The following is a 43,929-nucleotide window of genomic DNA, read 5'->3' as shown; positions in this document are numbered from 1 at the left end:
TTAATATTTAATTATTGAAAGCATAGTATGCTATATTAAAAACCTGTTGATTAAGAAAGAAAAAATCATGGGTTATACGGACGTTATTATTTCTAATAAGTTATCGTGGTTAGGTGTATTATTTTTTATTTCTTGTTATATTGTTTCTTCTATTTATTTTTTTGAAGAATAAAACAGTGATAATATTATGATTATTTGGGGTGTTATTGAGGTTCTTGTATTATCTAAATAAGGTTTCATAATTCCGATACATGTAGTTTTCTTCAACTAATTGTTATAATTTGTCGATAAGCTCTTGGATAATAATGGGTTGATAATCGACATTTTGAGCCTGTGTTATCGCATGGCTTAAGCTATAAACTAATTATCTGATCAAGATGGTTTGCTTGATATTTATTACCAATAGAATCAACAGAAGAACATCCAGCCGATATTAATCCCTGTTTTTTCCCTTTATTATCATGTAAATCATGTCAGCCATATTATACCCGTTATCTTTCAAGTTGCCTCTTTGTTGGCTGCACTCACTCACCTCGGTCACATAGTTATCTATGCTCCCGGGGATTCGCTCCCTTGCCGTCGCGATGCATCTTGAAATTCATAGGGTATATATCCTTAGATTATATTTAAGTGATGTTTTACAGAAACATTAAATAAATTACACTTTATTGGCTATAAATAACAGATAAAAAAAGCGCCCATAGAGAATCAATATGAGCGCTTATTTCAGTTGATAATAATATCAATTAGATATCAATATTGGCTGCTTTCAGGGCATTCTCTTCAATAAATGCTCGACGAGGTTCAACCGCATCACCCATCAGAGTTGTAAACAGTTGGTCAGTTGCAATGGCATCTTTTACTGTCACACGCATCATGCGGCGAGTTTCCGGGTTCATGGTAGTTTCCCATAACTGTTCAGGGTTCATTTCTCCCAAACCCTTATAGCGCTGTATAGACAACCCACGGCGAGACTCTTTAGTCAACCAGTTTAGCGCCTGTTCAAAACTGCTAATAGGCTGGCGTCGTTCACCTCGTTCGATATAAGCGCTTTCTTCGATTAAATTGCGAAGTTTATCGCTTAGTTGAGTAATACGATGATATTCCCCACCGTGGACAAAATCGAAGTCCAATAGATAATCAGTATCAACACCATGTGTACGAACGCACAGAACAGGTTCGTACATTTGGCGCTCACGATTTTCATGGAGGCGATAACTGTAGCTGCTGCCGTTTTGTTCATTATCATTCAGACGGGTGACCAGCATTTCAATCCATTCTTTAACTTTCGCCTTATCAGACAATGCTTCTTCGGTCAGCTTCGGATGATAAATTAGGCTATTCAATAAACTTAGCGGATACAGACGTTCCATGCGTTTAATGATTTTTTGTACGCTATTAAATTCGGTTACCAGTTTTTCCAGTGGTTCGCCTCTCAGGGCTGGTGCGTGCTCATTGGTGTAAAGTGAAGCGCCATCTAGTGCAATGGATAGCTGGTACTCATCCATTGCTTCATCATCTTTAATATATTGTTCTTGTTTGCCTTTTTTGACTTTATACAGTGGTGGTTGAGCAATAAACACATGACCGCGTTCAATGATTTCTGGCATTTGACGATAGAAGAAAGTCAGCAATAGAGTACGAATATGAGAACCATCGACGTCCGCATCCGTCATGATAATAATGCTGTGGTAACGCAGCTTATCTGGGTTATATTCGTCACGGCCAATACCGCAGCCCAATGCTGTGATCAGGGTTGCCACTTCCTGAGAAGAAAGCATTTTATCGAAACGCGCTTTTTCGACATTCAGGATTTTGCCTTTTAACGGCAAAATTGCCTGATTTTTGCGGTTACGGCCCTGTTTTGCCGAACCACCCGCCGAGTCCCCTTCCACTAAGTAGAGTTCAGAGAGTGCCGGATCACGTTCCTGACAATCAGCCAGTTTGCCTGGCAGCCCAGCCAGATCCAGTGCCCCTTTGCGACGTGTCATTTCACGCGCTTTACGGGCTGCTTCACGAGCGCGAGCGGCATCAATAATTTTACTGACGACAGTTTTAGCGTCGTTTGGATTTTCCAATAGGTATTCCACCAGCTTCTCATTCATCAACGTTTCAACCGCAGTCTTCACTTCGGAAGAGACGAGTTTGTCTTTAGTCTGAGAAGAGAATTTTGGATCAGGCACTTTAACGGAAATAACGGCAACTAAACCTTCCCGAGCATCATCACCGGTGGCGCTGACTTTGGATTTCTTGTTGTACCCTTCTTTATCCATATAACTATTAAGGGTACGTGTCATCGCAGTACGGAAGCCAACTAAGTGAGTGCCCCCATCGCGTTGTGGGATGTTATTGGTAAAGCAGTAAATATTTTCTTGGAAACCATCATTCCATTGCATTGAAATTTCAACGCCAATGCCATCTTTTTCTGTAGAGAAATAGAAAACATTTGGATGAATGGGTGTTTTATTTTTATTTAGGAACTCAACAAACGCTTTAATTCCACCTTCATAATGGAAGTGGTCTTCTATATTAGTGCGCTTATCAATGAGGCGGATAGATACACCAGAATTCAGGAAAGATAGTTCACGCAGGCGTTTAGCCAGAATGTCGTGCTGGAATTCTGTGTTATTACGGAAAGTATCCATGCTCGGCCAGAAACGGACACGGGTACCTGTCTGTTCAGTTTCCCCAACGACTTTCAGTGGGCTTTGCGGCACACCAAGGTGATAAGTCTGTTCATGAACTTTGCCGTCACGGCGGATAACCAATTCTAGCTTTTCAGACAAGGCGTTAACAACGGAAACCCCTACGCCGTGCAAACCGCCGGAGACCTTATAAGAGTTATCATCGAATTTACCCCCCGCATGCAGCACCGTCATAATAACTTCGGCTGCTGAAACACCTTCTTCTTCGTGTATACCGGTAGGAATACCGCGGCCATCATCCTGTACGGAGACTGAGTTATCAGCATGAATAGTGACGATAACTTCGCTACAGTGACCAGCGAGGGCTTCGTCGATAGCGTTGTCGACAACCTCGAAGACCATGTGGTGTAAGCCGGTACCATCGTCTGTATCGCCGATATACATGCCCGGACGTTTACGCACTGCATCCAGCCCTTTTAATACCTTGATACTTGAGGAGTCATATGTATTCGACATCAACGTTTCTCGCTCATTTTTAATCCTGTGGTTGAACCTCTATTTTGCCATTTTCCACGCGAAACATCTTGCTATTTCCATCAAGCATGTCTGTTATTTGGTCGGGATTTATCGCACTGACAAATACCTGTGCTTGCGTGGATTTTAGACGTGCGGCCAGCAATTGACGGCGGCCGGTATCCAGTTCGGAGGCAAAATCATCAAGCAGATACAGACATTGTTGTCCGCTCTGTCGGGTGAAATATTCACCCTGTGCTAGCCGCAGTGCGCACATCAGTAACTTTAATTGACCGCGGGATAGCATATCTTCTACTGGCGTTCCTTCTGCACGAATGCGCAGATCTGCCTTATGGGGGCCGGAAGCTGTATAGGTTAACGTTCTGTCGCGCTCAAATTGGCGCTCCAGTAATTCAGCATAATCACTCTCTTTGTCCCATCCCTGTTGAAAAGAGAAACTTAATGTAAATTCGGGTAAGAATTGGTTACAAGTATCCGTAATATCCTGAGTAATGTTTGTAACATATTCACCACGCCACTGATTTATTTGGCTAGCGAGTGGCGCCAATTCCTGATCCCAAGGCCGTATCTGGTTGTAGCGAGTGACTTGTCGTAGTGCTGCGTTGCGTTGTTTGAGTAGCCGTTTTAAGTTTACCCATGCAGAAAAAAAGCGTGGCTCATTGTGAAAGCAACCCCAGTCAATAAAGGCCCGTCGATATTTTGGCCCGCCATTTAATAGAGTAAACCCTTCTGGGGTAATAAGCTGCATCGGTAACATCTTGGCCAGTTCTGCAATTTTACAACCATCACTACCATCAATTCTGACTTTACTGTCGCCATTACGGTTTTTACTCAGACCGATAGACCGTTCCCGTTCATTCTCTGGTTGCCCTAGCCGCCCATGCAGAACGAGCTCATTGCAGTCATGACGGATTATCCGTCCTGCCTGAATGCTACGAAAAGAGCGCCCGTGGCCTAGCGTATAAATCGCTTCCAGTACACTGGTTTTACCGCTGCCATTAGATCCAACCAGAAAGTTAAATCCGGTAGCTAGAGGCAAGTCAGCAGCGGCGATATTACGAAAATCGCGGATAAGTAAACGCGTGAGAGTCATATACCTGAAATATAAATCCGGTTACAGGCGCATTGGCATCACGACATAAGCCGCATTGTGGCTGGCACAGTCTTCTATCTGAACACTGGAAATAGCATCAGTCAGTAATAAACGAACCTCTTCACATCTTAGTGTATTGAGAACATCTAGCACGTAACTGACATTAAAGCCTATTTCCATTTCAGCGCCTTGGTAGCTGACATCTACAATCTCTTCGGCTTCTTCTTGTTCAGGGTTATTGGCTGTGATTTTTAGCTGGTTTTCACTGAAATAGAGGCGAACTCCACGGAATTTCTCATTAGAGAGAATCGCCGCGCGTGAAAAAGCCTGTTTCAGCATATCGCAATTGGCTTCCAGGGTTTTATCCGGGTTCTTTGGTAATACGCGACGATAATCAGGGAAACGCCCATCCACCAATTTAGAGGTGAAAATAAAGTCGCCAACGTGGGCACGAATATTGTTACTGCCGATTTGTAACTGTAGCGGAGTATCGCCGCCATCCAGCAATCTCATTAGTTCAATAACGCCTTTACGTGGCACGATCACCGAATGGGAAGGCAGTTTTTGACCAATTCCCATAGAACAGACGGCCAGACGGTGACCGTCTGTTGCAACTGTACGCAACTCTTCTCCTTCGGTTTCAAACAACATACCGTTGAGGTAATAGCGGACATCCTGGTGAGCCATTGAGAACTGAGTTGATTCAATAAGGCGCTTCAATGTAGCTTGCGGCAGTGAAAACTCCACCTCACTTTGCCAGTCATCAAGATTTGGAAAATCAGAAGCGGGCAGCGTGGAAAGCGAGAAACGGCTGCGACCAGAACGCACCAATAGGCGATCGCCATCCAGTTCTACACTGATCTCGGCCCCGTCTGGCAAACCTCGCCAGATATCAAAAAATTTACGTGCTGGTACCGTGGTTGCACCTGCTTCGTGTGGCAATGAAAGCGTGACTCTTGCCATCATTTCCATTTCTAAATCTGTGCCGGTCAGCAACAGGGAGCCTTCTGTAACCTGTAGTAATAAGTTACCAAGAATGGGCAGAGTAGGGCGGCCGCTCAGCGGACTACTGACCTGTTGCAGTGGTTTTAACAATTGCTCACGTTCAATGATAAATTTCATAGCACTAGGAAGACAATGTTCTGATTAAGTTAGAAAAATCCTCTTTGATGTCGTGACTTTCTTCACGCAGTTGCTCGATTTTACGACAAGCATGCAGCACAGTTGTGTGGTCACGTCCACCAAAGGCATCCCCGATTTCAGGCAAGCTGTGGTTGGTTAACTCTTTTGCCAGCGCCATTGCCATTTGCCTTGGACGGGCAACGGAACGGGAGCGCCGTTTGGAAAGTAAATCGGCCACCTTGATTTTATAATACTCAGCGACTGTTTTCTGAATATTATCAATGGTAACCAGTTTTTCTTGCAGTGCTAACAGGTCACGTAATGCTTCACGTACAAAATCAATAGTAATCGCTCGGCCAGTAAAATTGGCATTCGCTATTACCCTGTTCAGTGCTCCTTCAAGCTCACGGACATTAGAACGCAGACGTTTGGCGATAAAGAAAGCAACTTCTCCCGGTAACTGGATTTCGTTTTCGTCTGCCTTTTTCATCAAAATAGCGACACGAGTTTCGAGTTCCGGTGGTTCAATTGCAACGGTTAGCCCCCAACCAAAACGGGATTTTAACCGATCTTCTACCCCATTGATCTCTTTTGGATAGCGATCTGATGTCAGAATAATCTGTTGGTTGCCTTCCAGTAATGCATTGAATGTATGGAAAAACTCTTCCTGCGAGCGTTCTTTATTGGCAAAAAACTGAATATCATCGATCAGTAATGCGTCGACAGAGCGATAATAGCGTTTGAACTCTTCTATTGCATTATTTTGTAATGCCTTGACCATATCCTGAACAAAGCGTTCAGAATGCATATAAACCACCTTGGCATTTGCCTTACGTGCCATAATGCTGTTACCTACGGCATGTAATAGATGGGTTTTACCCAAACCCGTACCACCGTAAAGAAATAGTGGGTTGTAAGCACCGCCGGGATTATCAGCTACCTGTCTTGCGGCAGCACGGGCAAGTTGGTTGGATTTACCTTCGACAAAGTTATCGAAAGTATGTTTTGGATTAACATTAGAGCGATAAGATAGCTCTGGTTGTACCGCAGTGTTATCCCAACTGGGGCGTACTGATGTGTTTTGCGGTGCAGGTGCAACCGGCGCGTGAGCAACAACCCTTTGTGGCGGGCTATCGTTTTGGGAAATGGGTTTATTGCCAACTTCAAAACGTAATAATGGTACTTCTGCTCCACAGAAGTCATTCAACAACCCATTGATGTTGTTGATATACTTCTCTCTTACCCAATCCAGAACGAACCGATTTGGGGCATAAAGTGCCAGCGTGTTACCACTTAGCTCTGCCTGAAGGGGGCGTATCCACATACTGAATTCTGTGGCAGGTAATTCATCCTGCAATCGGGCAAGACATTGCTGCCAAAGCGAAAGTGACACGGTGGACTCCCCTAAAACAAGGCCAATTAACAATTAAAGAAATCGGAGTGGTTAGCTCATTATATTGGGTACAAAACAACGACTCCTCTAAGGCGAAGAAGGATCAATTGTCATGTGTATGGCGATTTTTAATGTCATCGCTCCCCCATGATCCGAGGATAAGATCCAAATCATGGCTTGGGATCATAGCGCAAAAGACGATATAGATCTTCATTCTTTTACACAGTTTAAGCGCTTTTTATCCACAGGATAAAATTGTCTGTGAAATAAAGGGCTGTAAAGGGGTTGTAGTGGAGTTATGGCGGTTGTCGAATGCAGATCGAGAATAAGCCGATATTTAAAGTAAAATCGGACCAAGGATCATAACAAAAAACGAAGATCTATCGGTGATCGTTGCGCTTTGTTCAGTAGTCCGTATAATGTTGCACCCTATGTGCGATACCAGAGTTTTTACCGATAATTCTTGGTGAAAGGTTCTGGTGTACGCATGGGCAGAGTGTTGGTAAACATCCGACTCAGTAGAAAAGCCGGCCGACTTTGCGTTATGTAAATTGACTCAGAGCTGTACATTTTATTACAATCCCGCTTCTTTTATATTGATGTTGCGATTGAGGCATCGGTGTCTATTTCTCACTGGCTGCCAACGCATTTACTGAATCAGTAATAATCTTAAGTTAGGTAGAAATCGCTATGAAACGCACTTTCCAACCATCCGTACTGAAGCGTAACCGTTCTCACGGCTTCCGCGCTCGTATGGCTACCAAAAATGGTCGTCAGGTTCTGGCTCGCCGTCGTGCAAAAGGCCGTGCTCGTCTGACCGTTTCTAAGTAATAAAGCTAACCATCTAGTGGTTACGCTCGCTTTTCCGAGGGAGTTACGCTTGTTAACTCCCAAGCATTTCACTTATGTTTTCCAGCAACCCCAACGGGCAAGTTCGCCAGAGATTACTATCCTTGGCCGCCTGAACGAGCTGGGGCATCCCCGTATCGGTCTTACTATAGCCAAGAAAAATGTTAAACGAGCTCATGAGCGTAACCGAATTAAACGGTTGGCCCGTGAAAGCTTTCGTTTAAACCAACATAAGTTGCCTCCTATGGATTTTGTGGTATTGGTTAAGAAAGGCGTTGCTGAGCTTGATAACCGTGCGTTAACGGAGGCGTTGGATAAATTATGGCGTCGTCACTGTCGTTTGGCTCGCGCTTCCTGATCGCATTAATCCGGGGATATCAGTTGGTAATAAGCCCGCTGTTGGGGCCTCGTTGTCGCTTTAATCCTACATGCTCTCAATATGGCATTGAGGCATTATGCCGATTTGGAGTGATAAAAGGCTGTTGGTTAACGGTGAAACGCATATTAAAATGCCACCCTTTACATGAAGGTGGTGATGATCCTGTCCCACCCGTAAAAAACAACGATAACAGAGAACACTAACGATGGATTCGCAACGTAATCTTCTTCTCATCGCTTTGCTGTTCGTTTCTTTCTTGGTCTGGCAAGCATGGGAAGCAGATAAAAATCCGCAGCCAACGACAGTACAGGCCACGCAACAAACGGATATGCCGAGCAGTGAGAATCAAGCTGTACCAGGCAGTGGAAAAGGTAAACTTATCACGGTTAAAACTGATGTGCTCTCTCTGACCATCAATACCCGTGGCGGTGATATCGAAGAGGCTGACCTGTTGGCCTATCCTGATACCCTGGGTTCAAACCAGCCATTCAAGTTGTTGGAAACAACACCTGCTTTCTCTTATCAAGCGCAAAGTGGATTGACGGGGAAAGATGGCCCAGATAATCCGCTGAATAGTGAACGCCCACTGTATACCGCAGCACAGGATAGCTATGTATTGGCTGATGGGCAGGATGAATTGCGTATCCCGATGAATTTCGTCACTAAGGATGGCATTGTTTACGTCAAAACATTTGTCCTGAAACGTGGTGAATACGCGATTAGTGTCGATTACCATGTTAATAACACGACGGAAAAACCGTTACAGATGACCTTCTTTGGTCAGTTGAAACAGAGTGTTGAACTACCCAAGCATCGTGATACAGGCAGCAATAACTTTGCATTGCATACTTACCGTGGCGCCGCCTATTCTTCCGACGATACCAAATACAAGAAATATAGCTTTAGCGATATTGAAGGTGAATCTTTATCCGTGACCACCAAAGGTGGTTGGATTGCCATGTTGCAACAATATTTTGCTACCGCTTGGGTTCCTACGGCTAATGAAACCAGTACTTTCTACACTGTTGCATTAGATAAAGGGATGGCTGCGATTGGCTATAAGAGCGCGCCAATCTCGGTTGCGGCTAATAGTGAAAAAACGGTCTCTTCCACGTTGTGGATTGGCCCGGAAATTCAAGATGAAATGGCTGCTGTAGCACCTCATTTGGATCTGTCCGTAGACTATGGTTGGTTATGGTTTATCTCTCAGCCGTTATTTAAGTTGTTGAAGTTCCTGCATGGTTTTATTGGTAACTGGGGCTTCTCCATCATCGTTATCACCTTTATTGTGCGTGGTATCATGTACCCGCTGACTAAAGCACAATATACTTCAATGGCGAAAATGCGTTTGTTACAGCCTAAATTGGCGGCTATGCGTGAGCGTATTGGCGATGATAAACAGCGCATGAGCCAGGAAATGATGGCATTGTATAAAGCAGAGAAAGTAAACCCACTGGGTGGTTGTTTGCCTCTGTTGATCCAGATGCCAATCTTCCTTGCTTTATATTACATGTTGATGGGTTCTGTTGAATTGCGTCATGCGCCATTTGCTGGTTGGATTAATGACTTGTCTGCGCAAGATCCTTATTACATCCTGCCGTTGCTGATGGGTGTGACAATGTTCATTATCCAGAAAATGTCTCCGACAACAATTACTGATCCGATGCAACAGAAGATTATGACCTATATGCCTGTCATATTTACCATATTCTTCCTGTGGTTCCCATCGGGTTTGGTTCTGTACTATATCGTCAGTAACCTGGTGACAATTATCCAGCAGCAATTAATTTATCGTGGGCTGGAAAAACGCGGTTTGCATAGCCGTGAGAAAAAGCCGGCGAAATAAAACATACACCCTATGGATTTCAAGATGGATCGCGGCGGCAAGGGAGCGAATCCCCGGGGGCATAGAAAACTATGTGACTGGGGTGAGTGAGTGCAGCCAACAAAGAGGCAACTTGAAAGATGACGGGTATAGCTTCAGCCAGAATACATGCTGGCCGTTGTCACGGTAAAGGCGGTCATTGACCGCCTTAACTATTTGAATGAAAAAGTCATTTGAGCGAAACAGCAAATAGAGAGATAACCATGCATACCACGGATACGATAGTTGCTCAGGCTACCCCGCTAGGACGAGGAGGGGTTGGCATTTTGCGTGTTTCCGGTCCGAAAGCCGCACAGGTGGCTGATGTGGTATTAGGTAAATTACCCAAACCCCGTTATGCAGATTATCTGCCATTTCGTGATGTGGATGACCGGATACTTGATCAGGGGATTGCTATTTACTTTCCTGGGCCCAATTCATTTACCGGAGAAGATGTACTGGAGCTTCAAGGTCATGGTGGGCCGGTTATTCTCGATTTGCTGCTTAAACGTATTCTGACTTTGCCAGGTGTGCGAATCGCTAACCCAGGTGAGTTTTCTGAACGCGCTTTTCTGAATGACAAACTGGATTTAGCTCAGGCGGAAGCCATTGCTGACCTGATCGATGCCAGTTCGGAACAAGCAGCCCGTTCAGCGATGAACTCCTTACAGGGCGCTTTTTCTACACAAGTTCATCAAATGGTGGAAGCACTTACTCACTTGCGAATCTATGTAGAAGCGGCTATTGATTTTCCAGATGAAGAGATTGACTTCCTTTCTGATGGGAAGATCGAGGCTAAGTTGGATGAAGTGATGGCTGAACTTGAGCGTGTACGTTCTCAGGCGCGTCAGGGCAGCCTGTTACGTGAAGGGATGAAAGTTGTTATCGCCGGTCGCCCTAATGCAGGAAAGTCCAGTCTGCTTAATGCATTAGCAGGCCGTGAAGCGGCTATTGTGACGGATATTGCAGGTACAACTCGTGATGTGCTGCGTGAACATATCCATATTGACGGTATGCCGTTACATATCATTGATACAGCGGGTTTGCGCGAAGCCAGTGACGAAGTTGAGCGTATTGGTATTGAGCGTGCTTGGCAGGAAATTGAGCAGGCTGATCGTGTGCTGTTTATGGTAGATAGCACGACAACGAACGCGGTTGAACCTGTAGAAATCTGGCCTGAATTTATGGCTCGTCTGCCTAAATCGCTCCCTATCACGGTCGTTCGTAATAAAACAGATATGACTGATGAAGAGACAAGTATTGCCGAAGTAAGTAGTTACTCGCTAATTCGACTTTCTGCCCGTAGCGGTGAAGGCATTGATTTATTGCGCGATCATCTGAAAGAAACGATGGGTTTTAGCAGTAATACCGAAGGTGGTTTCTTGGCTCGTCGTCGTCATTTACAGGCATTAAATACCGCAGCGGAACATTTACAACAGGGCCATGAACAATTGGTGGTTGCTCGTTCAGGTGAATTGCTGGCGGAAGAGCTGCGTCTGGCGCAGCAGGCATTGAGTGAGATCACGGGTGAGTTTACTTCTGATGATTTGCTAGGAAGGATTTTTTCGAGTTTTTGTATTGGGAAGTGAAGTAGCCATTTTTAAAGTGTAACGCTTCAAAACCCATTTACTTCGCTTTGATCCGTTTTACCAAAATCCCATCGTGCATTGTAAAGTCGTTTTCCGATTGCTTTTAAAAAAATGGCGCTGTTTTAAAAGCGCCAAATACAGTGAGGTATACGCTGTTCCAACAGTCACAACATCTGTTACCGGAACAAAATTGTTTTTAAATGATCGTCTGTCAAATCAAACTCAGGATCTTTACCTGTTAACGCTTTCGTTAATGGCATAATTTTGGTTCTCACACCCATTCCTCGGTAATCGACATAGCCATAATCACGTAATACTTCCATAACAATGGTATTTCTGGGGGAACGCTGTCCTGCTTTCATTTTTTCTATCGTCATAGAGTTTGGTAGCGAACCCGGACTAATTACTTCAAGCCGGTCAGAATAACCAGATACTTCAATTTCAACAAAACGCGTCCAATCGCGGTGCGCCAGCGCATTGACCAAGGCTTCTCTAACGGCCTCAAGTGGATAAAACCACTGTTTCTCTCGCCTTAACTCTTCATTCACCTGATCAGACTCTTGATAAATAAAGGGACTCATAGCCTCCATGAATTTCTCAATAACGCCACCATCGACTAGCCGTTTATCACCATTTTCAAGATCCCAGCGCCCGACCATTGGGCCATCAATGATGTCATCCAATGCAACTTTGTATTCCTTATCTTCACCATGAAATACCATGACCCGTAAACCCGATTGTTTGAGATAGCGTCTCGGGCTTTTACCAAATAACACCAAGCCCGCTATTGTGCAGCAAACATTGCCTGCGGCTTCGGTTAAAAAACCCAGACCAAGTAGCCTTGCTTGCCATTCATCAGGCGTTTTAGGTACATCGGGATCTTGTAAGATATCCTTTACATAATTGGTTAGGCGAGCGTCATCCAAACAACTCATATCTGTACGAGGCACAGGCATTACTTCAGTATGCAGCATTCCACCCAATTCAAACAATCGCATCTGCTGCTCTCTAGTTGCTAGCCTAGATGTTGTCCCAACACGAATATAGATGTCCTCTTTTCCGCTATGGCGAACGATGTAGGGTTTCGAAATGCCGATGGGAAAGCTAACGATAGCAACCAGTTTGCCATCATCCAATTTCACTTCTTCGTAAAACGGCAGAATCATCGGATGAATTTTGCTCTGAAAGACATTCATAACCCACTCTTCAAGATCATGCCTTTGTACGCCGCTAATAGTGCCGTCATCTTCCACACCTAGCAGTACCCGTCCCCCTTGAAAGTTGGTCATAGCAACAACTTCTTTGGCTAACTGCTCAGGACGTATATCATCTCGCTTAAACTCCACACCTGAGTTTTCGCCATTGGCAATAATTTCCAACAATTCTGTTTTTAACATCGTTCTCTCCCAAGGAAGTAAAGCATTCAGTTAAAGCCGTACTTTTCACGGCGTTGATTAAACGCACTTTTACCACCTTCCAATATATCTGCCGCTAGTTTTTGCACTTCTGGCATATCGATCGCACCCTGTTGTTCTGGCAGGATCAACCCTTTGTTATCTTCCACACTCAACACGCCAATCCATTCCGCGTCGCCAAATACCGGAATATTGGCGTTGTGGGTTGCGAACAAGAACTGTCGGCTTAGCTTGGCTCTGCGCAGCTCAGCAACGATACGCTCAGCAATAAAGGCGTTATCAAGGTTATCCTCCGGCTGATCAAGGATAAGCGGATCTTGGTTGTCCAATAGCAACAGGTGCAAAATCGCCGTACATTGTTGGCCGGTCGATAATTCCCCAATTGGGCGGAAAACGGCCTCCCGTTCACCATGAGTTATATTCAGCTCAATCGCCATTGTATCGGGAAGCTGCAACTCTTCTAGCTCAAGCAGTTTATACTCAGGCAAACGGCTTAACGCTCGTACAACGGAATTAGGTATACCGAAATTAGAGGTTAATTCAGTTTCACCTTGGCGAATAGTGGCAGCAAGATTGGCTGGTGTGAACTCACCCTCTAAAACCCACGCTAGCCTTTTCGGCCCAACACCTTCCAAATTGCAATCACTCAGGAAATTCACTAATTCTTGGCGGTTACCTTCAGAATTCAGACTAAGGCGTACCTTCTGATCTAACTTGCGAGTGAGCCGTTTAACCGACTTCTGCATGGCGCTAGTACGTGCGCTGGTCTGTTGATCTAACTCAAGTAATAGTTTCTTGCGCTGACTATAGAGCTCGTTGAGTTGGGTTTGTCGGTTTTGCAAGGCAGTTTCTTTTGGACGAATCTGTTCAATTTGCTTTAGTAAGGTTTGATATTCAGCGCCAATCTGCCGACCCGTTTTACCCTGACTTGTAGGTATGTCTTTAAACGCATTTTCAAGTTGTTCTTCTTCTGCACGCAACCTTTCCAACAGTTGTTGCTGTAGAGGAAGTAAATCCCTTGAGGTTTTACTGGAGAGCTCCTCAACCTGGATTAAACATTGAGTTAAAGAGTTATTTAACATCTCCAAAACTTGACGCTTTTGTTTTAAAAGATCTAAGTGTGGCAACCCTTCTAAGCTGGCATCGCTTAAAAATACCGTATCTGGCAAACTGTCTTTTAAGATGTTGATAGCTTCTTTTACTCGAGTAATTTCTTCATTAACTCTCCCACTCAGTTGTTTTTCCTTTTCCAGCTTTGGAATCACTTTCAACTTTTCATCAATGCCCAGCGCTCGGAATTGTTTAGCCTGATCCAATAACTTGGGTAAACGCTCAACTTCTGCCTCAATATCTGCTTTTTGGCTAAGCGCACGAATAACGGTTTCACGGTTATCCTTAAGGCTCACTAGAACTTTGGTTATGGCCTTATCAAACTGTTCGTGCTCACTTCCCAAGAATCGTTCAATAAGTAAGTTTCGGCTTTGCTCATCCCGAGTCATCTCATAAATTTCATTCTGACCGTACAGCTCAACGCCAGGCAGTAAATCTTTGGGGTGATAAGGTGAAATTCTGCCGTTTTCATTCACCACTGGCTGGTTTCCATATTTGCGGCTCACCGTAAATATGCGGCCATGCATGGTTGCAGAGCGAACACTGACTTCAACCATGCCTTTTTCGAGACCTAAGTTATTTTTTACAATAGCGTCATGTTGAGCTTTAGATGCTTTACCAAAAGGTTCTAAATCAAAAGCATAGCGAATACACTCCAGCAGAGTTGATTTGCCCGTACCTCTACCACCAATCACTGCGTTTAAGTGATCCGATAATTCAATATCCACACCATCAAGGTAACCGCCGACAAAACGAATACGTTCGATAGCTGACGCATAGTTTTCCGGTTTGTCTGAATTTAGCCGCACTCTGGAGCCCGCATCTAAAAAAGCTTGCTTGAAAGAAGTGAAGCAGGGCTTGGTCATTTTAATTAAACAAGAAGCGCCATCAGCTTTAATCTCTTCAGGCTTCGCCACATCAGCGGCATTGATGGCAGCCATTTCCCGCTCGCGGCGATAGTTATCATCCTTATTCAGGAAAACTTTACGATAAAAGTCGCTTTCTACACCTTTTAGGTCCTCAACTGAACCTGGGATCTGAGCAGCTAACAGCCCTTTATGTTGCCAAACATAACTCATCCGACGTTTTAACACGCCATCATCATTAATACAGTGGGCCGCGAAAATGAAACCACCCTTATCGTTTACGTAATTAATAATATCCGAGGCGGATTTCTGTACTGGAGCTTCCGGCTGGTTTATATCCACACCCAATGCTCCCAAATGCCTGTTTATCAGATCAGCCGAAGCTGATTCATCAAACAAGCAAACGAAGTGAATTGTCTCACTGGAGGCAACTTTAAAGCCGGGGAACACCACGATTCCATGTTGTGCAAAGAGATCTCTGATCTTTTCAAAACCATTCACCGACCCATGATCAGCTAGGCCAATGACTTCAATTCCCATCTCTAGCGAAGCATTTAACAATTGCTGATTATAATCATCTTCAGAAAGCGCCTGTTGCTGCCCCTGATATTTTATGTAGCCTGAAGAATTTACCTGCAATGCACACTTGAAAAAATGTGCTTTAGCGTGCTTATTGGTCTGAATAGTCATACTTATACTCCACTTATACAGGCATATTCATCGTTCAGACTTTGGTAATTTACATCGACAAAATTGTCTTAAAGCAGATCCGTATTAAGACCTGCGGTTTTCAAACGTTGCGTCAGATTACGCATTTTACTGAACTCAGTGCCAAAACTCTGGGTAAGCCCAACACCTTCACAAAAGTCTTTAGCTGTAATGTTTTTCAGCTCATCGGCATACTTAATCATTTGTAGATGCAGCTCAGCCGTGTACTGATTGCGTGGCGCATTCGCTAAAACCTGCTTGATCCTTTCGTAAATATCTTGTTCGTTTATCATAACCTTTACCATCGAACATCTAGATAATTTAGCTAAATTATCTAATTTATATACGTACCGCAAGGAAAACTGTAGTGGCGTTGGTAAATGTTCTAGGCTATGAACATCAATGCAATTCCTTTGCCCATTGGCTTGTGCTTTTAATTCCCGCTGCACATTCTGTGTATAGCATACTGTACTCAGCAAAGCATGGATGGGCATATGCCCATGAATCAGTGCTTCTGCTTGAATTTGATCCAGCTCCCAACAATTCAGAAAAATTAAAGAAAAAAATAGCTAAGTCCGATAAAATATAAAACAAAATTTCAATAGACTATATAATATAAGTGGAGTTGTAAGATGAAGTATGATCCACGGTTAAAAACATTTGTTGATAATGATTACAGATTAGAAAATCATCTTGATTTTAAAAAACAAATAGAAGATCAAAAATATAACCGTATGCTATTGGAATTGGAGCATCAATTTAAACTAAACCAGGAAGTTATTGCTTTATTAACAGAAGATGAGGCAATAACTTATATAAAAACACTAGATCATAATTTTTATAATAAATGGAAAAATAATGTTAAAACCTTTTATTCGTATGCTGATCCAGCTTCATCATTTGCTGGTAATATAAAAGATTCTTATGGCGTGGCTAAAATAGTAAATGATTTAAGGAGTTTCGGTGTTAAGGCAACGGAATATGCTGGGAAAGAGGGTAAAAAATATATAAAATTGAGAGGTTATCCTGGAGTAAGAGACTATTTAAATGCTACAAGATATCTTGCTAATAATCCACGTATAGTATCTTTTGGAGTAGGTACGCTAGGTATTCATGATGGGATTGTTAACGGTGCTAGATTCGGTATAGTATTCTCAGCAGCATATAGAGCAGTTGAGTTAATACTTAAAGATGATTATGGATTAGCTGATTTGTTTGTTAACTTAACAATGGATGGTGCAAAATTAGCGGTATCAACAGGCGTTGCTTTGGGCGTTAATTCACTAATAGCAGCGCCACTCTTAACTATAGGGTGGAGTCTTTTGGCTGTAACTATTGGAGTTTTTGCTCTTGGGGTTGGCGTTTCGTTTGCTTTATATTGGTTGGATGATTATTTTAAAATTAGTGAAAGCATAATTAAAAACATAAAAAATAGAAAAAGAAATGTTATTGTGGGAACACCTACGGCAGATCAGTTTTTTAATATGTGGGGTAGATATAGTCGTGGATAATATAAATAAAATAAAAATATACTTAGGTTCGTTATTTGTTTTTTTTATGGCGGCATTATTTGTATTTTTCTCATTAAATGATTATATAGGTTTTTTTAGGCGTGATAGCGTTATTACATTCTCATGGAAGAGTGCAGGATTTATCTGGTTTTCTCCTTTACTTATTCATATTGCTTATGCTTTGTTAAGAATTGCTAAAAATAGAACAAAAAATCTCAATGGTAAAATTGGGGATTATATTTCATGTGTATCAATAGTGGGGTTTATTCTTACTTTATTTGTATCTTTTTATGTTGATGATGAATTAAAGTTGGAGGGATATGTAACATGTAGTAAATCATCATGGATGGCTCAAAATAAGTATGTTAAGGATATTTCACTTTGTCACTAAGCATATTTTTTATATGATAGTGTTTTATTTAATGATTTCTATCTATTGGTTAGATGACCATTTTAAAATTAGTGAAACTATAATTAAAAACATAAAAAATAAACCAGACACCATACCATTCGGATCAGTTTTTTAATATGTGGAGTAGATATAGCCGTGGATAATATAAATGAAAATAAAACTAAATTATATTTAGGAATTTTATTGCTTCTTTTTATGACAATGTTATCTATATTTTTTTCATTGAATGATTATGTCGGTTTTTTTAAGCGTGATGATGTTATTACATTCTCATGGAAAAGCGCAGGAGCTATTTGGTTTAGCCCTGTATTGATTTATATTTCTTTTATTTTATATAGAATCTCATTGGGTAAAGTGAAACGTCTTAATAGTAAAATAGGAAATTATGTTTCATATGTGTCAATAACAGGCATTATTCTTACTTTATTTGTTTCTTTTTATGTTGATGACGAATTAAAATCTGAGGGATATTTAATCTGTAGTAAATCATCATGGATGGCTCCAAATAAGTATGTGAAGGACATTTCACTTTGTCACTAATCATATGCTCTTAAGGCTAACAAGTCAGTCCCCTATTGTTTTAAATTGCATCAATAACTCATAAGCAACAGTCATTGAACCGGGGGAAAGCCTATCATCAGCTCAGGAGAGCAATAGCGTCTGCAATGATTATCAAGTCGAGCAGTGGAACGACTGCGCCAGCCTGATAGCCAATTATCTACTACAACTCGGTATTTGGAGTCATTTACAGTGCCATATAAATATGGCACCTACTCACATGATGATTTTATAACTTACTTTTTACCTGCAACGTCTAATTGCTGATAAATATAGTGTTTGTAGCTTTCCACCAGCGCCTTATCCTGACAATCATCCAACGCTCCTCGGCAGAGATGACGCATTGTCATATTTGCGCGGTAAAAAGGTGAAGCATCTAATTTAGCTCTCTCTATAATCATGCTGCCAAGGAATGAAATATCCGTCAGTTCATCAGTCTGAATAGATTCTCCCTGTTGCAAGTTATCCCGCATAGTAAACTGGGTGATATGAGCGGGGTTTGAAAATACGCCATTGTACTGATTTAGGCTGATATTGGGTTGATGATCACCGAAGTAAAGGAAAATAGTGGGCTTTTCCCGTTTAGCAACAAACTCACTAAAATCTTTAATTGCCGGATCAGAAGCTTTGATTTTCTCCATATAGTGATTGAACTTACCCACTGCCTGTGAATTTTTCACATGTCCGGTAAGCCCGTAATCATCAGCGTGATCTTCATCATATGGGCCATGTTCATACATAGTCAGTGAGAAAATAAAGAGAGGTTTATCTGTTTCCTGTGCCAAAATGTCTTTCACATAACCCAACATCTCTTGCGTAGAGATAGTCCAGAGATTTTTATCGAGACTGGCGGGATATCCCAATTCCTGTGGCTGAATAATGCGATCAACGCCGAGAGTCTGATAAGCATGACCCGAATGATAAGAAGATTTATTAAATGGCGTCAGAACAACCGTGTAATAACCATTCTGTTTCATTTCACGGAACAAGCTGTATTTCAGGTGATCGACAATAAAATAAAAAACCGCATTCTTACGTGAGCCAAAATCATCTGTATTTAAGCCGGTCAGAGCAGAGAATTCAGATAACCAAGTACCACCACCGAAAGTTTGCACCCGCATGGGGCTTTGTGCGCTGACGCCAGAATCCCGCTGGAACATATAAAGATTAGGTAAACGGGTATCATCAGACAATTGATAGATATGCGGAGTTACGGTGGATTCCTGTAATAACATCACTACGTCAGGTTTAATTGCTGACTGAGGCACAGGTAGCACGACATTCTTAGCCTGTTGCAGAAAATAATCGGATGATTGTCCAAACTGAGGCGCATGATATTTGGCATCTTTAGCCGACATCACCATATTGGTGACGGTACCCCGTCCTTTTGGCAGTGAAGATTCCCACTGTTCTCTGAACGCATTGGCAGTAGCGTTCACTTCCCATGTACAGAACGCCGCCAGAACCAAGCCGACAGTACGCCATTTGAAACCACGGAGGGGAGATGATTTTTTCCAACTCAACGTCATGTTAAAAATCAGCCAGATAAACATTGCGACAACACCTAAACCGGCCAGCCAATAGTGGCGTAATGTTTCCTGATTGGCAGGATCAAACATCAAGTTCAGATCAGAGAACATCAACTGCTCTTTGTAGTAATGAACTTTTATCTGATTGAGGAATTTAAAGATAATAAACAGTGTTCCGGTAAAGGCAGCGGAAAACAGTAACCTGGCTGATATAAAAAACATCAAGCCAAATATCACACCAAACACACCGACAGCAATCAGTGCCGGATAAATATCTTCATTTTTTTCAAAAACCAGAATTAAAGTTGCAATAAACAATAATCCCAGATAAACGCCCGATGTTATCTTCTTTTTCATAGCGTATTCAATCCAGTTAATAGAAAGCTAACGGTTGGCAAAAATAGCACAGATTCAGAGCAAGACGGTGATTTTGCTGAAATCATCTATATTTTAAATAAAAAATCATCAGAATAGCCCATTATCTCTGAGAATATGTGACTCAGCCCGACGACGAGTAAAACCACTGCGATCAAAAAATTCCAATATCTGAATGGCCAGTTTACGACCAATACCGAGTTGATTACGAAAATCCGCAGCGGTAATTGCACCATGATCTTGATTAAATTGGCGAATGAGTTCCGCGAATTGTTGGATTCGTTGGCTGCAATAATAACGATCAGGAACAATAGCGATAATATGCCCCAATTGAGCGGATTTTTTCAACAAATTGCGGATAGTTACTTCTTCTTGTTTTAAATCAGCAGCCAGATCACGTACCCACCACGGATCATCTGTAAAGTAGGGTGCTATTCGTTGCCACAATTTTGTTTGTTCATCACTGAAAGCCAAATCATGTTCAGGAAGGTATAACCAACCACGCAACTGCTTTAATTGTCCATCACTGAGCAATGCATCTATCAGAGTATAAACCAGTGCTTCATCCAGTGTTGGCAGCGCCATCCGTTTCAGACGTGCTCTTCCCAAACCCAGTTGATCAACATGTTGCTGGTGATATTCGGTCAAAACCTGTAACAACTTCTGCTTTGCTAACCTGGCATTGTTCTGTGATAACACCATACCGTCGGCAATAATCACATCCTCATCAACGATTAGCTGGTGGAAAGTTGCTTCTGTTAACTGACGCGCCCAAGAAAAATGGTCGAGAGAAAGTGCGCCTCGTGGTAAATGGAGCGCTAAATTAGCTGCATGATCTGATGTTCTGGCAAGCTGAGTGAGCCAATGCAAAAATTCCGGCTGGCGCTTACCACGGCGGGGGGAATTTAGGTTTATCACCCGCGCGCCAGCCAATGTTTTTCTGGCGCTGATATCTCGCAATATCAGCCGATCATTTTCAACTAACCACAATGGCCTATCAAACACCAATTCAGCCAGCAGAGGTTTATCAGAAAGCGGATTTAGTAATGAAATCCGACCCGTGATATGGCTGGCAGCATGATGAATATGAAGTGGTTGCCAATTTCGCAAAGGTTCATCAGTTTCTACTTCCACCAATACCTTTTCTACATGTTCAAAGGGTTTGTGGGAAAGCAGCCAATCACCACGGGAAACCTGTTCTTTACTCACATCGCCAGTAATATTCAGGGCAATACGTTGTCCGGCCTGAGCCGTATTGGCCTGTTGATTCTGAGCATGCAAGCCACGTACTCTGACTTGTTGATCCCGACCGGTCAGCCAGAGGATATCGCCCACGCTGACCTGACCAGCTAATGCTGTTCCCGTTACTACCAGACCCGCTCCTTTTACACTGAAAGCGCGATCTATCGCCAGACGAAAACGTTGATGTAATTTTTCATGCTGCTTATTTTGCTGATGTAACTGCAACAAATGTTGCCTCAAAGGGACAATACTTTCTTCGTCTGTCGCAGTCGTTACAAACAGAGGGAATTCGTTCCAACCCTGCGTTGCCAGCTCATGTTCAATTTGCTGGCGGACTTCAACTATTTGTTGTGATTCCACTCGATCTGCTTTAGTGAGTGCAACGGTTATGGCTGGGCAGCCGATCAAACGCAGAATAGCTAAATGTTCTCTTGTTTGAGCCATTACCCCGTCGTCACAGGCAACCACCAATAAAACATGATTGATACCCCCTATCCCTGCCAACATATTGGCGAGGAATTTTTCATGTCCGGGTACATCAATAAAACCAACCGAAGATCCATCCGGTTGCGGCCAATAGGCATAACCCAAATCAATGGTCATCCCGCGCTTTTTCTCTTCCGGCAAATGGGCGGTATTAACGCCGGTAATCGCTTGGATAAGTGTGGTTTTACCATGATCAACATGGCCCGCGGTGGCAAAAATCATAATAGTTTCAGAAAATTATTCTATTTCAAATAATTACAGCAATAGTGCCTGCAATAGCGCTTTTTCATCTTCAAGACAACGTAAATCCAGCCACAAACGCCCGTCGGAGATACGACCAATAACGGGTTTGGTTAATCCACGCCAGCGCCGGGCCAACCGTTCCAACGAGCTCCCCTGACCATCAATAGCGGCGAAAGTCAAAGCCCAACTTGGCAGACGATCAACCGGCAGTGAGCCACTGCCAATCTGTGAATAACATTGTTCGTCACGAACAATAAACTGGTCACCGTAACGCGTTTGAAGCTGAGGTAATAACCGTTGTGCCATATCATGCACTTGTTGTTGTGAGCGGGTTAATAAACGTAACGTTGGTAACTGCTGGCAAAGTTGTTCGGGGCGCTGATATAACCGCAATGTGGCTTCCAAAGCGGCCAGCGTCATCTTATCTGCCCGCAAAGCCCGTTTCAGCGGATGACGCTGAATGGCTTCTATCCAGTGTTTCTTGCCAAGAATAATGCCAGCTTGTGGTCCCCCCAGTAATTTATCACCAGAGAAAGTGACCAGATCGATGCCCTGATTCAGATAATCTTGAGGCATAGGTTCGGCTGGCAATCCATATTGCGCCATATTGATCATGGAACCACTGCCCAGATCAATGGCAGTAGGAATTTGCGAGGCTATTCCCAGAGTGGCCAATTCACGGCCAGACACTTCCGCGGTAAAACCGTCAATATTGTAGTTACTGGCATGCACTTTCATGAGGAGAGCGGTCTCTTCATTAATCGCTTGCCGATAATCTTTCAGGTGAGTGCGGTTCGTTGTGCCGACTTCAACTAATCGGCATCCTGCCTGAACCATCACATCAGGAATACGGAATGCGCCGCCAATTTCCACTAATTCGCCGCGAGAAACCACAACTTGCTTACCGGATGCCACGGTTGCCAGTAATAACAGCACGGCTGCTGCATTATTATTAACGATACAGGCATCTTCCGCCCCGGTTAATTCTCGCAGTAAATCCGCCAAAGCGTGGTCACGGTGCCCACGCCCGGCGCTATTGAGGGAATATTCCAATGTTACGGGTGAACGCATCGCTTGTGTTACAGCCTCAATAGCCGATTCTGCCATTAATGCTCGACCAAGATTGGTATGGATCACCGTACCACTGAGATTGAATACCGGCTTTAAAGCTAAAGTTTGTTTCTGTTCCAGTTGCTGACTAAGCGCCAAGGCCCAGTTATCACACCAATCAGGCAGTGCCTGATACTGCTTGATATAGATTCTGGCCTGCTCCTGCATTCCTCTTAATGTTGCAGTTACCAGCGTCTGTCCATATTGTTCCACGAATAGTGTTATTTGTGGCTCATGCAATAGACGATCAATGGCGGGGAGCTGGCTGTACAACAGGCTCGGTTTATATGTCATGGCAATTCCGTCAACTCACTATTACTCATTTGGGAACAAAAACGGATTGATGCTACTACGGGCAAAACCTTCCTCTTCCATTTTGGCATCAAGGATCAGTGAAGCTAAATCATCAGCAATGGCCTCAACTTTCGGATCTTTCTCCTGATAGAGAATTTTCAAATAACTCCCACAATCGCCGCAACTTTCCGCTTTCACGGCGGCTTGTTCGCTATCCAACGACCAATAATTAAGATCGCGAGTCTGTTCGCAATTACTGCATTTTACCCGTACCACATGCCATTCACTTTCACACAAACTACAATGTAAATAACGCAGTCCGTTGGTTGTGCCAATCTGAACCACACTCAAGACTGGCATACTGTTGCAAACCGGGCAAAACTGACGATGTTCACCATATTCTGCTCTCGCTTTTCCTGGGATTTGATTTGCCATTTGTGCCCAATAGAGGGAGAGTGCCGCCCAGATAAAAAGCGCTTTTTCAGGGCTGACCTTACTGAATTCATTTTTCAACAGAGCATCGGCCATCTGTTCCAGCTCCTGTTCCGACGCCTTTGTTAGATTATCCAGAGCGGCATTAACATGTTCCGACTCATCCGGTAATAATTCTGCTATCAGAGAGTGAAGCAATTTTTGCCAGTGTTCAGTGCGTTGGAAGGTTTTGCAATCCAGAGGTGGTTTACCTTCAATGACAGATTTTTCTAAGATATCCGTTATCTCCATTTGCAATGGATTATCATGCAACGCTTTTTGCTGAGCTTGGGCAACTTGTGCTGAAAAGTTAAGATACTCAACGAACGGGCTCTCTTCTGCCAGTTGCTGCAAGCGCTCTGCCCGACGTTGATAAAGGTTTCTTAGATTAGCGAAAAGCAGTGGTGGGATATAATCTGCTGCTTTTTCATTGATGCGATCTTTGCTTAGTTGTTCTTTAGGAACGATGCGAATACTCATTAAGTTCTATCTTCCTGCTATCTGCTTTAGGGGCTTTCAGGTTAATAATAATCTTAAGCTTGTTCTTAGTGCTCAGCATAGATCAAAAGTGGTTTCTGAGCTACAGAGATAATACTGGAAATGATGTAGTCAATGATGACCAATATATTCATGAAATGATTGCGAATTTTTGCATAACCATTCATTCTTTGTGTAAATTTTTCTGAAAGAAAAATATTATTAAGAAATTTCTTTCAATTTAATCTTAAAAATCCCTAAAAAGAGTTAATTGTGATTTTTAACATTCCTTTCTATTATATTTAATATGGTCTAATGATTAATTGACTCACACCTAAAAGCATATAATTAAAGTGAATAATTAATTGTAAAAAGAGAGTTAAGTTTTCATTGCCTCATAAGGAAAATATAGCAAAGTTAATAATTGTATTTTGGTTTAAATGCGTTTCAAAAATATATAGTTAGTTATAGTGGTACTATCTATATTTTATATAATAACCTCATTTAAAAATACAGAAAGGGTAATTCAATGCTAATCAATCTCATTACGTCATATAGAAAAACAGCCGCAATTTACACTTTTGTTGAAGCTGGTTTATCTATTCACTTTAAAAATGGAACCTATGTAGATATTAACAAACTTGCTGATCAATATGGTATTGATTATTCTAGACTTAATCGACTATGTGATTTCTTAACTGAAATAGGCGTATTGGTTAGCGGCAACGATGGGGTTGCACTTTCTGAGGAATGCAGCGCACTTGCTGATCCTGATAGTTTTGAATTCTTGACAATAAAATATGAAATCAATCGAGAACATTGGGATTCTTGGTTAATGTACCCAAAATCCTTACTGGAAAACAATGGTAAACCGGCATTTGATATGGCGCATGGAAAATCATTCTATGAGATTTGGGATAGTGATAAAGTGCTAAAATCAAATTTTGACGCTTTAATGTCAAAATATACAAATAAAATAATTAAAGAATTGCTTGTTATTTATGATTTTAATAAATATAACAGAATATTGGATCTGGGGGGGGGAGACGGAGAGCTTTTAATCAGAGTCAGTGAAAAATTCAAAGGAAAAGATTATGCTGTATTGGATAGATATAATGAAATTCCTATTTATGAGGGTATAGATTTCATAAATGGCGATTTTTTTGAGTCAATTCCGTCAGGTTATGATTTATATATTTTAAAGAATGTCCTCCATAACTGGCCTGATAATGATGCAATATCCCTTTTGAAGAATTGCCGAGAAATGATGGATGATAATGCAAATATCCTGGTAATAACCTTAATGAAAAAACAAAAATCCCCAATAGTTAAATCTGTCGATTTATTAATGGATATGCTATATTTAGGGAAAGAGCGTTATTTTAGTGAATTCGAACATCTAGCTAATCAGGCGGGACTCGTCGTTCGATCTTCTAAAGATTTAGATGAAATGTTTTCACTTATCGAATTAGGGATAAAATAAATATATCCCATCGTTGGGAAATATTTATGTAAAATATATGGCATCAATATATTTGGTGCCAACTTTTATTTTATATTAATGAAATATATATAGCAAAATTACTCTCTGACGGTAAAAACGATTAATAATTATATTTTATTTTTGAAGTTTATGAGAAGAGTTAATTGTGATCTTTGTCATTCCTTTTTGTCTAATTTAATATAGTCTGGTAGTTAACAATTCTGTTCCTAAAAATGCGTTATTAAAGTAAGTTGAACAATGTGAAAATAAGGAGAATTAAATCTTTATTATTTCAACAAGAAAAGGTAACAAAGCTAATAATCACATATTAGTTGTTGGAGTACCCAATTAATTATCATGGTATTTCATGCATTTTAGATAAAATACTTCATCTTTTTATAAGATAAAGACATAAGGATAACTCAATGCTAGCCGAACTTATTACATCGTATAGAAAATCAGCCGCAATCTACGCTTTTGTTGATACAGGCTTATCTATTCATTTTAAAAATGGAGCTTATGTAGATATAGATGAACTTTCCCGTCAGTGTGGTATTGATTATTCCCGACTTGAACGATTATGCGATTTCTTAATTGAAGTTGGGATATTGGTTAATCACGGCCATAAAGTCACTCTTTCTGAAGAATGCAGTGCGCTTGCTGATCCTGAGAGTATGGAGTCATTAATTGTAAAATGGGAGCTGAGTCCAGATTGTTGGAATGCTTGGTCAATGTATTCAAGATCTTTACTTGAAAATGATGGAAAACCAGCATTTGAAATAATGCATGGAAAATCATTCTTTGAACATTTGGCTAGTAATAAATTACTCAAATCAAATTTTGATTCTTCAATGTCAAAAGGCTCAGATAAAATCATTGAAAAGCTGCTTGATATTTATGATTTTAATCAATACAACAGAATATTAGATGTCGGAGGGGGTGAGGGAAATCTTCTGGTAAGAATCAGTGAGAAGGTAAAAGGAAAATATTACGCTGTATTAGATAGATATGATGAAATTCCTGTTTTGGATAATATATATTTTATGAATGGAGATTTTCTAAAATCAATTCCATCAGGTTATGATTTATATATTTTAAAGAATATTCTCCACGATTGGCCTGATGATAAAGCAGTATTAATTTTAGAAAATTGCCGTAAGGCAATGGATAATGATTCAAAGATTTTATTGATAAATTATATGAAAAAACCACAATCTAAAGCAGCGATATATGTAGACATGTTAATGGATGCACTATTTTCAGGAAAAGAACGTTATTTGACGGAATTCGAACGTCTGGCCAACCAAGCAGGATTAGTTATTCAAGATGTTAAGGATATTGATGAATTATCTTCAATTATCCAATTGGGAATAAAATAACGTAAAGATAATTATATGGATATTGCTTCTCTGAAAGAATATGTAACAAGCATGGTGTCAAGATATTTGGCGCCATGCTTGTTTTATATTAATAAAATGTATAGGTATTAAAATGGAGATTAGATTTATTCTCTGGGGGTGAAAATTATTTAAGTAGAAAAAAATAAATAGATTAAATCATTTTTTTTAAAATGCCTAAGAAGAGTTAATTGTAATCTTCATCATTTCTTTCTATTATATTTAATATAGTCTGATAAGGAACAATTTGAATCTCTAAAATGCATAATCAAGGTAAGTTAATAATTTATAAAATAAGGAGAATAATATCTTTATTATATCACGAGAAAAGATAATAAAGTTAATGATTACATTTTAGTTGTCAGAATACCTAATTAATTATCATGGTGTTTCTGATTTTTAGATAAAATAATTCATTTTTTTATAATATAAATATAAATATAAAGGATAACCAATGCTAATTGAACTTATTGAATCATATAAAAAATCAATTGCCATTTATACTTTTGTTGATACAGGTTTGTCTGTTCGTTTTAAAAACGGAGCCTGTATGGATATCAATGAACTTGCTAGTCAATATGGTATTGACTATTCGCGACTTAATATATTATGTGATTTATTAATTGAAATCGGAGTATTGGTTAGCAGCAATGGTAAAGTTGCGCTTTCTGATGAATGCAGTGCGCTTGCCGATCCTGAAAGTATAGAATCGTTAATAATAAAGTGGGAATTTGACTCAGATTTCTGGAACGCTTGGTTAATGTATCCAAAATCCTTGCTTAAAAATAATGGTAAATCGGCATTTGAAATAGCGTATGGAAAACCATTCTTTGAACATTTGGATAGCAATAAATTGCTCAGATCAAAATTTGATTCTTTAATGTCAAGAGAATCGGATAGAATGATTGAAAATTTATTTGATATTTATGATTTTAGTCAACACGATAAAATATTAGATGTTGGAGGAGGTAAAGGGGATCTTCTGATAAAAATAAGTGAAAAGGTAAAAGGAAAACATTATGCTGTGTTAGATAGATATAATAAAATTCATGCTCACGAAAATATAGATTTTATAGATGGAGATTTTTTTGAATCAATTCCATCAGGTTACGATTTATATATCCTAAAGAATATTATTCATGATTGGTCTGATAGTGAATCAATACTCATCTTAGAAAATTGCCGCAAGGCAATGCATAATAATTCAACTATTTTATTAATAACTTCAATGAAAAAACCACAATCTAGTGCAATGAAATCTTTAGATATGATAATGGATATGACATCTTTAGGGAAAGAACGTAGCTTAACGGAATTTGAGTATTTAGCTAACCAGGCAGGGTTGATCATTCAAGATGTTAAAGATGTCAATGAATCATTTTCAATTATCCAACTAGGAGTAAGATAAATTATAGATAATAGGGATCTTAACCAAATATAATGATATGGATATTGTATGTCTGATAAATCTATAATTAAGTATGGCATTAAAATATTTGATGCCATACTTTTATTTCGTATCAATAAAATGTTGAAATAGAATGTGAATTTAAATTCCATAATAATATTGGTTTAATGGCGAAAATAGTCAAATTAAGTTATATCTCCTTGTCTTATTTTCAAACATCCGGCAAAGAATTAATTGTGATCTTTATCATTTATTTTTATTGAATTTAATATAGTATAATAATTTACACTTGAAAATGGATAATCAAATTGATTTAACTACTTGGCAAGTATGGAGATGAAAATTATAATTTTTTCATGAGGAAAAAGTAACAAAACTGATAGTCACAATTTGGTAAAAATAATGTTGTTAAGATACTTAATCAATCGTCACGGTATTTCCAGCGTTTTAGATAAAACATTTCATTTGGATTTCAAGTTGTTTCGCGACAGCAAGGGAGCGAATCCCCGGGAACATAGATAACTATGTGACTGGGGTGAGTGAGCGCAGCCAACAAAGAGGCAGCTTGAAAGATAACGGGTATAAAGGATAACGCTATGCTAATCGATCTTATTACATCATGTAGAAAATCAACCGCAATTTATGCTTTTGTTGATATGGGTTTGTCTGTTCACTTTAAAGATGGGGCCTGTGTAAATATCAGCGAGCTTTCCCATCAATATGGTCTTGATCATTCTCGTTTTAGCCGGTTATGTGAATATTTAATCAAAATAGGGGTATTGGTTAGTAGCAATGAAGGGGTTGCACTTTCTGAGGAATGCAGTGCGCTTGCTGATCCTGAAAGTATGGAGTCATTAATGATAAGGTGTGAAGTTAGCCCAGAATACTGGAACGCTTGGTCAATGTATTCAAAATCATTGTATGAGAATAATAGTAAAACGGCATTTGAAATGGCGCATGGAAAACCATTCTTTGAATATTTGGATAATCATGAATTGTTCAGATCAAATTTTGACTCTTTTATGTCAAAAAACTCGGATAAAATAATAGAGAGAATACTCGATATTTATGATTTTAGTCAATACAACAGAATATTAGATGTTGGAGGAGGAGAAGGAAAGCTTTTAATAAGAATGAATGAAAAATTAAAAGGAAAACATTACGCTGTATTGGACAGATATAATGAAACTCCCGTTTTTGAAGATATTGAATTTATAAACGGAGATTTTTTTAAATCGGTTCCATCCGGTTATGATTTATATATTTTAAAAAATATTATCCATAATTGGTCTGATAATAACGCAGTATTAATTTTACAGAGCTGTCGAAAAGCTATGGATGATAATGCAACGGTTTTATTGATAAGCACAGTGAAAAAATTACGATTAGAAATAATTGACTCTACGGATATATTAATGGATGTACTATTATTAGGAAAAGAGCGTTATTTGGATGAATTAGAAGATTTAGCTCACCAAGCAGGATTTATCGTTAAAGGTATTAAAGATATAAATGAGAAATATGCAATTATTGAGCTAGGGGTAAAATAAATTATAGATAATCATGGAGTTTCACAAAGATAATCATATGGATATTGTTTCTCTGAAAATAGATATAATAAATATGGCATCAGAATATCTGATGCCATATTTTTATCTTATATTATATAAATATATAGATGTTAAAATAAATATAATTTTCATGGATATTATATTTTAAATATTGAAGTTTTTTAAAATTAATTAGCAATAGGTAGGATATGACTACCCTTAATTGATGATTTTTGGAAAGCAATTGGTTGATGTTTATTTTCCTGTTGCAGAAGTAGTACATTAAAAAATACCCTGTAATTTTTCAGGTTTTATAATTATCATTTCTTTTATAAATGAATGTAAATGGCAATATATACACCACGTTATTTTCTTATATTTAATTTTTAAGGATTATGAGAAGAGTTAATTGTGATCTTTGTCATTTTTTTTTATCAAATTTAATATAATCTGATAGTTAACAACTTACTGTCAAAAATGCGGAAGTAAGATGAATTGAATCTTTTCATGAAAAGATAACGAAGCTAATAATTACATTTTAGTTCAAATGGGTTGTCAGGATATCCAATCTATCATCATGGTATTTCTTGGGTTTTTGATAAAATACTTAATTTCTTCATAATATACAGATATAAAGGATGGTTCAATGCTAACTGAACTGATTGCATCAAATAGAAGATCAGCTGCAATTCATGCTTTTGTTGATACCGGATTATCTACTCACTTTAAAGATGGAATGTATGTCGATATAAGCGAGCTTTCACGTAAATCTGGTGTTAATTATGCTCGGTTTAGTCGATTATGTGATTTCTTAGTTGAAATGGGGGTACTGATTAATAACGATAACAAATTTAGGCTTTCTGATGAGTGCCAGGTGTTTGCCGATCCTGAAAGTTTTGAGACATTCATGATAAAGCTTGAAATTTGTTCATATTACTGTGATGCTTGGTTAATGTATGGAAAATCCTTATTTGAAGATGAGGGCAAATCGGCATTTGAAATGGCACATGGCAAACCATTCTTCGAATATTCGGATGATAACAAATTTCTCAAATCAAATTTTGATGCTTTAATGACAAGAGTCTCAAATTTAATTGTTGAGAAGTTACTTGGTATTTATGATTTTAGTCAGCATAATAGAATATTAGATGTTGGTGGGGGAGAAGGGCAGCTTTTAGCAAGAATTAGTGAAAAGATAACAGGAAAACATTACGCTGTATTGGATAGATATAATGAACTTCCCGTTTCTGACAATATAGAGTTTATCAATGGAGATTTTCTAAAGTCAATTCCATCGGGTTATGATTTATATATTTTAAAAAATATTCTCCATAATTGGTCCGATAGTGACTCAATACTTATTTTGGAGAATTTCCGCAAAATCATGGATAAAAACTCATCTTTATTATTGATAAATATGGTGAAAGAGCCGGAATTTTCTAGATCTTTTGATATATTAATGGATGTGTTATTTTCAGGGAAAGAACGTAGTTTTGCTGAATTCGAAAATCTGGCTAACCAGGCTGGGTTTGTCGTTCAAGAGACTAAACTTGTAGATCAATCATATTCACCATATTCATTTATCAAATTACAGATAAAATAAATTGTAGGAATTACAGATTATTCCTAAAGATGATTATATGGATATTGTGTCTTTGAGGAATTAATATATATAATAAAGCATCAAGTTTTTTGATGCTTTATTTTATATCAAAGAAATAGATAGATTAAAATAGAAAGTGAATTGAATTTAAAAATTTATGATAAAAAATAATTTAAATAAAAATACACTATACCCTATGGATTTCAAGATGCATTGCGACGGCAACGAAGCGAATCCAACAAAGAGGCAACTTGAAAGATAACGGATATAAACCTAATATCTCATTATTCCTTGCATTATTCGCACTTAATGAATCATAAGCAGGATATGACTATCCCGCTTATGATTATATTCGAAACGCATTAACGTTTCTCTTCTTGTTGTTCCTGTTTCATCACTTCACGATACCAACGTGGGTGATGTTTCTTCGCCCAACCACGGGTTACCCAACCTTCAACCATTGCCCGGAAAGATCCTTTCACCCAGAATGCGGCATAAGCGTGAACCATAATTGTCAGGATTAAACCAATAGCTGACATTGAATGGATTAGCAGTGCAATTCGAATTATTGGAATAGAGAAGAAATCAGCAAAATAGGGTCGCCAAATAACAACACCACTGACAACGAGTAATATCAGGCAAATACTGATAGACCAATATACCCCTTTCTGACCTAAGTTATATTGACCAATATCGCCCGCTTCTTCATTTTTTATAATCTTATGGATGTTTTTCAGCCATACAATGTCATCTTTGTCGATAAAATTATGTTTAAAATATCTGAAAAACATAAAGATAAATAAAATAAACATCACGGAACCCATAAATGGATGCAAAATCCGCGACAATTGAGGCGTACCGAAGATATTCATCAGCCAGTTAAACGAGGGGAAAAAGAATCCTAATCCACTAATGGCGGTAAATAAAAAACAGAGTACCACCGCCCAGTGGTTTATTCGCTCAACGGGTGAGTGACGGATAATAATATCTTTCTTACCTTTCATCGCGGTTCCTCCCCATTAGCTGACTTCGGTGAAGACTCTGCATCACGATGCGCATTTTCTTCGTCTTCTTCTGTTACCCGGTTCGGACCAATACCCACGTAATGGAAGAGGCTGGCAGCGAATGTGGCTGCAAATCCTACTGCGGCCAGCGGCTTCCAAATACCTTTCCAGAAAGTGACGGTCGGACTGATCGCGGGATTGTCCGGTAGGCCATGATATAGCTGTGGTTTGTTAGCATGGTGCAGTACATACATTACATGGGTGCCACCAACACCTTCAGGATCGTACAAGCCCGCATTCTCATAACCGCGGCCTTTCAATTCACTCACCCGTTCAGCCGCCAAATCCTTCATGGCTTTTTTGCTGCCAAAATGTATGGCGCCAGTCGGACAAGTTTTCACACAGGCAGGTTCCTGACCGACGTTAACGCGGTCAACACACAGAGTGCATTTATATACCCGATTGTCTTCTTTGTTGATCCGCGGCACGTTGAATGGACAACCGGCGATGCAGTAGCCACAGCCGATACAATGTTCCGACTGGAAATCGACAATCCCGTTTGCATACTGGATAATCGCTCCTTCGGCTGGACAAGCTTTCAAGCAACCTGGATCAGCACAGTGCATACAACCATCTTTACGGATCAGCCATTCCAGTTTGCCGTTCTCTTCAACCTCCGAAAAGCGCATCACGGTCCATGATTTAGCGGTTAAATCAGCCGGGTTATCATAAACGCCAACGTTATGACCGATTTCATCACGGATGTCGTTCCATTCAGAACAGGCCACCTGACAAGCTTTACAACCGATACAGGTTGTCACATCAATCAGTTTCGCGACGCCCTCTTGGTCATCCCGCACCCGTGGTGCAGGAGTAAAAGAATTTGTGGCAGAGCGGCGAATGATGTCTTGAGTTTGCAATGACATGATTTCTCCCTTACACCTTTTCTATATTAACCAGGAATGCTTTGAACTCAGGCGTTTGTGTGTTCGCATCACCAACAAATGGTGTCAACGTATTGGCAATGAAGCCTTTCTTCGCAGCCCCTTCAAAGCCCCAATGAATGGGAATACCGATAGTATCCACTTCACGACCGTGTACATTCAGGGTACGAATACGTTTGGTGACAACCGCTTTCGCTTTGATGTAACCACGATTAGAGCTAACTTTGACGGTATCACCGTGTTTGATGCCTTTCTTTTCTGCCAGTTTTTCACCGATTTCCACAAACTGTTCAGGTTGGATAATCGAGTTCAACAATGCATGTTTTGTCCAATAGTGGAAATGCTCTGTCAAGCGGTAAGTGGTTCCTACATAAGGGAATTTATCTGCCTTACCCATCGCTTCAAAGTCGCTCTTGAACACGCGGGCAGCCGGGTTGGATACCACATTGGGATGCAACGGATTGGTCCCTAATGGCGTTTCAAAGGGTTCATAGTGTTCAGGGAATGGCCCTTCCGCCATCTTATCAATAGCGAACAGACGAGCCATACCTTCCGGTTGCATGATAAATGGACCAACATCCGTTTCCGGCGCTGCTACGCTGTAATCAGCAGTATCGATGCCACCCCACTTAATACCATCCCACGTCAGTAACTGACGTTTCGCATCCCAAGGTTTGCCCCGAGGATCAGCCGATGCACGATTGTACAAAATACGACGATTTAACGGCCATGCCCATGCCCAACCTAGCGTATTGCCTAATCCTGATGGATCAGAGTTATCACGACGAGCCATCTGGTTACCTTCCGGCGTCCAGCTTCCAGCAAAAATCCAACAACCACTAGCGGTAGTACCATCATCACGTAGCTGCGCGAAAGAGGTTAATTGCTGACCTTGTTTCACTATGATGTTGCCACCAGCGTCAATGAGATCAACCAGTGCCTGACCATTACTCTCTTGGGCTACCTCTTCCGATGTGGGGCTGTCCGGGTTGAAATAATCCCAGGTCATGTTCAGCAGCGGTTCTGGCGATGCACCGCCTTCAATGCGGTACATATCCCGCATGCGTTTGAAGATACCGGAAAGGATCTCGCCATCACCGATAGCTTCTCCCGGCGCATCGGCACCTTTCCAGTGCCATTGCAACCAGCGACCAGAGTTAACAATTGAACCATTTTCTTCGGCAAAGCAGCAACACGGCAGGCGGAAAACTTCTGTCTGAATTTTGGATGAATCGACGTCGTTAAATTCACCGTGGTTCTGCCAGAAAGTTGAAGTTTCAGTATTAAGCGGATCGATAGTGATCAGGAATTTCAATTTCGACAGGGCATCAACAACTTTGTTTTTATTCGGAAAAGAAGCTACCGGGTTAAAGCCTTGGCAAATATAGCCATTCACTTCACCTTTCGACATCATGTCAAAAAATTGCAGAACGTCATAACCCTTGTCCCACTTCGGCAACCAGTCAAAACCCCAGTCGTTATCTTTACGAGCGTTATCACCGTAGAAACTCTTCATCAGGCTGATAAAGAATTTTGGGTAGTTACCCCAATAGTTAACCTGACCCGGCCGCATAGGTTTTGGCGTATTTGCCTGGAGATAAGTTTGCAGATCAGCCTGTTTCTCTGAGGGAAGTGTCAGGTATCCCGGCAAGCTTTGCGACAATAACCCCAAATCAGTCAATCCCTGAATATTCGAGTGACCGCGCAATGCATTAACACCGCCGCCCGCCATACCCATGTTGCCCAACAGTAGCTGGATCATTGCCATAGTTCGGATGTTCTGTGCGCCAACTGAGTGTTGAGTCCAACCCAGCGCGTACAGGAAAGAAGCGGTCTTATCCTTAACACAAGTTTCTGCAATATATTCACAGACTTTCAGGAAATCCTCTTTTGGCGTACCGCAAATATTACTGACGACATCGGGCGTATAACGGCTAACATGCTCTTTTAACAGATTCCATACGCAACGTGGGTGCTTAAGGGTGATATCACGTTGGGCAAAGCCGTTTTCATCCAGCGCATAGTTCCAACTGGTTTTGTCATATTGACGTTTTTCTGCATCGTAACCGCTGAACAGGCCATCATCGAACGAGTAATCTTCACGCACGATCAGACTGGCGTTGGTATACGCCTCAACATATTCATGATTTATCTTATCGTTGGTCAGCAGGTATAAAATTACACCGGATAAGAAGGCAATATCAGTACCAGAACGGATTGGAGTATAGAAATCCGCTACAGATGCTGTACGGGTAAAACGTGGATCAATCACGATTAACTTAGCGTTATTGTGGATTTTCGCTTCCATTGCCCAACGGAATCCCACAGGGTGCGCTTCGGCAGCGTTACCCCCCATAACGACGATCAGATTCGCGTTCTTAATATCAACCCAATGGTTGGTCATCGCACCGCGACCAAATGTTGGAGCAAGACTTGCTACCGTTGGTCCGTGTCAGACACGTGCTTGGTTGTCTACGGCCAGCATGCCGAGAGCGCGACTAAATTTTTGCGATAGATAACCTGTTTCGTTACTGGAAGCAGATGCACACAGCATACCTGTTGTCAGCCAGCGATTGACTGTCACGCCTTCTTGATTGGTTTTAATGAAATTGGCATCACGGTCTGCCTTCATTAACTTAGCGATGCGATCAAATGCCTCATCCCAAGTAATACGTTGCCATTTGTCGGAACCCGCTGCCCGATATTCTGGATATTTCAGACGGCTTTCGCTATGAATAAAATCAATCAAGCCAGCTCCTTTGGGGCAAAGCGCACCGCGGTTTACTGGATGATCAGGATCACCTTCAATATGGAAAATAGTTGCTTTTGCATTTTTTGCGCCATCGCCAAGGCTGTACATCAACAGCCCACAACCGACAGAACAGTATGTACAGGTATTTCGGGTTTCACGTGCACGCAACAATTTATAGTTACGTGTTTGTGCAAGGGCTGCGGTTGGCGCAAAGCCCAACGCTGCTACCGTCGTACCTGCCATACCGCCAGCGCAGATCTTAAAGAACTGCCTTCTGCTGACTTGCATGGGAATCTCCTCACTCACATTGTCTTAAACAGTGTCCATTCCATAATGGGAAAAATTTCAAATGCGTTCTTTCTTATTAAAACCACTTTCCGTAGCGGGATCAGATTTATTGCCTGACAAATAGTATAGACTCTTTTTTCCACACAATTATTGTGTCGTAACACTATTAGGAATTCATCTAATGTATAACGTAAAATCAGAGAAGTTGTTACCATTTGGTGTGATTGAGGGGGTAAAACGAACGAACGTGCAACAAAAACACCATCCTGACATATTAAAAGCTGATTGGATGGCAGAAGAAGTTCCTGTTGCTTTAGTTTACAACGGTATTTCGCATGTCGTAATGATGGCAAGTCCTAAAGATCTCGAATATTTCGCTATTGGGTTTTCGCTCTCTGAAAGCATCATTGAATCTCAACACGAGATTCGCGGCATTGATATTATTCCTAATTGTAACGGCGGCATTGAGTTGCAAATAGAACTTTCTAGCCGTCGTTTTGCCGGTTTGCAGGAACGCAGGCGTAATCTGGCTGGACGAACAGGTTGTGGCATCTGCGGAGCAGAACAACTTGCTGATATTTTTCGCCCGATTCCCCCACTGCCTTTCACTCAAACCTTTTCATTAAACCACCTTGATTATGCTCTCTCTCAACTGACTAACGTCCAAGATATTGGTGCATTGACAGGTTGCACTCATGCCGCAAGTTGGATCAATCCAGAAGGTAAATTATTGGGGGGATGTGAGGATGTAGGTCGTCACGTTGCACTGGATAAAATGTTAGGCATGAAGGCAAAAACAGGCTGGCAGCAAGGTGCTGCTATGGTATCCAGCCGTGCCAGTTATGAGATGGTACAAAAATCAGCCATCTGTGGCGTTGAAATTTTGTTTGCTGTTTCAGCAGCAACTTCGTTGGCGGTAGAAATTGCTGACCGATGTCATTTAACCTTGGTTGGTTTTTGTAAACCCGGTAAAGCGACGATTTATACCCATGCTGAGAGATTAATAAGTTAAATGAGACAAAAATATGCAATATCAAGAACACTCGTATTCCCTATGGTGATTAAGATGAAAATAAATTTTCATCTTAATCAACAGAGGTTATAGCAATAATACTAAATCACTCATACAAGTTGTGAAACATCCATAAGTTGGGCTCAATGTAATAACCCATTTGTTGTTGTATATCCACCTCTAGCGGTACTAAACCTCCAGGAATAATATACTGCCCACTTTGCGGAAATTTCATTCCTGTCCATTCTTGCCATTGATTGAGCGTGTCATTTATACACATTGAGTGCATAGCAGGTCGAATAATCTTTGCTCCCAGGCGCCAATGTGTCCGAATCCAGGGATCAAAAGGTTCATTGTTGTCATTTTTCCATCCACAGTATTGTACAAAATCCTGCAATGGATAATTTTGTTTCAACGTCGGCCTGACAGGAACAACTAACCCTTCCATCCCGGCATCAATAGCCGCTTGCTTTAAGCTGCCAATAAGTAATGCTGGTAAATTCTTGCCGCGAAATTCAGGAGATATCGTTACCGACAGTGCCGACAACATTTTTTTTACGGCTTTTCCTCGAGCAGCTATACCTCTGCGAAAAACTTCATCCCAAGCATTATCCGGCAGTTGCTCTAATGAAGCGTTTTCCCAAGGGAAAGGCACTGAATGAGCAGTGCCAATTAATTCCTGCTCTTCTCCTTGCTGCAAAATAGCAAATTGTTGGAATTGGCTGAAATCTGGCTCGAATAATTCATCCCAGTATTCATCATCTGCTGAAGAATTCTGCATGAATAAAGGCCAGTATTTGTAAAGAATCTCACCAGCGTCGCCTTTCAAATCAGGTCGTTGTTTTGCGGATTGAATAATGATGTGTTTTTTCAAAGTAGGATTTCCTGTAAAGATAATTTATAAGATTGATAAGTTCTTCATTAATAATATCTATGGATATAAATATTATTATTTAATTAATCGTTAATAAGAACCGATCAAATAAATTTTATATTTATGATTAATTGCTTAACTTAAGTTTTTATTTATCATGAAAAATATTTATCTTACACTGAAAATACAATAAAATCGACTCACTGTTTGTCCCTATAAGGCTATTTTACTTGCCGTTGTTTATTATAAAAGTGTGCTTGGGAAGTAATTAGATAAAAATATTATCTTTTGACTACATTCCATATTTAAATACGGTCGGATGGAAAAATGCGAATATTTTCATCGATTAAATAACTTTTTATAATATTGAGATACTTGGCTTCTTCATGATGCTAATTTTATGAGTTAATCAACTTTTTCTATGAGCTTTCATATATCTTGATAACAATGGTTATGTGTCATTATTTCACACGGGGATTGTCATCGTTCTATGACCGATAAATTTGATATCAATCACGTTGGTATCACATAATTGATACAGGTTGACTTTCATTGAACCCGATTAATGTTAAAGTATAAATACTTCTTATATATATGAATTCAGCAATAATTGCTGCAAGTTTTCTTTCCTAAGCGATTTATACCCTATGGATTTCAAGATGCATCGCGACGGCAAGGGAGCGAATCCCCGGGAGCATAGAGAACGATGTGACCGAGGTGAGTGAGTGCAGCCAACAAAGAGGCAACTTGAAAGATAACGGGTATATCTGTTTCTTTTCCAATTTGATGGGATTATGGCTGATATTTGGGCCGGTAGGAGGAGAGCCTGATGGCGGGTTTACTACCGATTACTGTAATTGGTGCGGCGGCGGGAGATATTGTTCTTAGTTTACCGAGGCTTCCCCGTAGTGGAGCAGATCAGGAAGCTAAAGAAATTGATCGACAGATTGGTGGTTCTGGCTTCAATGTTGCTCGGGCTTTGGTTCGCCTGCAAATCCCGGTGATTAATGGTATACCGGTTGGTAACGGATGCTGGGGAGAGCAGATAACCAAAGAGATGCAAGACCTTGGGCTTGAGGTTACATTGACCAATTCGTCTCTTGATAATGGCTGGTGTTTGGCGATGGTTGAACCGGACGGAGAAAGAAGTTTTGTCTCTGTGAGTGGTTGTGAGGTTGATTGGAGTAAGGCAATGCTCTCTTCGATTGTTTTGCCGGAAAGAGGGTATATCTACTCCAGTGGTTATGTTATGGCGGGTAAATCAACGGCGATTTTATGTGACTGGTTGCTGGCGTCACCATCCGGGCAGACGTTATTGCTGGATTTTGGTCCACGTTTACCAGAAATAGCTTCTACTTTTCTTGATGCATTGCCTGCTGACCGGACTATTCTGACACTGAACCGTGATGAAGTTGCTATATTGTGCGGAGAAGGTGATCCTGTCGTCCAGGCTAGCGGTTATTCCAGTAAAAGGAAAATCACTATTATCTGTCGGTTAGGTTCACAGGGGACATGGATATGTCTGCCTGATCGTGATCCAGAATATGTTGCTGCTTATAAGGTGAAAGTGGTGGATACCATCGGTGCTGGTGATGCTCATAGTGGTGGCATGCTTGCGGGATTATCGCAGGGAATGTCGCTAAGAGATGCTGTTGAATTTGGCAATCGTGTTGCTGCTATTGTCGTCAACCGTTCTGGTGCTGCTGGTGCACCAACAATAAAAGAACTAGAGGAGTTTGTGTTTGAATAATTATTTTCAGTCACTACGCCTCTTAGATTTTAAGGGGCGTAGTTAAAATGAGTGCATCACTTCCAGGTTGGAAACGCAAAACGGCTTTATTTTTATCAGCTCAAACAATTTCTTTGCTAGGTTCTTCCATTGTCCAGTTCTCTATCGTCTGGTATATCACCTTAAATACTTCATCGGGAGAGATGCTGGCTATTTCGGTACTTTGTGCATTTCTTCCACAGGTATTGATCTCTTTATTTGCGGGTGTTTGGGCGGATACTTATAACCGTAAGTTGCTCAGTATTGCCTCTGATGCGTTAATTGCATTAGTCACGCTTGGTTTGGCGATCTCTTTTATGCTTGGATTCAAGAGCATTGAGTTGTTATTTGTGGCGCTGATTGTCCGTTCATTGGGAACGGGTATCCAGACACCGGCAGTGAGTGCTATTATTCCGCAACTCGTCCCTAAAGAGAAATTACTGCGGGTTAATGGTATTAATACTTCTTTGACTTCACTGATGATGTTGGCATCTCCAGCTATCAGTGGTTTTTTGTACTCTCAGACTTCGATGGAAAATATTTTTTTAGTGGACGTAACGACTGCCATTATTGGCATTAGTATTGTTTCGTTTATTCCTATTCCCAAAATTGTTTCTAATTCCATGCCGGATAATAAATTTCAGGCAATTTTAGCGGGTTTCCGTTATCTGCAAGAGAATAAATTAATCAGAAATCTTTTGATTTTTCTGATTTGTGTCTGTTTTCTGATTAGTCCGGCGGCATTTTTGACACCTTTATTAGTTAATAGGACATTTGGTGAAGAGTCATGGCGTTTAGCCGTTAATGAAATGACATTTAGTGCCGGTGCGGTTTTAGGCGGATTGCTGATTTCTTTCTGGAGTGAGTATAAAAATAAAATGCGTATAACGGCGATTGCTTGCGCGTTTTTTGGCATATTTATGATTGCTCTTGGTAATGCCTATTGGTTCCCGCTTTATCTAGTAATCAACGTCTTTTTAGGCATAGTAACACCTTGTTTTAACGCACCGATAACCGCGGTTTTTCAGGAAAGAGTCGAACCTGAGATGATGGGCAGGGTGTTTAGTTTAGTTCAGATCGCTTTGTCCTGCTCTTTGCCATTAGGTATGGTGCTGTTTGGCCCAATTGCTGACTATATTAATATTCAATCTCTTTTAATGATATCTGGTGGATTGATATTACTGACTGGCGCGCTGTTTTTTATGTTTAACGGAGAAGGTAGCAGAGAAAGTAGCAGAGCAGTTTAATCCGGCTTAATGTTGCCAGTTATGCGATAAGCGCAGCGCCGTGAATTGGTGAGTATATACTCCACGCGTTCTACCTGAGCCTGGAGTATATCCCGAAATACGTTGAGTTCAGAGCGGCAAAAGCTTTGGCAGGTGGCAGCGGCAGCGCAAATTGGGCAATGATTTTCTACCAGCAAAATAGCGCCGTCTTCGGTAAATGACCATTGAGCCATGTAACCTTCACGGCATCTTATAGCAACCAGCCGTTCGACTCGTTCTTGTAGACTGGTTGCCCCATTCATTGCCTGCTGATAATTAATACGGGTTTCCTGCTCGCGAGTATCGATCAATAAATCTATTGCTTTCTCACCTAACTGTTTACGAATAGTGTTGAGTAATTGTACCGTCAGCTCAGCATGTGCATCCGGGAAATGATTATGACCTGCGGCTGTCAGGTGCCAAAGTTGTATTGGACGACCAACGCCTCGGGCTTCTGCAATAGCTTCCACCAGCCCTTCTTTGGCTAACTTCACAAACTGTTGCCGGGCAGCTTCCCCGGTTGTGCCTAGTATTTTTCCGGCGTCGGAAGCTTGTTGAGGACCACGGGTTTTCAATAACATCAGTAACTTTTCACCGACTGATTGTGTCATGTTTGTGCTATTTTCAAAGCATTTTCTTGACATATTGCCTCTCCCCGTCTTAATTTATTCCAAGATAATTCTTGTTTAATTTAACGTAAGACTCATATTAACTCAATGCTAATGCAGGATAATGACTGTGATAACAAACGATGAAAGCCGCTGGAGCGATTTGTTCTCCGGTAAAAATGCGGCCAGTGCTCTGGTTTTATCGCTAGGCGTTGCACTACATGCGATTAATATCTTAATTGTCACCACTATCTTACCTTCGGTGGTACAGGATATTGGGGGTTTGAACCTTTATGCTTGGAATACGACGCTGTTCGTCGTTGCTTCTATTATTGGTTCAGTATTATCTGCGTGTCTGCTTAATGCACAGGGAGCACGTAATGCTTATCTGGTTGCTGCGCTATTGTTCTTCTTTGGCAGCTTGTTATGCGCACTTGCCCCAACAATGGGGGTAATGCTTATCGGGCGAACTGTTCAAGGCTTTGGCGGTGGACTACTGTTTGCACTCTCCTATGCCATGATCAATCTGGTATTTGAACAGGCGCTTTGGCCGCGGGCAATGGCTCTGACATCCGGTATGTGGGGAGTTGCGACGTTAGTTGGCCCTGCTGTGGGCGGTATTTTTGCTGAGATGCATGCCTGGCGTTATGCCTTTGGCATCATGCTGCCAATAATGCTGTTGTATGCGGTCTTCACTTGTTTAACTTTGCCGAAAGGTAAACTTCAGGAGCGGAATAAAACAGCATTACCATTGGTACAGCTAGTTCTGTTAGCGGGAGCAGTATTGATGGTTTCTGCTGGTAGCGCATCCGAAAATGTGAAGCTGAATTTTGCAGGAATTATGCTGGCATTAGTATTAATAATATTGCTAATTTGTCACGAACGGCGTTCTGTTATACGCCTATTGCCTCATGGCGCATTGCATTTTGGATCACCTCATGCGGTGTTATTTGCCACGATTTCATTATTGGTGGTTGGCATGACCAGTGAAGTATTTGTTCCATATTTCCTGCAAATATTGCATGGTCAGTCACCGCTAATTTCTGGTTATATGGCTGCGGCAATGGCAGCCGGTTGGACAATTGCCGAGATAATCAGTGCGGGTTGGCGTGGAGCGGGTATACGTCGGGCAATTATCAGCGGGCCAATATTGGTATTAATCGGTATGCTGATTCTGTCGTTGATATTATCACAGCCTTCAGTTGGACATTGGCAAGTAATGATGCCTATTGTGATTGCATTGACTTTGGTGGGATTTGGTATCGGTTTTGGCTGGCCGCATTTACTCACTCGCATATTACAGGTTTCGTCAGATGGGGATAAAGATATTGCTGGCGCTTCAATTACAACCGTGCAGCTATTCGCTACTGCTTTTGGTGCCGCATTGGCGGGGATGGTGGTGAACCTTTCAGGATTTAACGAACCTGGTGGTGTAACGGGAACTGCTTCTGCCGCACACTGGTTATTCCTGTTATTTGCTATCGCACCATTGCTGGCGCTGTTTACGGCGTGGAGAGCAGCGAAGATTAGGTTAGTGGCTGAGTAGTTCTGTTTTTTGGTGTAAAAAATAGCTCATGATATCGACGTTTGTTGATGACACGTCGATATTTTCTTGTTTTTTCGACACATGGTTTCCATATGTCGACATGATCGACATATCGCTAACACGTGTCGAAATTTTTCGATTTTATCGACATG

At 40.9% G+C, this 43,929-nt stretch carries 34 protein-coding genes and 1 pseudogene; 18 read left to right on the top strand and 17 right to left on the bottom strand.

What is annotated here, in order from left to right; genetic code table 11:
* Positions 1 to 280: 280 nt before the first annotated feature.
* From tssD to dnaA, 5 genes and pseudogenes are all read right to left on the bottom strand, one after another.
* Positions 281 to 481 (bottom strand): annotated as a pseudogene (tssD, locus tag OO184_RS10410) (type VI secretion system tube protein TssD); the annotation flags it as partial.
* Positions 482 to 746: 265 nt separating this feature from the next.
* Positions 747 to 3,161 carry a DNA topoisomerase (ATP-hydrolyzing) subunit B gene (gyrB, locus tag OO184_RS10405; RefSeq protein ID WP_265379121.1) on the bottom strand — a complete coding sequence of 805 codons (2,415 nt, stop codon included), beginning with the start codon at positions 3,159 to 3,161 and terminating at the stop codon, positions 747 to 749.
* Between the two features lie 19 nt (positions 3,162 to 3,180).
* Positions 3,181 to 4,272, bottom strand: coding sequence for a DNA replication/repair protein RecF (gene recF / locus OO184_RS10400; RefSeq protein ID WP_265379120.1), 1,092 nt, complete (start codon positions 4,270 to 4,272; stop codon positions 3,181 to 3,183).
* 21 nt (positions 4,273 to 4,293) lie between these two features.
* Positions 4,294 to 5,394: a DNA polymerase III subunit beta gene (gene dnaN / locus OO184_RS10395; protein WP_265379119.1), complete on the bottom strand. Its 1,101-nt coding sequence runs from the start codon at positions 5,392 to 5,394 to the stop codon at positions 4,294 to 4,296.
* Positions 5,395 to 5,398: 4 nt separating this feature from the next.
* Positions 5,399 to 6,787 (bottom strand): chromosomal replication initiator protein DnaA, encoded by a 1,389-nt coding sequence (gene dnaA, locus OO184_RS10390; RefSeq protein WP_036782378.1) that lies wholly within the window; start codon positions 6,785 to 6,787, stop codon positions 5,399 to 5,401.
* Positions 6,788 to 7,477: 690 nt separating this feature from the next.
* Here dnaA and rpmH point away from each other — a divergent pair.
* From rpmH to mnmE, 5 genes are all read left to right on the top strand, one after another.
* Positions 7,478 to 7,618 carry a 50S ribosomal protein L34 gene (gene rpmH, locus OO184_RS10385; protein ID WP_000831330.1) on the top strand — a complete coding sequence of 47 codons (141 nt, stop codon included), beginning with the start codon at positions 7,478 to 7,480 and terminating at the stop codon, positions 7,616 to 7,618.
* 16 nt (positions 7,619 to 7,634) lie between these two features.
* A complete protein-coding gene (gene rnpA / locus OO184_RS10380) occupies positions 7,635 to 7,994 on the top strand; it encodes a ribonuclease P protein component (protein ID WP_074525037.1) in 360 nt (119 codons plus the stop codon).
* Positions 7,958 to 8,218 (top strand): membrane protein insertion efficiency factor YidD, encoded by a 261-nt coding sequence (yidD, locus tag OO184_RS10375; RefSeq protein ID WP_075489364.1) that lies wholly within the window; start codon positions 7,958 to 7,960, stop codon positions 8,216 to 8,218. The genes rnpA and yidD overlap by 37 nt, the downstream gene beginning before the upstream one ends.
* Before the next feature lie 2 nt (positions 8,219 to 8,220).
* Positions 8,221 to 9,861: a membrane protein insertase YidC gene (gene yidC / locus OO184_RS10370; RefSeq protein ID WP_265379118.1), complete on the top strand. Its 1,641-nt coding sequence runs from the start codon at positions 8,221 to 8,223 to the stop codon at positions 9,859 to 9,861.
* Positions 9,862 to 10,103: 242 nt separating this feature from the next.
* The gene (gene mnmE / locus OO184_RS10365; RefSeq protein ID WP_265379117.1) at positions 10,104 to 11,468 is read left to right on the top strand and encodes a tRNA uridine-5-carboxymethylaminomethyl(34) synthesis GTPase MnmE; all 1,365 of its coding nucleotides are present in this window, start codon (positions 10,104 to 10,106) and stop codon (positions 11,466 to 11,468) included.
* Positions 11,469 to 11,644: 176 nt separating this feature from the next.
* On the opposite strand, the gene OO184_RS10360 is transcribed toward mnmE, so the two are convergent.
* The 3 genes from OO184_RS10360 to OO184_RS10350 form a co-directional block, all read right to left on the bottom strand.
* A complete protein-coding gene (locus OO184_RS10360) occupies positions 11,645 to 12,865 on the bottom strand; it encodes an RNA/DNA-binding domain-containing protein (RefSeq protein WP_265379116.1) in 1,221 nt (406 codons plus the stop codon).
* A gap of 26 nt (positions 12,866 to 12,891) precedes the next feature.
* Positions 12,892 to 15,549 carry a TrlF family AAA-like ATPase gene (locus tag OO184_RS10355; protein WP_265379115.1) on the bottom strand — a complete coding sequence of 886 codons (2,658 nt, stop codon included), beginning with the start codon at positions 15,547 to 15,549 and terminating at the stop codon, positions 12,892 to 12,894.
* A 68-nt stretch (positions 15,550 to 15,617) separates the two neighbouring features.
* Entirely contained in the window at positions 15,618 to 15,857 is a 240-nt protein-coding gene (locus OO184_RS10350) for an HTH-like domain-containing protein (protein ID WP_041381254.1), read from the bottom strand.
* Between the two features lie 77 nt (positions 15,858 to 15,934).
* Between OO184_RS10350 and OO184_RS10345 the strand changes: the two genes are divergently transcribed.
* From OO184_RS10345 to OO184_RS10330, 4 genes are all read left to right on the top strand, one after another.
* Positions 15,935 to 16,156, top strand: coding sequence for a hypothetical protein (locus OO184_RS10345; RefSeq protein ID WP_049584984.1), 222 nt, complete (start codon positions 15,935 to 15,937; stop codon positions 16,154 to 16,156).
* Positions 16,157 to 16,199: 43 nt separating this feature from the next.
* Positions 16,200 to 17,078 carry a hypothetical protein gene (locus tag OO184_RS10340; protein ID WP_265379114.1) on the top strand — a complete coding sequence of 293 codons (879 nt, stop codon included), beginning with the start codon at positions 16,200 to 16,202 and terminating at the stop codon, positions 17,076 to 17,078.
* Entirely contained in the window at positions 17,071 to 17,469 is a 399-nt protein-coding gene (locus OO184_RS10335; protein WP_265379113.1) for a DUF1240 domain-containing protein, read from the top strand. Before OO184_RS10340 ends, OO184_RS10335 begins: the two co-directional genes overlap by 8 nt.
* 156 nt (positions 17,470 to 17,625) lie before the next feature.
* On the top strand, positions 17,626 to 18,030 hold the full coding sequence (locus OO184_RS10330) for a DUF1240 domain-containing protein (protein WP_265379112.1): 405 nt from the start codon (positions 17,626 to 17,628) through the stop codon (positions 18,028 to 18,030).
* Between the two features lie 254 nt (positions 18,031 to 18,284).
* On the opposite strand, the gene OO184_RS10325 is transcribed toward OO184_RS10330, so the two are convergent.
* The 4 genes from OO184_RS10325 to fdhE form a co-directional block, all read right to left on the bottom strand.
* Entirely contained in the window at positions 18,285 to 19,934 is a 1,650-nt protein-coding gene (locus OO184_RS10325) for an LTA synthase family protein (RefSeq protein WP_265379111.1), read from the bottom strand.
* 108 nt (positions 19,935 to 20,042) lie between these two features.
* A complete protein-coding gene (selB, locus tag OO184_RS10320) occupies positions 20,043 to 21,902 on the bottom strand; it encodes a selenocysteine-specific translation elongation factor (RefSeq protein ID WP_265379110.1) in 1,860 nt (619 codons plus the stop codon).
* Positions 21,903 to 21,935: 33 nt separating this feature from the next.
* A complete protein-coding gene (gene selA, locus OO184_RS10315; protein ID WP_265379109.1) occupies positions 21,936 to 23,327 on the bottom strand; it encodes an L-seryl-tRNA(Sec) selenium transferase in 1,392 nt (463 codons plus the stop codon).
* A gap of 21 nt (positions 23,328 to 23,348) precedes the next feature.
* Complete coding sequence (gene fdhE / locus OO184_RS10310) at positions 23,349 to 24,278, bottom strand: formate dehydrogenase accessory protein FdhE (protein ID WP_265379108.1); 930 nt, start codon at positions 24,276 to 24,278, stop codon at positions 23,349 to 23,351.
* Positions 24,279 to 24,804: 526 nt separating this feature from the next.
* On the opposite strand from fdhE, the gene OO184_RS10305 reads away from it, so the two are divergent.
* The 5 genes from OO184_RS10305 to OO184_RS10285 all read left to right on the top strand — a co-directional run bounded on the left by OO184_RS10305 (position 24,805) and on the right by OO184_RS10285 (position 31,716).
* Positions 24,805 to 25,758, top strand: a complete 954-nt coding sequence (locus tag OO184_RS10305) for a methyltransferase (protein WP_265379107.1) — start codon at positions 24,805 to 24,807, stop codon at positions 25,756 to 25,758.
* A gap of 425 nt (positions 25,759 to 26,183) precedes the next feature.
* Positions 26,184 to 27,137 (top strand): methyltransferase, encoded by a 954-nt coding sequence (locus tag OO184_RS10300; RefSeq protein WP_265379106.1) that lies wholly within the window; start codon positions 26,184 to 26,186, stop codon positions 27,135 to 27,137.
* Positions 27,138 to 27,609: 472 nt separating this feature from the next.
* Positions 27,610 to 28,563 carry a methyltransferase gene (locus OO184_RS10295; protein WP_265379105.1) on the top strand — a complete coding sequence of 318 codons (954 nt, stop codon included), beginning with the start codon at positions 27,610 to 27,612 and terminating at the stop codon, positions 28,561 to 28,563.
* 596 nt (positions 28,564 to 29,159) lie between these two features.
* A complete protein-coding gene (locus OO184_RS10290) occupies positions 29,160 to 30,113 on the top strand; it encodes a methyltransferase (protein ID WP_265379104.1) in 954 nt (317 codons plus the stop codon).
* Between the two features lie 646 nt (positions 30,114 to 30,759).
* Positions 30,760 to 31,716 (top strand): methyltransferase, encoded by a 957-nt coding sequence (locus OO184_RS10285; RefSeq protein WP_265379103.1) that lies wholly within the window; start codon positions 30,760 to 30,762, stop codon positions 31,714 to 31,716.
* 362 nt (positions 31,717 to 32,078) lie between these two features.
* Here the strand turns inward: OO184_RS10285 and fdoI are convergent, their stop codons facing one another.
* Genes fdoI through fdnG form a run of 3 tightly spaced genes read right to left on the bottom strand, consistent with a single transcriptional unit; the run spans position 32,079 to position 36,704 of the window.
* Positions 32,079 to 32,720 (bottom strand): formate dehydrogenase cytochrome b556 subunit, encoded by a 642-nt coding sequence (gene fdoI / locus OO184_RS10280; protein ID WP_265379102.1) that lies wholly within the window; start codon positions 32,718 to 32,720, stop codon positions 32,079 to 32,081.
* Entirely contained in the window at positions 32,717 to 33,646 is a 930-nt protein-coding gene (gene fdxH, locus OO184_RS10275; protein WP_265379101.1) for a formate dehydrogenase subunit beta, read from the bottom strand. The genes fdoI and fdxH overlap by 4 nt, the downstream gene beginning before the upstream one ends.
* Before the next feature lie 10 nt (positions 33,647 to 33,656).
* Positions 33,657 to 36,704, bottom strand: coding sequence for a formate dehydrogenase-N subunit alpha (fdnG, locus tag OO184_RS10270; protein ID WP_265379100.1), 3,048 nt, complete (start codon positions 36,702 to 36,704; stop codon positions 33,657 to 33,659).
* Between the two features lie 181 nt (positions 36,705 to 36,885).
* Between fdnG and fdhD the strand changes: the two genes are divergently transcribed.
* Positions 36,886 to 37,716, top strand: a complete 831-nt coding sequence (gene fdhD / locus OO184_RS10265) for a formate dehydrogenase accessory sulfurtransferase FdhD (RefSeq protein WP_265379099.1) — start codon at positions 36,886 to 36,888, stop codon at positions 37,714 to 37,716.
* 106 nt (positions 37,717 to 37,822) lie between these two features.
* Here fdhD and OO184_RS10260 read toward each other — a convergent pair whose 3' ends face one another.
* Entirely contained in the window at positions 37,823 to 38,590 is a 768-nt protein-coding gene (locus tag OO184_RS10260) for a transferase (RefSeq protein ID WP_265379098.1), read from the bottom strand.
* A gap of 829 nt (positions 38,591 to 39,419) precedes the next feature.
* On the opposite strand from OO184_RS10260, the gene OO184_RS10255 reads away from it, so the two are divergent.
* Positions 39,420 to 40,340 (top strand): carbohydrate kinase family protein, encoded by a 921-nt coding sequence (locus tag OO184_RS10255; protein WP_265379097.1) that lies wholly within the window; start codon positions 39,420 to 39,422, stop codon positions 40,338 to 40,340.
* A gap of 47 nt (positions 40,341 to 40,387) precedes the next feature.
* Positions 40,388 to 41,605 carry an MFS transporter gene (locus tag OO184_RS10250; protein ID WP_265379096.1) on the top strand — a complete coding sequence of 406 codons (1,218 nt, stop codon included), beginning with the start codon at positions 40,388 to 40,390 and terminating at the stop codon, positions 41,603 to 41,605.
* On the opposite strand, the gene OO184_RS10245 is transcribed toward OO184_RS10250, so the two are convergent.
* A complete protein-coding gene (locus OO184_RS10245) occupies positions 41,602 to 42,267 on the bottom strand; it encodes a helix-turn-helix transcriptional regulator (RefSeq protein ID WP_265379095.1) in 666 nt (221 codons plus the stop codon). The two genes, OO184_RS10250 and OO184_RS10245, sit on opposite strands and share 4 nt — an antisense overlap.
* Before the next feature lie 94 nt (positions 42,268 to 42,361).
* On the opposite strand from OO184_RS10245, the gene OO184_RS10240 reads away from it, so the two are divergent.
* Complete coding sequence (locus tag OO184_RS10240) at positions 42,362 to 43,777, top strand: MFS transporter (RefSeq protein WP_265379094.1); 1,416 nt, start codon at positions 42,362 to 42,364, stop codon at positions 43,775 to 43,777.
* The last annotated feature ends 152 nt before the right edge of the window (positions 43,778 to 43,929 follow it).

It is taken from the genome of Photorhabdus aballayi (genome assembly GCF_026153155.1).
In the GTDB taxonomy this organism is placed as follows: Bacteria; Pseudomonadota; Gammaproteobacteria; order Enterobacterales; family Enterobacteriaceae; genus Photorhabdus; species Photorhabdus luminescens.
This window is presented reverse-complemented; position numbering and strand designations above follow the sequence as displayed.

What these genes read in the sequence shown, in the direction of transcription:
- fdhD (WP_265379099.1), top strand. Translation starts at nt 36,886, where the DNA reads ATGTATAACGTAAAATCAGAGAAGTTGTTACCATTTGGTGTGATTGAG.
- mnmE (WP_265379117.1), top strand. Translation starts at nt 10,104, where the DNA reads ATGCATACCACGGATACGATAGTTGCTCAGGCTACCCCGCTAGGACGA.
- OO184_RS10300 (WP_265379106.1), top strand. Translation starts at nt 26,184, where the DNA reads ATGCTAGCCGAACTTATTACATCGTATAGAAAATCAGCCGCAATCTAC.
- fdxH (WP_265379101.1), bottom strand. Translation starts at nt 33,646, where the DNA reads ATGTCATTGCAAACTCAAGACATCATTCGCCGCTCTGCCACAAATTCT.
- selB (WP_265379110.1), bottom strand. Translation starts at nt 21,902, where the DNA reads ATGATTTTTGCCACCGCGGGCCATGTTGATCATGGTAAAACCACACTT.
- yidD (WP_075489364.1), top strand. Translation starts at nt 7,958, where the DNA reads ATGGCGTCGTCACTGTCGTTTGGCTCGCGCTTCCTGATCGCATTAATC.
- fdoI (WP_265379102.1), bottom strand. Translation starts at nt 32,720, where the DNA reads ATGAAAGGTAAGAAAGATATTATTATCCGTCACTCACCCGTTGAGCGA.
- gyrB (WP_265379121.1), bottom strand. Translation starts at nt 3,161, where the DNA reads ATGTCGAATACATATGACTCCTCAAGTATCAAGGTATTAAAAGGGCTG.
- selA (WP_265379109.1), bottom strand. Translation starts at nt 23,327, where the DNA reads ATGACATATAAACCGAGCCTGTTGTACAGCCAGCTCCCCGCCATTGAT.
- OO184_RS10255 (WP_265379097.1), top strand. Translation starts at nt 39,420, where the DNA reads ATGGCGGGTTTACTACCGATTACTGTAATTGGTGCGGCGGCGGGAGAT.
- OO184_RS10325 (WP_265379111.1), bottom strand. Translation starts at nt 19,934, where the DNA reads ATGAAAAAGAAGATAACATCGGGCGTTTATCTGGGATTATTGTTTATT.
- OO184_RS10360 (WP_265379116.1), bottom strand. Translation starts at nt 12,865, where the DNA reads ATGTTAAAAACAGAATTGTTGGAAATTATTGCCAATGGCGAAAACTCA.
- OO184_RS10340 (WP_265379114.1), top strand. Translation starts at nt 16,200, where the DNA reads ATGAAGTATGATCCACGGTTAAAAACATTTGTTGATAATGATTACAGA.
- recF (WP_265379120.1), bottom strand. Translation starts at nt 4,272, where the DNA reads ATGACTCTCACGCGTTTACTTATCCGCGATTTTCGTAATATCGCCGCT.
- OO184_RS10290 (WP_265379104.1), top strand. Translation starts at nt 29,160, where the DNA reads ATGCTAATCGATCTTATTACATCATGTAGAAAATCAACCGCAATTTAT.
- OO184_RS10285 (WP_265379103.1), top strand. Translation starts at nt 30,760, where the DNA reads ATGCTAACTGAACTGATTGCATCAAATAGAAGATCAGCTGCAATTCAT.
- OO184_RS10245 (WP_265379095.1), bottom strand. Translation starts at nt 42,267, where the DNA reads ATGTCAAGAAAATGCTTTGAAAATAGCACAAACATGACACAATCAGTC.
- fdhE (WP_265379108.1), bottom strand. Translation starts at nt 24,278, where the DNA reads ATGAGTATTCGCATCGTTCCTAAAGAACAACTAAGCAAAGATCGCATC.
- OO184_RS10250 (WP_265379096.1), top strand. Translation starts at nt 40,388, where the DNA reads ATGAGTGCATCACTTCCAGGTTGGAAACGCAAAACGGCTTTATTTTTA.
- yidC (WP_265379118.1), top strand. Translation starts at nt 8,221, where the DNA reads ATGGATTCGCAACGTAATCTTCTTCTCATCGCTTTGCTGTTCGTTTCT.
- rpmH (WP_000831330.1), top strand. Translation starts at nt 7,478, where the DNA reads ATGAAACGCACTTTCCAACCATCCGTACTGAAGCGTAACCGTTCTCAC.
- OO184_RS10355 (WP_265379115.1), bottom strand. Translation starts at nt 15,549, where the DNA reads ATGACTATTCAGACCAATAAGCACGCTAAAGCACATTTTTTCAAGTGT.
- dnaN (WP_265379119.1), bottom strand. Translation starts at nt 5,394, where the DNA reads ATGAAATTTATCATTGAACGTGAGCAATTGTTAAAACCACTGCAACAG.
- OO184_RS10305 (WP_265379107.1), top strand. Translation starts at nt 24,805, where the DNA reads ATGCTAATCAATCTCATTACGTCATATAGAAAAACAGCCGCAATTTAC.
- OO184_RS10295 (WP_265379105.1), top strand. Translation starts at nt 27,610, where the DNA reads ATGCTAATTGAACTTATTGAATCATATAAAAAATCAATTGCCATTTAT.